We start from the raw sequence: 57,671 nt of genomic DNA on the forward strand, positions 1-57,671 counted from the left end.
CCGTCTCGATCGTGAGCTTGCCGCCCCCGACTCAGCGAACACGCCAAAGACGATGCGGCTGGACCTGCGTGGTATGCTTCCCAGCCTCACGCGGACGAACCAAAAGGGGTATCGCCATGGTCTATATTTTGACGCTCCTGATATTCTCCGGCGGAAACGTCGCGGTCGCCACAGCGGAGTACAACAATTCCGAGGCCTGCGAAGCAGCAAGGGAAATTGACGAGCGCGCGTTGGCAACCGCCTTCAGACAACCCATGCTTGTCGCAACGTGCACACCCAAGGGACAGCCGAAGTAAGCGCTTCGCGCGGCGCTCAGATGGTGCCGTGCGTGTCGTCTCCGTCTTACGGACGTACCGCAAGGCCGCAATGCGACAGTTCAACGGGACGTGCCGGCGATCACAGCCGGGAGCTCAACGAGCAGGCACAGGGAGGGACGCGCGAATACGTTGTGAGAAATCCTGCGCTCCGTCGGCTGCCTGCGCAGCCTCGTTGATAAGGGAGCGTCGCCTCAGCTCATCGAACGGCAATGTCGTGTCCACCCGGCCAGAGTGATAGAGGTAGCTGTCGATCAGCCCGTTGAAAAGATGCCGGATGTTGAACTGGCCAGCCCGTCCAGCGGCGTTTGCGTAGCGAATGATGTTGATCGTGCAGCTGTTGCTCAGCAGGTGATAAAATTCGGCATGATCGGCGAGCGCGTTGATCCGATCCAGGTAGACCAGCAGCAGCTGGCGTGCATCGGCAAACGAGGTGTTGAGGCGATAGAGGTACACCGTCTCCCCGCGGTGGTTGGCGCGCAGGCCCACAAGGTCGCGCTCGTCACCGACGACATAGATCAACTCGAATTGCTTGAACATGGAGGCGAGAGGGTTGAAGCCCTCGCCCACCTCCGGCCGCGTCTCGATGGAGATGCTGAGCGGCGGCGCGTCGTCGAAGATGAAACTGAGGAATGTGTGTCCGACCAGCCCCTCCCTCCAATAGGACACGTAGAAATCGATGCCGGTCAGGTGCGACAGTCGCACCTCGCGCTCCTCGTAGCGCACCGTGAAGTCATTTCGCGTGCGGAAGTCGAAATTGCGCACCCCGGTGATGCGAACGCGGTCGCCGTCGATGATCGCCCGCGGCATCACCGCCACCTCGCTCCGCCACGGACGGTCGTGCGACGGAGGGATGGTCAGCCACCAGGCGACCACGCCGAGAAACAGTACTGCCAACACGACAAACACGTGTTGCCGACGCGACCACCAGAACACCCAGATCGCGAACGCTGCAAAGGCCGCCGCCAACGCCAGTCGCAGTCCAGCCCATGGCAGGTTCGAATAATAGATCGCCAGGGAGGCCCACGCGATGAGCACGACCTGGCACAGGAACCGGATTCCGGCGACCAACCGGCCGAAAGACCTGAACAGGAACCCGCGATGTGAACTCAGTGGTTCCTCCATCCGTCCTGACTGCCGAACGCACGCTTGAGCGTCGCCCCTCGCACCGGCGACCAGACCAGCGAGACGAGTTTCGACCGACAGGGCGTTGCCGTCAAAACGATCCAAACACCGAGCCCAGCACCAGGATCGCGACAAGGGCGATGACGCAGCTGACGATTACGGTGATCACCATGTCCAAATAACTCTCACGGTGGGTCAGTCACCTGATGCTAACCAATATCAGGACCGTGCCATTGTGGGGAAGGGCATCGAGCGTGCCGGCGCTGATCGTGGTGATGCGGTGCATCAGCTCGGGGTTGATGTCATACTGCCGGGCAAGGGCCATGAAGTTGTCGCCGAGCGCGTTGAGCGCGATTGCCATCCCGCCGGAGGCCGTGCCGGTCAGCCCGGCGAGCTTGTTCATGGCGACCGTGAGCGAGATCAGCGGCCCTCCCTGAATCGACAACACAGCGTCGCGGACGGTCACGAAGGCAGGCAAAGCTCCGACCACGGCGCCGAAGCCGACGAGACGGCTGACCGTCAGCAGCGGCAGGACGGTCAGGCACCCCGACGCGAGGGCGAGGATGACCGACCAGATTCCGGCCACCGCCCCGATCGTGGTTCCACCCCAAGTGTCCTTGGCTAGGAACGAAAAGTCGAGGCGCGGGAGCACGACCAACGACATCGCGAAGTTCACGACGATGACCACGAAGAGGGGCAGCACGGGGAGGACGAAGGGAGGCTTGCCGTTGTCGACCTCGGCAGCGAGAGGCATAGCCAACTCACCGCTCCTCCAATATCTCCCGCACCTTGTTCGCAAACGACGACATCGCAAACGGCTTTGCCAGCACCGCCATCCCCGGCTCCAGATGCCCGTTGCCGACCACGGCATTCTCGGCATACCCCGTGATGAACAGGATCCTGAGCGCCGGCCGCAGCTGACGCGCCGCGTCGGCGAGCTGGCGGCCGTTCATGCCGCCGGGCAGGCCGACGTCGGTCACCATCAGGTCGATGCGCTGTTTGCTCTCCAGGACCCTCAGCGCCGAGACGCCGTCGCCGGCTTCCAGCAGGGCGTAGTGGTTCTCCATCAGCACCTCGGCGATCAGCAGCCGCACGGTGGTGTCGTCGTCGACCACCAGCACCGTCTCGCCAAAGCCGCTTTCGACCGGCTCGATGGCCGTTACGACGTCGCCGTCGGCCTCGCCGATGTGGCGCGGAAAGTAGAGGCACATGGTCGTGCCCTTGCCGATCTCCGAATAGATACGCACCTGGCCGCCCGACTGGCGCACGAAGCCGTAGATCATCGAGAGGCCCAAGCCGGTGCCGCGTCCCAGCGGCTTGGTCGTGAAGAAGGGATCGAAGGCGCGCTCGATCACGTCCGGCGTCATGCCCGTGCCGGTGTCGGTGACGCAGAGCGACACGTACTGTCCCGGCGGCAGGTCGCGCTCGCGCGCGGCGCGGTCGTCCAGCCACTTGTTGGCGGTCTCGATCGTGAGCTTGCCGCCGTCCGGCATGGCGTCGCGCGCATTGATGCAGAGGTTGAGCAGCGCGCTCTCGAGCTGCGAGCCGTCGGCGCGCACCGTCCATAGGCCGGCCGCACCCACCACCTCGACGGCGATGTTGGGCCCCATGGTGCGCCGCACCAGCTCCTCCATGCTGCCGATCAGCCGGTTGACGTCGAGCGGCCGCGGATCGAGCGTCTGGCGGCGCGAGAAGGCCAGCAGCCGGTGGGTGAGGGCGGCGGCGCGGTTGGCCGAATCTATTGCCGCCGTCAGGAAGCGGTCGGCGTCGTGAGGACGGCCCATGGCGATCCTGTGCTGCACGCGGTCGAGCGCGCCGGTGATGCCCTGCAGGATGTTGTTGAAGTCGTGCGCCAGCCCGCCGGTGAGCTGGCCGACCGCCTCCATCTTCTGCGCCTGGCGCAGCGCCTCCTCGGCGACCTGCAACTGGCCGGTGCGCTCCTCGACCCGCTGCTCCAGCACCGCGTTGATGTCGACCAGGGCGGCCGAGATCTCCTTCTGCTCCTGGATGTCGGTGTTGGTGCCGATCCAGCGCGCCACCTGGCCCTCGGCGTCCTTCACCGCGACAGCGCGCGCGATGTGCCAGTGCCAGGCGCCGTCGAAGCGGCGCAGCCGCATCTCGACCTCGTAGGTCTGGCCGCTCTTCAGCGCCAGCTCCCAGCGCTCGCTCGCGGCCGGCAGGTCGTCGGGATGCACGATGTCCTTCCAGCCGCCGCCGTCGAGCGAGCCGGCGGCGGCGCCCGAGTAGGCGTAGACTTGGTCGTTGAACCAGTCGAGCTGGCCGTCGGCCGGCGCCGTCCAGACATGGTTGGGCATGGCCTGCGCCATGGTGCGGAACAGGCCCTCGCTGGCGCGCAGCTTCTGCTCGGCGCGCTTCTGCGCCGAGATGTCGAGCACCGTGCCGATGAACCGCACCGCCGTTCCGCCGGCGAAGAAGGTCCGCCCGTCGGCCGCCAGCCAGCGCTCGGTGCCGTCGGTGAAATCGACGGCACGGTATTCCAGGTGGAAGGGCTCGCGATTGGCGGGGTCGAGCGCGTGCTGCACGGCGAGGTCGGCGCGCTCGCGGTCGTCGGGATGGATGCCGGCCAGGAACACGCTGTAGTCGACGGCAGCATCGCGCGGCAGGCCGAACAGGTCGCGGCAGCGGTCGTCCCAGCTCAGCCTGCCGTTCACCGGATCGAAGTCGAAGGTGCCGAAGCGGGCGGCGGCCGCAGCCAGCTGCAGGCGCTCGGCGGCGGCGGCGCGCGCGGCCTCGTCGCGCACGCGCTCGATATGCGCCCACGAGCGCTCGGTGACCTCGCGGATCACCAACAGCTCCTCGTCGGTCCAGGTGTGCGGCCCCTTGTGGTGCACCGCCATCAGCGCCGTCAGCACGCCCTCCTTGACCAGCGGCATGCAGATCGTGGCGCCGATGCCGATCGCCTGGAAGGTCGCGGCCTCGTGCGGCGCCAGCTCGCGCAGATTGTCGTTCACGACCAGCGGCCGGCCGGCCGAGAGCTCGGTCACGGCCTTCACCCCGAAATCGGCCAGGCTGTAATGGCCGAGGATGCTGGGCGAGCCCGGCGCGCACCAGTCGCCGCGGATGGTGAAGCCGTCCTGGTCGGCGTCCATGTCGGCATAGGCGCAGATCGAGGCGCCGAGATGCTGGCCGGTGAGCCGCGTGGTCGTCTTCAGGATCTCGTCGGCGTCATGGGCGCTGGCGGTGGCGCGGCCGAGGCGGTCGAGGAAGGCGAGGCGCCGCGCATTCTCGCGCACCGCCGCGGTGGCGCGCTCGCGCTCGGTGACGTCGGTGCCCTCGACGAAGATGCCGGTGACGGCGCCCGTCGCATTGCGCACCGGCTGGTAGATGAAGTCGAGCAGCCGCCGCTCGAGGGGGCTTCCGGGCTGGCGCTGCAGCATGACGGGCGCGGCACGGCCGACATAGCGCTCGCCGGTGCGCCAGACGCGGTCGAGCAGCTCGTGGAAGCCCTGGCCGGCGAGCTCGGGCAGGGCCGTGCGGATCGGCTTGCCGATCACGTCGCGGTGCGCGATCAGCTGGCGATAGGCGGCGTTGGTGACGGTGAAGACCTGCTCGGGCCCTTCGAGCTGGGCCATGAAGGAGGGCGCGTCCTGGAACATCTGCGCCAGCCGCTGGCCCTGCGCCGCGGTCTCGCGTTGCGCCAGCACGCGATCCGTCGTCTCGACCACCACGGCGATCACGCCGCCCGGCCGGCCATCCTCGGCGATCACCGGCGAGTAGAACAGGTCCATCCAGCCGCGCTCGGGCGTGCCGCGGCGATTGAGCACCAGCTCGTGGTCCTTGTACTCCAGCGTACCGCCCGCCATGCCGACGGCCATGACGTGGCTGTTGAGGTCGGCCACCTCGGGCCAGGCCTCCAGCACGGGCATGCCCAAGAGGCCGGGATGGCGGTCGCCCGCGAACACGCCATAGGCGTCGTTGTAGAGCATGATGCCGGGCGGCCCCCACAGCAGCACCAGCGGCACCGGCGAGTGCAGCAACAGGCCCAGCGTGGTCTTGAGGCTCAACGGCCAGTCGGCGGCGGGGCCGAGGCTTTGGGACCAGTCGTGCGTGCGGATCAGGCGCGCTGTCTCGCTCGGTCCCGCCAGGAAGGCCAATGAAGCGGCCTCGGTACTGTCTTCCACGCGCCCCCCGCTGCGCTGTGCCTAGTCGCGCCACAGCATCAAACGGCGATGACGCGGCCGGGTTCCGGTCCGGCGATGACCGGCCACGACAGCAGGGCCGCCTGGTAGGTCGTCGCCATCAGGCTCACATTGGCCTCGAGGGGCGGGTGCAGCTCGAGGGCAGTGGGTGGGCCTGAGGGAAAAGTTCCACAGCCGCGAGCGGCGCTGCGATCTGCTCGACGCGATCTGCGACGTCATCATCGCCGACAAGGGTCCGACCCGCGTCGTGGTGCGGTCGATGTTGGAAGCTGACGTGCGCGCCATCGCCGCCGACCCGTCCGCCCTGGTCGGCTCCGACGGGCCCTGCGTGGCGCCTTATGGCGTCACCGGCCAGGGCAAGCCGCATCCGCGACTCTACGGCACGTTTCTGCGGCTCATCGGCCACTATGCCCGCGACCTCGGCCTGCTCACCTTGCCCCAGGCGATCGCCAAGATGACCGGCGGCGCTCGGCGTGGCGGACCGCGGCCTTCTGCGTGATCTGGAAGTTCGAGGGTAGCTCTTGTATGAAACGACCGGCGGCGCCTTCGGAGCGTTCTTTGTGGGCACTCTTCGCTGTGAAGAGCGAGATGGTCTCCATGTTAGCACGCCAGTTGGAATGTGCGGCATAGACAGGCTGACGAAGAGCTGTGGGTGCTGGTGCGATGTCGAACTACTTTACAGAACGAGAATTTGGGGTGCGTCCTGCCACCGTTACAACGATCGATGAACGGGTATGGGGTGGCCTTTATGTCTTGATCCAGACACGGATCGGTGATGGCTCCTTTGGATTTCGCTTCCCGCAGCAATGCCCCGATGGCAATGGCCCGTTTGGATGTGACGAGCAGTCGTTCTCCCGAGTTATGGTGGCTGAATTACCCTGGATTAAATGGCCGCTGTCGCCTGAGGAGGTTCCCGAGACACCCGTGATCCTCGATCTACTCGAATTTTCCGCCGCCGCGGTCGGTGAGCCAGTGGTCGGAACATTTCATTCCTTCTTCGACCATCATCATCTGAGCTGGGACCGTGCGACCGGCCTTGCTAAGTTCGTCGCCGAAGTGAACCTACTGTTTCGGCGCAATGCAGTTGCCTACGAATTGAGTTCGGATGGCCAGGCCCGACGCATCCTGCCTCAACCAATTGCCGATGCGCTCGGCTGGACTCTTTTTCAGACAGGCGATCCGGAAAGCGATCGCCTGCTAGAGGCGTCCCGTAGGAAGATTGTGTCCCCTAAACCTGAGGATCGTCAGGATGCCCTGGAAAAGCTTTGGGATGCCTTTGAGCGACTGAAGACCCTTGAGCCAGGCCCGAACAAGCGTGCGCAGGCGGGCGCCTTGCTAGATAGGGTTGCCGTTCCTGGGGCTCGATTTAGGGAGATGCTGGCGGCGGAGGCCGCCAACCTTACTAGCATCGGAAACAGCTTCCGCATACGCCATTCCGAGACCACGCAAGAGCCGCTGACGTCCTTAGACCAGATCGACTACCTCTTTGTGCGTATGTTCGCCCTCATACGTCTCCTGCTCAAGGCATCCGGCCGTGGCGGGTAAGGGCGCGCGCAGTTCGGGCAAAAAACCTGCTCGACGAAAGCGCCCTGTACTCCGCGACCGCGGCGGGCCGGCTAAGTCGCGCCGAACCAAGCCGGGCAATCCCGGTTACGCGGGTTACGAGTACCAGATCAGCGTTACCGTGTGGGTGGCGCTCGACCTGATGCTGGCGAAGGAATTAACTAATGAGGTCGTAATCGAGCCGCCATCGGACGAAGATCTTGAGGCTGCTGTGCGTGATCCAACTACCGCGCTCCTCGGCCTGGAAGCTAAAGGCGAACGCTTTGCTCTCGTCTTACAAGCAAAGACTCGAATCAGTGCACCATGGTCGGCTGCAGCCTTCGCAGACGTGTTGCTCGGTCCCACCACCGCTCAGGATGATGGCAGCAGAAGAAGAAGTCGGCCTCTGGATATGTTGGAGGCTGACCCTCAGCGGCGCTATATTTTCGTTACTAATGAGGCCTCGGCGGAGGCCTTGAGGGCATATGAGGGCGAGCACCTGCTCGATTTTCCCGAAGTCGAAGAACTTCCGCCGCATGTGCGCCAAAACTACAACAGGGGTGCGCAAGCCTCGATGGCGCCGCGCACTCTGCTTCTGACGAAGGTCACGGAGGAGGTGCTGTCGTCGCGCATTGTCGCGCTACTTGAGCAGTATGGGCATGTGCCGAGGCCCACGCACGACACATGCGTACACGAGCTTCGCGAGGAAGTGCGCAGTCGGATTAAAGGTGCGAGGTATGGCCGATGGAGCCGTGAAGAATTACTAGAGACTTTGGTCCGCAACGGTGGCTCGGTCGCACCGACTCGAGATATGGATCACTATGTGCGGCCAAGCTCCTTTGACAAGATCAAGGATCATCTCGATAGAACGCATGCCGTCGTCATTGGAGGGCCTTCTGGGACCGGGAAAACTCTAACCGCGGACATTCTCGAACTCGAGCTTCGGCGGGGGAATCCACCGTTTGATGTCGTCGACGAAGAGAAGGGGCCTGGTTATGTCCGAAATAATCTAACGCGTTCTGACCCAGTCCTATTTCATCTGCGCGATCCTTGGGGTGGGAATCGCCTCACGCCCGGTGCAGATCGTTGGAGTGGAGAACTCCCCAAGCTTCTTGAGAGTAGAGGGCCCAGTCGGAAGTTCCTAATAACGTCGCGCTCCGATGTTCTGCAGAGCGCTGGACACGATTTAATCAAGGATCTTCGGCCCTTCATCGTTCCGATCGAGATCGAAGACTATGGTTCGGCTCGCTTGGCTGAGATTTACGATCGAATCGCTGGCGATTTGACTGGGCATGCTGCTGCGTTGAGCCAACTCTATCGAGACAATGCGCTTAAGGAACTCGGGCGGCCTTACGAGATCAAGCGCTTCCTCGTCGCATTAGCCCGTGTGGACGCGAACAAACCACGGAAGGTGGAAGACCTTCTTGCTGATTCGCAGATCGACGCAATTTCGAGAGTGATTGCGGATCAGATCGCTCCGCTAGGTCTGGATGGTATTCAAAGCGCCGCAGTGATCTGGGCACTTCTTAGTGCGCGGGGTGGGGTTTCTCGCGACGTCTTCGCCAAGTTTGGTCGGCGACTTCGTGCGGCCGATCCTTCCTTGCGCCCGGATGTTGACGGCCTGATTGACTTTCTTGTGGCGGGTCAGAACCTCCGGAAGGACGGCTCAGCACTCTCTTTCTACCACCCTCGTGTCGAGGATGGGCTTCGCCTGACATTCCTACGTCGAAAGACGGAAGCGGAGTTCATGCTTGGTAAGATTGTAGATACTCTAGTAGCGTGGGACGACGCTGGCGCCGATTGGGGCGGCGAGACGGGGGTAGGCATCCTAGGTGCTGTCGGTGCCGTCGAAAACATTCAACTTGATTTGGCTGCTTCGACCCACGCGCGCCTAGACGGCCTTCTTGAAAGAGCCGCATTGGTCACCGGCAAACGCTCGGACTTCGGGCGCGCGCTAGGAGATCTAGCGCGGTTCGGATCGCCCGATCATCCCCCCAGTCGGTTGTCGCGCATCCTGATCGAAGGTGGTCCGAAGGACGACCGCCCGTTCTTTCGCAACCAGTGGTGCACACCGATAATTGATGCAGCGGAGAAGGCGGTGCTTCGGGCTGCGCCCCAGACGAAAGCCTTGATCGAGCGCTTCATCCGAGAAGTACTGCCCTTCTCTGGTCAGGATTATGACCCCCAAGCAGTCGGCTTACTTGGAGAACTCGCGTCTGGGCTTCAGTCTGCATACTGGGATGCGCTCGACACGATCGCCGGACCCGGCGGGCCGAACGAGAACATCGATGTGATCGTTGCCGGGGCCTTAGCGAGCGAGATGCCCGACTATGAGAAAGCGATTGAGCGGTTCGCTCGTTCCGAGGGTGAGGCCGGTGCCTGGATGAAGAAATTCTCAGAAATCATCTACAAGTCTGAAGAGCATGTTTTCGATGCCGAGGTTGCCGATCGTGATATCGACGAACCGAGCGAGCAGTATTTTAATGCGCGCGAGGGCATGAAGCAGGTGGTCTCGATACGCTGTCAGCGTGATGGCATAGAATGGATCGCCAACCATCCTCGCTCGGAGCTGCTCGCTCATGCCCTGTCAGAGCTGGTCAGTCATCAGTTCCGAAAGCCGGACTTTGGCGAACTGCAGCTTTTGTTGAGGACAGCCAAAGACTGGGCACGCGGTAGCGCTTGGCAGGCAGTTGAGCAGCACTGGGATTCGCGGCTTGGTACATACTTGGCGTCTGAGCTCGCACGTACGGATATCGAAAATTCCTACATGCGACGGCGTCTCGTAAAAATAGCTGCGGCTAATGGTGATTTGGTCACGCAACTCACTGCTATCGCTAACCGGGTCTCTCCTGAGCGGCGGTTAGAACTCCTTCGCGACGTCGTTGAAACAAGGATTGGCGATACTCCCAAGGGTGATGATGTCATCGCAATACGTCGGAAGCGCGCTCTTGACTTGGCGGAGACTTATCCCCTGTCCGAGCGCAATCTCGCCCAGGCATTAGTCACAATTCTCACGGGCGACGTGATCGACGCCGCCGCATCATCGCTGACCAGCGAGGGCCTCCGCCAAGTTGAGGCGATCCTCCCGAACGCGCCCACAAGTGTCAGCGGACCACTAGTGTGTCTTGCGGCTGGCGCCGGTCTCGACGTCCGAGATGCGACTGATAAGCTGCTCTCAACTGGCGAGGAGGAAGATGGTGTGTCGGCCGTCCAGGCTCTGCTTGTCGCTGGTCGCGGTGGCCTTAGAGAAAGCTTGTACGGCGCGTTGACTCACAAGCGCTACCGAGTACGGAGAGAAGCGTTTCGGTCCCTCGCTCCAGAGGCAAAAGAAGCGGAGCGGCAAAAGCTCATTCTAGCTGCCAAAGATCATAGTGCCGATATGCGCTTGGCATTCGCGCGATTGATGCAGGAGTATCGATGGCCAGAGGCGATCGATGCCTTGGTGGCTTTGTTAGACGACACACGCAATTTCATCAGCCGTTTGGCGCCGGCTCCATCATGGCCGAAATTTGCAGTCGCACGGGCCGCTGCACGTGCGCTCGGTGCATATGAAATGTTGCCCATACATGCCGTCGATGCACTGATTCGAACAGCCAAAGCACTTATCGACGATCCTTTTGTGGCGTGTGCCGCGTTGTCGGCGGTGGCACACCGTGATGATGAGCGAATCATTCCAATGCTGCTGACAGCGCTAGAAAGCCCCGGCTTAAACGGTGCGCCGTCGTACCGTCCTCACGCCCAGGCTGCCGCATGGGCGATCTGTGATCGGGGGGTGAATGGAAGGCTTGTTGACTTGGGGACAGTTGCAATTCGCGCGGCCGAACAGGATCGGCCAGCAATCGCGGGGCCGCTTTTGGTGGCCATTGGCTTGTCGGGGGGAGCAAAACGTGATGGAGCGCTGCGCCAACTACATCACCTTGGTCTTGGAGCGCGCGAGGCCGTAGTGCGAGTGGCTGCGATAGCCAGCGGCCGGGTCGAGCAGATGACACTCGATCGTCGAGAACAAATTCTTCTACGGCTGGCGCGCAGCGAAGAGCTGGGCGCGCTTCATCCTGACGATCGCTCGGTGGTCGAAGTGTGGAGCCGGCAACTCGACCTACAATCGGGATTCGACCGCTTTACCGCATGGATTGCGCACGAGGTGTTCCAGCTGCCGATCTCAGGAGAGGTGGGTTCAATCCGCGCCTTCGATCTTCCCGATCGTATTGGCGTAATGACGACACGGTCTCTTACGCCGTATCAAGAAGAGGAAGGCGATCGGGACGACGGCACTTGAACGCATAGGCGGACGCATCCATGCAGGTTCGCCACTTACTCCAATTTTAGCAACGGGGAGCCGCCGAATGACGGCACGACTAGCGTCAGGCTATTACTGGCGCGACTCAGCGCGACATAGAGCCGGCACCTCCCGTACGCCGTGTCTGCAAAACTTTTGTCGCAAGGAATGAGCATGGCGTGAGGGCATTCAAGCCCCTTGGCTTTGTGGATCGTGCTGACGACGCGGGGAGGCAGAGCTCGCCAAAAATGCGCCCTGCGGCGTGCCAACTCGCTCAGCCCATCTTCGGGCGTGGCGAAAGACTCGAGGCGGAGGGCGTCCCCGAATTCCGAGCGATAGTCGATCTTGATTGCGTCGAAGCCTGCTATCTTGTTCGCGATGTAACCGCCTAACAGTTTGAGCGCGCGCGCCGCACCGACATGGCTGGGTTCGGCCAGGATCAGTTTCGCCATCTCCTGAATGCAGGCGGGCTTACCCTTAGTTGTTTTGCAACAGCCTTCCTTGATCTCCTGCAACAGGCGATTGCCGTGGCTGCTCATGCTGAAGCCCGTGCCGACGCCGGAAACGAAGGCGACAAGCGCGGATGCGACCGCTTCCGCGTTTCCGTTGGCGGCCTGCAATGCCTCAACTAGAATGCCGAGCATTTCGCGCGTGTGACCCTCCCAAATCCCAATCCGTCGGTTCGTGTAGGCCGAAAGGGCATCGACGAGAATGTTACTGCTGGTCAGGACCAGCATTTCGTCGCGCAACATTACGGCATCGACTGTTTTGCGATGTGCGGCGTCGAGCGCGAACTGTTTCCGCGCCTGGCCGCGGTTGTCCGCCACAATCACTTGTAGGCCTGCCGGTCGCTTCGCAGGCACCACGACCGGTTGATTGTTCAGAAGGGCTGCCCGCGCCTGAAGGATCCATTCACCCAACTCAAGGGAACCGCCCTGCTTCCAGCGGTGCGGAACCTCCAGTGTCGCGTGCTTGCCCTCGGCCTTCAGGCTCTCCCACCGTTCAGCATCGACCCTGGCGACCTTCGGACTAGTGCCACTGAATATCCGCTGTAGCGGATCGCCGAAGATTCGAAGCTTGGCGCCGCCGCGATGCAGCGCCATGAGGATCGCGTGCTGGTGGGGCGTGCAATCCTGGTGCTCGTCGCAGATCACGACCGGGTAGCGACACACCAGAGCACGGCCGATCATCGGATGCCGCGTGAGGAGGTCCGCGCATTTTTGCGCGATTTCGTTGAATCCTTCCCCATTGTCTTTCCATGCCCAGGTCTCGGCATGGGGCGGGACATCAAGAGCCTTGTGATAGACGGAGACAATTTCCGTGGCGAGGCTCGCAACCGTCTTGACCTCGACGCGATTGCTCGCACCCTGTGTCCGTTTTCGGAACTCGCCGCAAGCAGCATGCGTGTGGGCAAGGACTAGCAGCCTGCCGCGCTCAAGCGTCGCGGCGACATCCTTCGCATAGGATGCTCCCTGAAAGGTCTTCCCGCAGCCCGCAGGGGCCTCGATGATGACGAGCGTTTCGTCCGAACGGAGCAGATGCGCGACGTCATCGTCGCTCATGTCGGCAAGCCGGTGATCGGTTGTCGGCCCACGGCGGTGAGGATGGCATTGATCAACGGAAGCAGCTTATCCTTCAAAGATGGCCAGGCACCGAGCGCGATCATCTTGCTCCCAAGCTCCTCGCCGCCGCCGTCGCGCTTGAACCACTGCTGCCCGTGCTTTTTCCACGCGGCAGCCTCTTCTTCGGGCGCCCCCGCCGTCGACCCCGTGGCTGCCTCGATGATCAGCTTTTTCAGAGTCTTGTCCTGTTTTGCCAGTGCGGCCTTGATGCTCGCCATATCCTTCGGCTGAAGGCCGACACGGTCGGCAAGATGGCGGAGACGAATACCCGTCAATCCCTCGTCGTCGTTCCGTATTAGCTCTTCCAGCTTGTCGTCGGGAATGGCCTCAATGACGGCGCCCTCGCTTGCAGCACTCGGCCATTGCAGGAGTCTGTCGCCCATATTCTCCTTGAGCTTCTTCCAGCGGCCCGGACTGGTCCTTTCGTCGTCCACCAGCCCGGCAAACTCGATGTGCGCGTCCGCAAGCGTCTCAAGCAGATCGAGGACTGCGTCGTTGCCCTGGCCGTCGCACACACGGACGCCTTCGTCGAGCGGATTGCCATTGAATGCCTTGCGAAGCACGAAGCTGAGCAAGCCGACTTCGGTCTTGCCCTCGCCCACCGCCGCAAACTTGGCGAGAAAGGTCTCTGGCTCTCGCCGCTGCTGCGCCGCGATCTTGGCCGCAGGCAGGTACCCGATGTGCCCCTTGCTATCGAGATACCAGAGGTGGCCCTTCTTGCCGACACATTCGATGGCGACGGCGCTGTGTGTCGTAACGAAAACCTGACCTTTGGTTTCCTCGAGGATGCCGAGCAGCTTTCGCAGCCTATAGGGCTCCAATCCGCGCTCGATTTCGTCAATGGTTGTGAGGCTGGCATTTCCGGCCGTCGCCGCGGCAATCTCCAGCGCCGCCATCCGCCGCGTGCCCGCCCCCCAGCTGGAAAGCGGTATTTCCTTTCCTTGGTGCATGGCGAGCAGGCCAATAAGCGAGCCGATGGACGGCCCCTGACCGGATGTCAGGCCAAGCGTCAGCCCAGTTGGCAGCGAATTCTTATCCATCTTCTCGTTCAGGTCTTCCAACGCCTTCACGGAATCGGCGTTGAGTTCCTTGGTCAAAGGTACCTTCGCCACCGCCCTGCCGATACGGGCGCGAAAGCTGCTGTCGGCGACGAGACGGTCGAGAGCGGAGCCGTACACCAGCCGGAGGTCGCGGTCATTGCGCTCGTCCGAGCTCAGGCGCACTAAACCGATCTGTCGGCGCACCGATACGGTCAAGTGATCGGCGGTGCCGTCCGGCTGCGCCACTTCCCATGACGGCTCAAGGTCGGTAGTCCCACGCACGCGGATGACATAGACCGGCACGTCCGGCTCGACGGGCTCGCCATCCTTGGATACCGGCTGCACTGCCTCCTTGCCGTTCCAGTGCCAGGGGAACGCCATGCGCCGCTGGCCCTCGATGCCTGAGGACTCGGGCAGCGACACGGTCGCTTCGATCACGAATTCCGTATCGGTCTCTCGCTGCCAGTAGTCCGTCTCCGCGACCGTTGCCGAATTTGTTGGGCTGAAGAGCAAGGCCAAGGCGTCAAGAACGGTCGTCTTGCCCATGTCGCCGCCGCCGAGAATGACGTTCATTCCCTGCTTGGGACGCCAATCGAATTCCTTAAGCCCACGAAATCCGAGAATCCGCAGGCGATGCACTATCGCCGTTGCGCTCATCGTGCTCCCCGTTTGACCGTCTGGTCAGGCGTTTACTCGGCGATACTCTGCCGTTGACGTTTCTTTGGCTGGTGCAAATCTTTATAGCCAGAGACCAGCGATTCGCCAAGAACGCGCGGTTTTTTTAAGTGTCGGGGCCGAGGCACGTTGTCGGCGCGCCAGTTTGGCAGTGTGCTGCCGGAAAATTGATCATGTACCTGCCGCGCGGAGGAACCGACGTTTGATCCTCTACGGGAAGTTTGCCTGATAGCTCGTCGCCATTAGCGAGACGTGAGCTTCGAGCGGCGGGCGTAGCTCGAACGCTCGCGGTTCTCGCGCGAAGTTCCATAGTCTCACAAGATGCCAATGCTCACGGCGCGCTTCGGCAACGGCGAGTTCGTTGCGCGTGATCTGGAAAGGTGTGCGTTCCCAGCCATTGGTCGTTTTCACCTCGACCAGACGGTTGCTGCCGTCGATCTCGAAGCTCTGAATGTCGAAACCGGCGCCGTCTCCATCCAGATGCGATACCCAGCGGATGCGCTCGGCGAGATCGGGGCGTCCGGCAGCGACGAGGCTGGCATGCTCGTGTTCCAACACTCGTTCCTCGCCGGCACGACCGAGGGCACGATTGCGGGCATCGCGCTCAGCGATGTCATACTTGCGGGCGATCGCCGTCATCTGTTCCAGCTCATCCGGAGGCGGCGCATTGCTCAGTGTCGGTGGCGGGCCGATCCACAGGGTTGTTCCCTCGCGTGCCAATGCCAGCCCGGCGCTTGCGGAGCGGCGCGAAATCGAAGCAAGCCATCCGGGATGACGATTGAGCCAGCGCACCACGGCATCGGTCAGTGAGGTCTGGATGTTGAATGCCGGCCTGTATCCGGGAATCCAGTCCTCCCCAAGGCCCTTCAACACTGCACTGATGTTGCGATGCTTGTACTCGATCGATCCGTGTGTCCGATCGATCGCGGTCTGAAGTATGCGGTTGTGCAGAGCCTTGTTGTAGGGGCGGCGGGCGACGTCGTCAGCCAGCATCGCAAAGTAATCCACGACGATTGCGTCGTTCTCGTCGTCGGTCCAGTCCTCCGCCATCGGGGGCGCTGTCTCAGTTTGAAATAGGACAGTCCAACATCACCCTCGCAAATAGGGCGCTGCCCTGATCGGGGACGTGAAGATAGTAGCCGCCACTCTCATCGATTCCAATTTGGGGATAGCAACCGGTGTCCTCGTCAATGCCTTCCCGGCACCACCGGGTGATTTCTGAGTAGGGATCGACTTCAGCTGGCAGACAGACCTTGATCATTGTTCGGCTTCTTTCTTGTAGGGATCGCGCACCGGATTTCGATGACTCCACGTCAATAAGGGGGTGGCGTTGAGACAGTGCCGCCATCAGCGCCGCTCGCGGGGAGATGCCGGATCATGTCAGCAACTGCGTTCGCACGTCCAGCCGGGACTCGCTTCAGGCAATCGCCGATCAATGGGCGGCGCCGTCGCCATTACCAGGCGCGCTCCTACCAATAACGTACCGGCCCCGTGTCGATATGGACGAAGCCCGAGCGCGGGTAGAAGCCGATACCGCCCATGTTGAGTGAACGCGCAACCTGCTGGACCTTGAACACCGGCACGCCGGGCATGCTGATATCCATCGCGTTGCCGTTCATGTGCTGACTGTCGCTGGCGACGCCGCGGCTGACGCTCGCCAGCCAGGCGTTGTGGGTGGGCGAACGAAACGCCGAGAGGACTTCTACGGGGCCGCTGAAGCCGACATGCATCTGGGTGTGCCACAGGACGTCGAACAGCAGCGGGTCCATTTCCGTCTCGCCGCCTTCACGCGAATCGCGCAGGAAGTGGTTGAGCTGGTTCAAGGCCTCGCGCTGGTAGGTGCCGCCGGACCAGTAGGTGACGGTAAGAGCCTCGCCGGAATTGACGTTCACCAGGCTCAGCGTGCGCGGGCTGGTGGTGTCGAGCGTCGGCGGCGGAGGAGGCGGGGCCATCACGAAGCCGCCGTAGCGGGCGGCGCGGACCTGGCTCTTTGCCGGCGCCTTCGCCGCCGGTCGGCTGGCCGAATGCGCCGTCGAAGCCTTTGCCGCGACCGGCTTGGCGACGACTTTCTTGGCGGGCGTCTCGGCACCGTTGCCACGCAAGGCGGCAGGCGGCTTCGGCACGCTGTGTTTGGTCTGGGCAAATCCCGTGCTGGCAAAAGCCAGGCACAGGCCGGCAGCAAAGCTCAGCATGAGGGGGGACATGCCAGCGTCCTAATGTTGTTGTATTTTTGCCACAGTATCGGAAATCGATTGTGCGGCAAGCGGAAAACGCCGTCGGCGGATCATGTTAGCGCAGCATTCTGATGTCCTGCGCAAAGCACAGGATCGGGCGTGACGGATGGTCTCCATGCCAGCACTGACTGCACTGTGGTTCTTGGTTCACTGACTTAAGTTATTGACATGTCTGACGGCGCGTTCTATTTTTGTTCCGTATCGCTACGGAAAGGACTCGCCGTGTCCTACGCCTTTCACCTGAACACATCGAAACCGGACTGGCGCGATCCGGACCTCAGCGTCCTCGACAGCCGCCGCAGTCCCGTGCCGTCCGCGCCACTGGCGCTGCTGCCGCAGCCGTGGCGCGATTGGATCGCCGAGACCGAGAAGGCAACCGGCGCGCCGGCCGATTATGTCGTGCAGTCGGTGCTCGCGGGTGTCGCGGCCGTGTGCGGGGCGGGCGTGCGGGTGCGCGTCACGCCGGCCTGGGACGAGCCGCTGATACTGTGGCAGGCGGTGGTGGGCGAGCCGTCGACCGGCAAGTCCGCGGCGCTGGCGCCCATGCGCCGGTTGCTGGACCTCGTCGAACAGGAGCGGCGCGCCGGCGACGAGGAGCGGCGCGCGGCGCAGACCAGACAAGGCGGTGGCAAGGACGGCGACGCCGCGCCGTTCGTGCCCTCGCAGGTTGTGGCGAGCGATGCCGATCCCGTGGCGCTCGTCGACATCGTCTCGGGCAACCCGCGCGGCGTCCTGCTGTGGCGCGACGGTCCGGCGGTCTGGATCGGCGCCGCGGACGATGACGAGGACGACAGCCATCGCACGACATGGCTCGCCGCCTGGGATTCAGGCGCCGTCACCGTGGCGCGTCCGCGCCAGCCGGCGCGATCGCTGCCGCGCTTTGCGGTCAGCATCCTCGAGACCATTCGTCCCGAGCGGCTGCAGGAGTCGCTGCGTTCCGGCGACGACAGCCTGGCCGCACGCTTTCTCTTTGCCTGGCCCGGCCCGCAGCCCTATCGCGCCCTCGCGGTGGTCGAGGGCGCGCGCGATGAGGAGATCCTGCATCGGCTGCGGGCTCTGTCGCGGCTGGCCGGGAGCGCCGACGATCCCTGCGTGCTCGCCGTCGACGATCGTGGGCGCGCGGCGCTCGACAAGGTTCTGGCGGCGCTGCATGCCGAGCGGCAGAACGTCGAGGGGCTGGAGGCGGCATGGATCGGCAAGAGCCGGTCGCTGATCGTGCGGCTGGCCGGCGTGCTGGAACTGCTGGCGACGATCGACGGCAAGGCCAAGCGGCCCGGCGCCATCGGCGCCGAGCAGGTCGAAGCCGTTGCGGCGCTGTGGCGCGACTACTACTGGCCGCACGCCAAGGCGGTGTTCGACAGCGCCGAGCTCTCGGACAATTCCAAGCGCGTGCTGCGTGTTGCGCGGTGGTTGGTGGCCAAGCGGCCGGCCGACGTCTCGCGCGAGGAGATTCGACGGCGCGCGCTGGGCCAGGCGGCGACGGCCGAGGAGACCGAGAGCGTGCTGCAGCGCCTGCACTATCTCGGCTACGTCCAGCCCGATCTCGCCCATCGCGACAAACCCGGGCGGCCGGCCAACCGTTGGCTGGTCAATCCGGCGCTGGCCGCACCTGAAAACCCGTAGCGGAAACAGCGGAAATGTCCGAAATGAAATTTTCTTACGCTCATGCTCTTCCGGACCGCGAGCCTCCGGCTCGCTCATGAATCATGAGCGAGCCGGAGGCTCGCGGTCCGGAAGAGGAAGACCATGAGGCAAGAGAAGACGAAAACTTTATAGGCGGCCTGGCCGGGGTCTAACGTTTCACCCTCTAACGTTTCGGCCGGCCAGCGCCATTTGAGGAGCGGCGGCAGCCTGTCCCTGTTGAACCGCACTCTCGTCGTCTCCAAGATGGCGCAGCTTTGGGGGGAGTCACCGAGTAGAAATGCGTAGCGTTGGGACCGGGCGGGAGTCCGGGCGACGGGTTGGCCTGTCGCAGGCAGCGGCCTGGGTGTCGCTGGTATTGATGTCTTCAACGGCCCTCACGGCCATCGCCCCACTGTCGCCCGCCTGGGCGGACGGCGGCAACGGCGGCGCCGGCTTCGGCGGCCCCGGCGGCGCGGGAGCCACCACCGCAGGGGGGACGGGCGGCAACGCCACCGCCGGTTCGGGCGGCGGCGGCGGCGGCGGCGGTTCGGGCGGTGGCAACGGCGGCGGGGGCGACGGCGGCAGCGCGGGCGGCGCCGGCGGAACATCCGGTAGCCTCGATGGCCAAGCCGGCGCCGTAGTTCCTTTCGGCGGCGGCGGCGGCGGTGGCGGCTTCCAGGCCCTCACCACGACCTCGCTGCAGAACGAGAGCGGCACGCTCCGGGGCGGCAATGGCGGCGCCGGCGGAAGGGGTTCCGGCGGCGGCGGCGGCGGCGGCGGCGGTGGTGCCGGCGGCGTCGGTGCGATCAGCTCGGGCAACACTCTCCAGGGCAACGCCGAGGGCGCGTCGATCATCGGCGGCAACGGCGGCGCCGGCGGCGCCGCGCCCGACGGCGCCGGCAGTCGTGGCGGCAGCGGCGGCGACGGCGGCACCGGCGTTCAGTTGAGCAACACCGGCTACATCTTCATCAATTCCGGGACCATACGCGGCGGCAACGGCGGCGCGGCCGGCGTGGGGACGAGCGGGAACGGCACGGCGGGCGCCGGCGGTACCGGCCTCGTCGTCGAAGGCATTTCAGTCGTCAACTTCGGCACGATCGAGGGCGGCCTCTCCGGCGACGGCGTGACGCGCGCCAACGCCATTACCTTCAACACCAACTTCGCGCACGTCCTGCAGATCGCCGGAACGTCCGTGATCGTCGGCAACGTCGTCGCCAACGGCGACGGCAGCAACACCAACACCCTGGACATGGCCGGCGCCGGCACGAACAGCTTCGACATGTCGAGCGTCGGCGCCGCCGCTCAGTACCGGGGCTTCAACCAGATCATGAAGAGCACCAGCAGCACCTGGGTGCTGTCCGGGACGACCACGGAGACCCTGAACTGGCGGATCGACGGCGGCGCGTTCGCCGTCGCGCAGGACGCGACGTTGGGCAGCGGCGCCGGCACGCTCACCTTCGGCACCGCCGGCGGCACCGGCGGCGGGCTGCGCTGGGATGCGTCCTTCAACACCAACCGCACCGTCACGCTCGACTCCGGCGGCGCCAACCTCAACACCAACGGCTTCGACGCCACGATGAGCGGGGCGATCGGCGGCGTCGGCCGCCTGAGGAAGACCGGCGGCGGCACGCTCACCCTGACGGGCGCCAACACCTACCAGGGCGGCACCGCCGCCAACGGCGGCACGATCTCCGTTTCGGCCGACGCCAATCTCGGCGCTGCATCCGGCAACATCGGCTTCAACGGCGGCACGCTGCAGACAACGGCGAGCTTCGGCACGTTGCGCAGCGTGGTGCTCAACGGCGCCGGCACGTTCGAGACGGTGGCCGGCACCACGCTCACCCTCGGCGGCACCATCAGCAACACCGGATCGCTCACCAAGACCGGCGACGGCACGTTGATCGTGACGGTGAACAACACGTACACCGGCACCACGACGATCTCGGGCGGCACGCTGCAGGTCGGCAACGGCGGCACCACCGGCACGCTGGGCAGCGGCGCGGTGACCAACAACGCGCAGCTCACCTTCAACCGCAGCGACGATTTCACGGTCGCCAACACCATCGGCGGAACCGGCGCGGTGACCAAGCTGGGCGCCGGCACCATGACGCTGACCGGCACCAACTCCTACTCGGGCGGCACGACGGTGGCGGCCGGCACGCTGCAGGGGACGACGACGAGCCTGCAGGGCGCCATCACCAACAACGCCGCCGTGACCTTCGACCAGGCAACCAACGGCACCTACGCCGGCAATATGTCCGGCTCGGGCACCGTCACGGTGCAGGGCGGCGGCACGGTGACGTTCAGCGGGACCAACAGCTACGGCGGCGGCACCACGGTGTCGGGCGTCGGCACGACGCTGGCCGGCACGACGACCAGCCTGCAGGGCAACATCGCCAACAACGCCAATGTCCGCTTCGATCAGGCGGGCAACGGCACCTACACCGGCACCATGTCGGGCACGGGCGCGCTCACGGTGCAGGGCGGCGGCACCGTGACGCTGACCGGCACCAACAGCTACGGCGGCGGCACCACGATCACGGGCGGCAGCACGGTGTCGGTGTCGAGCAACGCCAATCTCGGCAATGCCGCCGGCACGCTCTCCCTCGACAGCGGCAGGCTGCAGGCGACGGCGAGCTTCGCCACGTCGCGCGCCACGACGCTCAATGCCGGCGGCGGCACCTTCGACACGGCAACCGGCACCACGCTCACCCACAGCGGCGCCATCGGCGGCAGCGGCGGCCTGACCAAGACCGGCGACGGCACGCTCACTCTCACGGGCAACAATACCTACGCCGGCGGCACCTTGATCAGCGGCGGCACCCTGCAGATCGGCGACGGCGCTACCGGCGGCTCGCTCGGCAGCGGCACGGTGACCAACAACGGCCGGCTTTCGTTCAACTACAACGGCAGCCTCATCGTCGCCAACGACATCGGAGGCACTGGTTCGCTCACGCGGCAGAGCGCGGCGTTCGCCTCGCTCGTGCTCACCGGGAACAATACCTATTCCGGCTCCACCACGATCTCGAGCGGTGCCATTCAGGTGGGCGGCGGCGGCACGTCCGGCAGCCTGGGCACCGGCGCGGTGATCAACAACGGCGCGCTGCTTTTCGTTCGCAGTGACGACATCGTCGTCGGCAACACCATGACCGGCTCGGGCGAGCTCATCATTGCGGGAAGCGGCAGCGTGACGCTGACTGGCGCCGCAGGCTTTGCCGGCACTGTCAAAGTGCAAAACGCAGGGACGCTCGTCGTTAATTCCAACGAGGCGCTGGGAACGGGCGCCATCCAGATGGAGCGCGGTACCTTGCTGGCGATCAGCAACATCACGCTCTCCAATGCCCTGTCGATAGGTCCACCGTTTTCCTTCGGGTACTCCGGTACGATCGCCGCTGCGACCGGAACGACGCTCTTGCTGACGTCGAGCTCGTTGGCGGCGGGAGGCGCTTTCTCAGGGATCAGGTTCGGCACCGGTACGAATGCCGGTACCGTCGTCCTGGCGCCCACGGGAGCGGTGAGTGCCGACGACAGCAACGTGACAGTCGCCGGCGGCAGATTGCAGCTTGGAAACGCCAACAGCGCAAACCTCTTCACCACCAGTACGACGACCGTCGGCACTGGAGCGGTGCTGGACCTGAATGGCTTCAACGTCACCATTGGCGACCTGCGAGGAGCCGGCACGGTGTCGACGGGCAACGTGGCGGGCCAGTTGCTCACGGTGCAGCAAGGGCAGTTCAGCGGCTCCATCACGGGTGCCGGCGGCCTGGTCAAGACCGGCGCCGGACTGCTGTCGCTCAACGGCGCCAACAGCTACTCGGGCGCCACGACGGTGAACGGCGGTGCGCTGGCGGCGGGGGCGGCCAATGCCTTCTCGTCGGCGAGCGCCTTCAACGTTGGGCCGGCAGGCACGCTGGTGGTGGGAAGCTTCGACCAGACGATCGGCTCGCTGGCGGGCGAAGGTGCGGTGGAGCTGGGCGCGGCGCTGACGGCGGGAGTCAACAACGCCAGCACGAGCTACGCCGGGGTGCTGTCGGGCACCGGCAGCTTCAACAAGGCCGGCACCGGCACGATGCTCCTGACGGGGGCCAATACCTACAGCGGCGGTACGACGGTATCGGGCGGCACTCTGCAGCTCGGGGCGGGCGCCTCGCTGGCCTCAGGTGGCGCGCTCGCGATCAACGGCGGTGTCTTCGACAACGGCGGCAATGCTGTCTCGGTCGGCGCTCTCTCGGGTAGCGGCGGCGGCATCCTGCTGAACGGCGGCAGCCTTGCGACCAGCAGCGCGGCCAGCACGACGTTGGCTGCCAACATCAGCGGCAGCGGCGCCTTCACCAAGGCCGGCGCCGGCACGCTGATCCTGGCGGGCATCAACAGTTACACCGGCGGCACGACCGTCTCGGGCGGCGTACTCCAAGGCAACAGCGCGAGCTTGCAGGGCAACATCCTCAACAATGCGTCGGTCGTATTCAACCAGACCGGCGGCGGCACCTATGCCGGCGCGATGTCGGGCGCCGGCGGCATGACCCTGCAGGGCGGCGGCGTGCTCGGCATGACCGGGACCAGCACCTACACCGGGCCGACGACCGTCAACGCCAGCACGCTGGTCGTGAACGGCTCGCTCGCGAGCAGCGTGACGCTGAACAATGGCGGCGTGCTGGGCGGCAGCGGCACGATCGGCGGCGTGGTCTCCAACGGCGCCACCATTGCCCCGGGCAATTCGATCGGCACGCTGAACGTCAACGGCACCTTCACCCAGAACGGCGGCACCTACGTCGTCGAGGCCAACGCCGCGGGCCAGAGCGACAGGGTGAACGTCACGGGCACCGCCACTCTAAACGGCGGCACGGTGCAGGTGGCGGCCGCCAGCGGCAGCTACGCCAACAGCACGACCTACACCATCCTCAACGCCACCGGCGGCGTGAGCGGGACCTACGACGGTGTGAGCAGCAACTTCGCCTTCCTGACGCCGTCGCTTGCCTACAACGCCAACAACGTGTTCCTGACCCTGGCCCTGCAAGGCAGCACGCCGTTCTCCGGCTTCGGCGGCAACACGGGGAACCAGCGGGCCGTTGGACAGGCGCTCGACCAGAGCTACGCCGGCGCCACCGGCGACTTCGCCACGGTGATCGGCGCGCTCGCCGGAGCGAGCACGGCGCAGGCCGGGCCGGCGCTGAACGCCATCAGCGGCCAGCCCTATGCCGACTTCGGCTCGTTCAACGTCGCCAACAACGCCCTGTTCATGAATGCGCTTGGCCAGCAGATGGCGCTGGCGCGCGGCGGTCGCGGCTCGGGCCAGCGCCAGGCGCTTGCCGAGGCCTGCGATGTCGCGGCCTGCGACGGCTCGAGCCCGTTCAGCGTGTGGGGCAGCGCCCTGGGCGGCGTCGGTTCGGTGCAGGGCAACGGCAACGCCTCGACATTCACCTACAATGTCGGCGGTACCGGCGCCGGCATCGACTATCGCGTCATGCCGAGCCTGCTTCTGGGCCTCGGCGCCGGCTTCACCAGCGGTACCCAGTGGGCCGACAGCTTCCAGGGCAGGGGCTGGGCCAACACGGTGAGCGTCGCGGCCTATGCCAGCTTCACGGAGTCGGCGTTCTACCTCGATGCGCTGGCGGGTTACGCCTACTCGAACAACCAGCTGCAGCGGCAGATCTCCATTCCCAACCTGCAGCCGCGCACGGCCAACGGCTCGACGGGGGCCAACCAGTTCCTCGGCCAGGTCGAGACGGGCTACGCTTTCGACATCTACGCGCCGGCCAACGCGAGGCTGACGCCGTTCGCGCGCTTCCAGGCGTCGAGCGTCAACCAGGCGGCATTCCAGGAATGGGGCGCCAGCTCGCTCAGCCTGAACGTGGCGCAGCAGACGACGACGTCGCTGCGCACGACCCTGGGCGCGGATCTCGCGGCGGCGATCGGCACCGTGGATCTCGGGCTGCGGCTGGGCTGGCTGCACGAATACGCCGACACGGCGCGGCCGATGACGGCAGCCTTCGCCGGCGCGCCCGCGGCGAGCTTCACGGTCTACGGCGCCACGCCGCAGCGCGACGCCGCGGTGATCGGTTTCCAGGCCGGCGCCAGGATCGCCGACACCGCCACGATCTTCCTGCGCTACGACGGCGACATCGGATCGGGCACCGACAACCACGCCCTCAATGTCGGCCTGAGGCTTTCCTGGTAGCCCGGGCTTGCCCTCGATGAGCACTTAAGTTATTATTCAGTGATGACTTTCTGTCATCCTGAGCGTAGCGAAGGATCTCATCGTCGGACCGTACAAAGCGCATTCCGGCGAATGGCGATGAGATCTTTCGCTACGCTCAGGATGACGAAAGAGCGCCGCTAGCGATGGCCGCGCTTGCTCTCCGCATCCAGGCGCCGCAGCTCGCGGCGCATGATCTTGCCGGTCGTGGTGAGCGGCAGCTCGGCCACGAACTCGACCTCGCGCGGATATTCGTGGGCGGCGAGGCGGGTCTTCACGAAATTGGCGAGGTCGGCCTTGAGCGAGTCGGTGCCGACGATCTCGGGCCGCAGCTGCACGAAGGCCTTCACGATCTCGGTGCGCACCTTGTCGGGCACACCGACCACGCCGACCATGGCGACGGCGGGATGGCGCATCAGGCATTCCTCGATCTCGCCCGGGCCGATGCGGTAGCCGCCCGAGGTGATGACGTCGTCGTCGCGGCTCTTGAAGAAGACGTAGCCGTCCTCGTCGATGCGCCCGAGATCGCCGGTCAGCAGCCAGTCGCCGGCGAACTTCTTCGCCGTCGCCTCGGGATTGCGCCAGTACTCCAGCATGACGATGGGATCGTGCCTGAAGCCCGCGATCTGGCCTTCCTCGCCGGGTGGCAGCAGCCTGCCGTCATTGTCGACGATCGCGACCTTGCGGCCGGGGCAGGCGCGGCCGCACGAACCCGGCCGCACCTCGAACCACTCGGGCGAGTTCAGCAGCATCAAGTTCATCTCGGTCTGGCCGTAGCCCTCCGAGATGGTCGTGCCGAAGGTGTCGCGGCCCCAGTCGAGCAGCTCCTCGCCCATCGCCTCGCCGCCCGTGCTTACAGCGCGCAGGTCGTACGACCAGCGGTCCTGCGGCTTGTGGACCTGGCGCATCATCTTGAGCGCCGTCGGCGGGATGAAGGCGACGCCGACGCGATGGCGGTCGAGGAGGGCGAAGGCGCGTTCGGGATCGAACTTGGCAAAACGATGCGCCACCACCGGCGTGCCGTAGAACCAGGCCGGGAAGAGGGCGTCGAACAGGCCGGCGATCCACGCCCATTCGGCCGGCGTCCACATCACCTCGTTGCCCTGCGGCCAGTGGCTGAGCCATTGCTCGACCGGCGGGATCGAGCCCAGCAGCACGCGATGGGCGTGCAACGCGCCCTTGGGCTGGCCGGTCGTGCCCGAGGTGTAGATCAGCAGCGCGGGATCCTCGGCCAAGGTGTCGACCGTGGCGAAGCTGTCGGACGCCGCACCCAGCAGGCGGTCCCAGTCGAGGAAGGCGCTGCCGTTGGCGCCGGCGCCGATCGCGATGACGGTCTTGAGATGCGGCAGGCGATCGCGCACGGCCAGCACCTTGGGCAGCTGGCTCATGTCGGTGATCACGGCCGAGGCCTCGGCGTTGGCCAAGCGATACTCCAGCGCTTCCTCGCCGAACAGCGTGAACAGCGGCAGCACCACGGCGCCCATGCGGTAAGTGGCGATATGGCTGATCGTGAGCTCGGCGCCCTGGCTCAGGAACACGCCGACTCGGTCGCCCTTGCCGATGCCCTTGGCGGCCAGCGCGTTGGCAAGCCGCGAGCTTGCCGCGAGCAGATGTCCGAAGGTCCAGTTGCGAACCGACCCGTCAGCAGCCTCGACAATGAGTGCCAGCGCCTCGCGGGGATGTCGTTCACAGACGGCGCGGCCCATGTTGAATCGTTCGGGCCTGGGCCAGCGGAACTGGCGCATCGCCTCGTCATACGGAACGCCGCGCGGGATCATGTCAGTGATTTACGCGGTTGATGACCCGGCCCGCCAGCAATTCCTGCAGCGTCGGCTCCCAGATGTCGTCGGGCGGCGTGGCGAGTACGCGATCGACGAAGGGCGCGGCGAGCCTGGCGGTGTAGAGCAGGAAGCGCCGCAGGTCGCGGTTGGTCTCGAACAAGTCGTTGTCGCTGAGGCCGGGAAAGCTGCCGCGGTGGAAGCCGAGCCGCCCGCCCGGCGAAATGCTGCGCTCGACTCCGCCCAGGAAGGCAAAGGTGCAGGCCGAGGCGCATTCGTCGTCGACACGCGTGGCGAGCTTGCGGTCGTGGAACAGGTCGTAGAGCTCGAAGCCGACGGACAGGCGTCCGCCGGGGCCCGCCAGCACGACGGTGCGAACGTCGGGATTCTGGTCCAACGCCCGGCGCACCAGCTCCTCGCCGCCCAGACCATACGACCCCTCGACGTAGAGCGTGCGGCCGTCGGCGCTGACCCGCACGGCAAGCTGATTGAGGGCCGTGTCGCCGGAATAGATGTTCCACAATTCCATCAGCGCGGGCACGGCGCGATCGGCCAGCAGGGCGCCGACAGCGATGATCGCGGCAGCCGCGGCCCCGGATGTCGCGGCGAACGCCGCGCGGCCAGCGACGCGCCGCGCCGCGATGGTCAGCAGGCCGAGCTGATGGACGGCGAAAGCCGACGCGGCGGCGCACAGCAGCGCGGGGATGACGATGTGCGGGAGCCTGACGTCGTCGCTGGTGAACACCGCGGCCGAGATGCTGCCGAACCCGATCAACAGGGCCACGGCGGCCCAGGTGCCGCGGAAGTAAAGCGTCTGCGGCAGCGAGGCCGTGCCGTCGCGCCACAGCGGCACGCCGAGATCTTCGAGATAGTCGCCGGCCCGCTGCAGGGGACCGTTGCGGACGCGCTTGCGGCCGCCTGCGAAACCCGGCCAGCGAAGCTCGCCGAGATTCATCGCCCGGGCTGCGGCGGCGGCGTGAGCGAGCAAGGCGCGGCGCTGGCGATTGTCGCCGACAAGATGCTCGACGCTGATGTGATCGCGCATCTGCCTGAGGTCGATGACGGCAACCGGTTGGCCGGTTGCGCCGTCGATCACGAACACGGCGCGGTCGTCCGACTCCGTGGGGATAATCGTGGGCGAAAGCGAGGCGATGGCGGTGGCATCGGCACTCGTGGCACGGCGGGGGCGGGGTGTTCCCATGGGCGGACGCGCGGTATGCTGCGGTACTTTTCGCGGAGCGTCTAGGAATGTCCCCCGACGATCATGCCTTTGCACCCATTGCAGGGGCCAAGAAGATTGAATCCGGTGTCACCATCGTGCCGTCGGTCTGTCCACACGATTGCACCAGCACCTGCGCGCTCGATGTCGAGCGGCTGGACGCCAGGCGCATCGGGCGGGTGCGCGGCTCGATGCGCAACGACTACACCGCCGGGGTGATCTGCGAGAAGGTCGCGCGCTACGCCGAGCGCATCCACCATCCCGACCGGTTGATGAAGCCCTTGCGCCGGGTGGGGCCGAAGGGTTCCAGGCAGTTCGCCGAGATCTCGTGGAAAGACGCGCTCGATATCGTTGCCGAGCAGTTCATCGCCAAGGCGCGCCAGCACGGCAGCGAGACGGTGTGGCCCTACTACTATGCCGGCACGATGGGGCTGGTGCAGCGCGACGGCATCAACCGGCTGCGCAACGAGATGAAGTACTCGCGCTACTTTTCGACGATCTGCGTGACGCTGTCGGACACCGGCTGGATCGCCGGTGTCGGCGCCAAGCGCGGCGCAGACGTGCGCGAGGTCGACGAGTATTCGGACCTGGTCGTGATCTGGGGCGGCAATCCGGTGAACACCCAGGTCAACGTCATGACACACGCCATGAAGGCCAAGAAGCGCGGGGCCAAGCTGGTCGTGGTCGATCCCTACCGCACCGGCACGGCCGACCAGGCCGACATCCATCTCGCCGTGCGTCCCGGCACCGACGGCGCGCTGGCCGTGGCGGTCATGCATGTCCTGTTCAAGGAGGGCTATGCCGACTGGGACTATATGCGCCGCTACACCGATGCGCCGGATGAGCTGGCCGCGCACGTGGCGACGCGCACGCCGGAATGGGCGGCCGGCATCACCGGCCTGTCGGTCGAGGAGATCGTCTCGTTCGCGCGGCTCTATGGGCAGACCAAGGCGTCATTCATCCGCTGCCATCACGGGTTCAGCCGCAGCCGCAATGGCGCAGCCAACATGCATGCCGTGACCTCCCTGCCGGCGGTGACGGGGGCGTGGAAATACAAGGGCGGCGGCGCGCTCTACGGCCACACCGGCATGTACCCGATCAAGAAGACGCTGATCGAGGGGCTCGACATGGTCGACACCTCGCTGCGCGAGCTCGACCAGTCGCGCCTGGGGCCGATCCTGACCGGCGACCGCGAGGCCTTGAAGAACGGCCCGCCGGTGACGGCACTGCTGATCCAGAACACCAACCCGGCGATGGTCTGTCCCGAGCTCGAGCTGGTGCACAAGGGTTTTAGCCGCGAGGACCTGTTCACCTGCGTGCACGAGCAGTTTTTGACCGAGACGGCGGCCTTCGCCGACATCGTGCTGCCGGCGACCATGTTCCTCGAGCACGACGATTTCTATACCGCGAGCGGCCACACCTTCTTCCAGGTCACCAAGGCCGTGATCGAGCCGCCGGGCGAGTGCCGCGAGAACCACTATGTGATCAGCGAACTGGCCAAGCGGCTCGGCGCCAAGCATCGCGGCTTCGACATGACGCCGTGGGAGATCATGGACGAATCGCTGCGCGAGTCGGGCATGTGGGATGCCGAGACCAACTGGAGGAAGGGCGGGCAGGACTTCCATCTCGGCTTCGAGACCTCGCACTTCCTCGACGGCTTCGCCTGGCCCGACAAGAAGTTCCGCTTCAAGCCCGACTGGGCGGCCTACGGCCCGCGCGGCAAGGAGATGCCGAGCCTGCCGGATCATTTCGACGTCATCGACAATCCGACGCCGGACAAGCCCTTCCGCATGGTCGCCGCACCCGCGCGCACCTTCCTCAACTCGACCTTCACCGAGACGCCGAGCAGCCAGAAGCGCGAGGTGCGGCCGACGGTGATGATGAATCCCGAGGAGTGCGTCGCGCTGGGCTTCGCCGACGGCGAGCGGCTCGAGATCGGCAACGATCGCGGCAAGACCATCGTGCATTGCAAGCCGCGGGCGGGCCAGCAGAAGGGGGTCGTCGTCGTCGAGGGCATCTGGCCCAACCGAAATTTTGAGACCGGCATGGGGATCAATGCATTGACCTCGGCCGATCCCGGCTGGCCCAATGGCGGTGCGGTGTTCCACGACACCGCGGTCTGGATACGGAAGGCGCCATGACCAACCTTTCCCGTTGACCGATCATGAGTGAAGGCTTCCACCCCGCTCCCAATCCGAGCGTCGCCCAGGCCCAGGCGGCACCCGTCCCCGACCGCGCGCATGTGTTGGTGATCGGCAACGAGAAGGGCGGCTCGGGCAAGTCGACGACGGCGCTGCACATCGCCGTGACCCTGCTGAACCAAGGGCTGAAGGTCGCCACGCTCGACCTCGATGCGCGCCAGGGCACGCTCGGCCGCTACGTCGAGAACCGCGCGGCCTACGCCAAGCGCAAGGGCGTCGAACTGCCGATGCCGGTCCATGCCGCGGTGCCGCTCTCGACCTTGTCCGATCGCAACGAAGCGCAGGCCGACGAGCGCACTCGCCTGGAAGCGGCGCTGGAGCAGGTGATCGACAATGTCGACTTCGTCGTCATCGACACGCCGGGCAGCGACACTTATCTCTCGCGGCTGGCCCATACCTGGGCCGACACGCTGCTGACGCCGCTCAACGACAGCTTCATCGATCTCGACCTTCTGGCGCGCATCGATCCCGATACGCTGAAGATCGTGCGGCCGTCGATCTATGCCGAGGCGGTGTGGAAGCAGCGCCAGCTGCGCGCGGTCCAGGGCGGCCGGCCGGTCGACTGGGTGGTGATGCGCAATCGCCTGTCGTCGCTCGCCGCGCGCAACAAGCGCGACATGAGCACCGTCATCGAGGCGCTGGCCAAGCGCATCGGTTTTCGCGTCGCCGCCGGCCTGAGCGAGCGCGTGATCTACAAGGAGCTGTTCCTGAACGGCCTGACCTTGCTCGACCTCAAGCGCGGCGGCGCCAAAGGAGGAAGTGGGGGCCCGTCACTGACCTTGAGCCATGTCGCGGCGCGCCAGGAAGTGCGCGATCTCGTATCCGCGCTCAATCTGCCGCGACGAGATGCGGACGCACCATCGGCTGAGCCCGCGACAGAAGCAGCCACGCCAGACCCGCAAGCTGCAGGATGAAGAGCGCGCCGAACGCCCAGCTGTAGCCGTCGGGTGAGTAGCCGGTCGCGGTGCGCGGCCACTGATCGACGATCTTCCCGATCGCCCACTGGCCCGCGAAGATCACCGAGAAGACCACGAGATTGCTCGACGTGCTGACACGGCCGGCATAGTGCGCCGGGAACGACGCGACCATCAGCGGCATGTACTGGATGGGGCAGGCGCCGAGGAAGCCGAACGCGATCCATGCCGTGGCCGGATGGAAGGACGGCACGAAGGCGATCCAGCCGCAGACGATGGCGAACAGGATGCTCATCAGGCCGGCCGAGGCGAAGTTGCTGACGCCGACCCTGTGCAGGCCGTTGGCGATCACGCCGCTCATGGCGAAGCCCAGGGTCGTGGCCGCCGCGGTGTAGAGCTGGATGTCGGCGCGCATCTCCTTGTCGGTGAAGCCGCCGACGTCGCGCAGCCACGGCCCGATCCACAGCGAGATGCAGCCGATGAAGGCGAGCTGCTGGATGGCCAGCAGCGGCTGGATGCGCCAGTAGAAGCCGTCGGTCAGTACCGTGCCGGTGATGCGGAACTGCTCGGCGAGCGTGCCCGCCGCGCGCGGTCCGGCGCGTTCGGGGACGACGATGAACAGGATCGCCGAGGTGGCGAGGCAGAAGCCGGCCAGCCAGAAGAACAGGCCCTGCCAGCTCACGACCGACAGCGACCATTCGACGGGCAAGGTCGCGGCCATCGAGCCGAGCCCGCCCGCCATCATGTGGAAGCCCGTGATCAGGCCCCAGCGCTGCGGCGGATACCACAGCGTGATCGCCTTGATCGCGGCCATCAGGCCGCCGGCGAAGCCCAGCCCGATCAGCACGCGCGCCACGATCAGCTCGCCGAGCGAGAGGCTCAAGCCGAACAGCGCCGAGCCGGCGGCGGCCATCGCCAGCAGCACGACCTGCACACGGCGCGGCCCGTAGCGGTCGAGCATGACGCCCAGCACCGGCTGGCAGCCGGCGAAGAACAGGAAGAAGGCGGAGGTGAGGAGTCCGAGGTCGCCCGCGGTGATGCCGATGTCGCGCTCGAGGTACGGGAAGATCACTGCGTTCACGCCGCGGAAGATGTATGAAAGGAAGTAGGCCAGCGCGAACGGCAGGAAGACCCGCAGGAACAGCGTGGCGAAAGTCGGGGCGTTTCCGGTCATTACTTGTTTGTTTGATTTTGTTTGGTTAGTTGCGCCTCATCTTAAGCAGTTCGCGGGTGATACGCCCAGCTACGATCTCCATGCCGCGTTCCGTCCAGTGACCGTCCGTCAGGCGGTACGTGTCCGGCACGCCGGCGAGATCGTCGCGCAGGTCGAAGAAGGGCACGGCCGTCTGGCGCAGCTTCACGGCCAGGCGCCGATGGCGGGCATCGGCGCTGAGCGAGGTGCTGAAATACTTGGGCCACAGGCGCCAGAAATCGACATAGCGCGGATCGCCTGTCCCGACCGGGATCAGGGCGACGGCGAGCTGCACGCCGTTCTCCTTGGCCAGGCGATCGGCGGCGACCAGCCAGCTCAGCGTCTCGTCGACCATGTCCGTGCCGTAGAGGCGGTCGGCCTCCTCGGCATCGCGCGGCATCTTCCAGGTGCCGGTCTCCCAGTCGATCATGCCGGACAGCAGCCAGCCGGCGAGCAGCTCGCGGTTGGGCTCAGGCCTGTCGAACGCCGTCCAGAACCGGCCGTCGCCGCGCGACAGGATCTCGCGGATCGTCGCCTCGCTCAGCCGGGGATAGTAGTTCTGCCTGAGGTGCCGCGCGATCCGATCGAGCCGTTGGTCCGCCGGCAGATCGACCCATTCGTTGAGCCGGGCGAATTCGCCGTCGATGAACTTGTTGTTGCGGCCGAACTCCGAAAGGCCGAGCCGGTTGACGGCGAGCCAGGTCGTGCGCGGCGCCGGGCCGGCGAGCAGCGAGGGCAGCGGCAGCTCGGCGATCGGCGGCCGCATCCAGCCGCCGAACGGCGTCGAGACGAAATCATTGCCGGCATAAAAGGCCAGCACGATGGCGTCGGGCTTCAACGCCAGCGCCACGTTCTTGATGCGATAGTAGTAGTGGCGCGGTCCCGTCGCCGAGATGCCGAAATTGATCGCCTCCGTGTCGGTCTGGCCGGCCGCGGCCAAGCGCTGCTCGACGAAGGCCGACAGCGGCGCGCGCAGGAAGTTGCCTTCCAGGAAGCTGTCGCCCACCAGGATGGACCTGAAGCGCACGTCCGCCGGGCGCTCGAACGACCGTTGCCGGTCGCGCAACGCCCAGTCGTTGTAGGTCACCTGGGGCGTCGAGCTGACCTCGATCGGCCGCATGTCGCGCGCCGGCCACGACGGCACGATGAACGAGGCGATCGCCTCGCTGCCGGCGAGCGCCGCGCTCAGCAGCAGGAGAATGTAGAGGGGCCAGAAGAAGCGGTGTGCTTTCACGGCGTCCCTATGATGCGGTCAGCAGCCTTTGCCCTTGGTGCGGCAGAGCTCGTCGAGCATCGGCAGGAGCGGCGGGATCATGCCCTTGGCGAAGATGATCTCAGCTTTGCCGTTGGGATGCGGATCGGGCACCGTCACCCACAGGCTCGCCGGATTCTCGTTCTCGACGGTGGGCAGCAGGTCGACGAACGGCACGCCATCCTCCTCGACGACGGCGCGCACCTTGGCGGTGATGTCGGCGAAGGGATAGGGCTTCAGCTCGCGCAGCTCGGGGATGTTGAAGACGATGAGCTTGGCGCCGAGCTCGCGGGCCGTCGTGGCGAAGCCGCCGAGCGATTTCTCGGTCTGCAGCCAGCCCGCCGCCTTGGGTTCGTAGAGGTCGCGGTAGTAGCGCTTCCAGTCGGGCGCCTCGCCGAACTGGCGGAACAGGTTGTCGAACCGGTAGCCCGCGACCACCCAGGCCGCCGAATGGTTGGTGAGCCAGTCGGCGTCGGAATCGGTATAGGACGGCATCGGCTCGGCATCGTTGATGAAGTAGGCGAGCACGATGATGTCGGGCTTGAGCGGCGCGCCGACCTCGCGGAACAACGTCAGCTCCTGCAGGGTGTTGTAGTTGCCGACGCCGAGATTGAAGCCGTCGACCTTGCGGCCGGCCTTGACCAGGCCCTCGATCACCTGGTGCGCGAACGTCTCCTTCTCGGCGACGCCCCAGCCCATGGTGATCGAATCGCCGACGAAGGCGATGCGGGCGGTGCCGTCGGCCGCCTTGCCGGCGATCTCCGGTCCACGCAGCCCGCGGCTGTCGGTCCGCACGTCGACATTCATGAGCTTGGCTTGGGCATTGGGCCGATGGCGATGCCCGAGGTCGGGCTGCGTGTCGCGCATCTTGACCTCGCGCGCATACTTCCACATTTCGAGTTCGTACAGCATGCCGTCGTCGAGCACGAGGCGCGTCAGGCCCTCCACCGCCAATAAACACAGAATCGACGCAACGAGGATCAGCAGCAGATTTAGCGCGGCTTTCATTGGACCGGGTGGGGCAGTTTCTGAGGTCGAAATCTCGAGGGGCTGATTTTGCGCCGGTCGTAATAGCGTGTCCGCAGGTGGGCGTCACCGCGCCAAAATTACCCGGCGCGCTCACAACCATTTGACAAGGGCCGCCGTCTTTCCTTGCATGTCGCGGTGGCCAGGAAATCGGAAGTAGGACCGACCAAGGGCACGGCGGCCTCTTCGTCCGCGGTGGACGCCTTCACGCGGGAAGTGGCCAGCCTGCCGCCCAGGACCGCGGGCAGCGGCCGTGGCCGGCTGCTGTTCGCCATGGACGCAACGGCGAGCCGCGAGCCGACCTGGGACGTCGCCTCGACGCAGCAGGGCGAGATGTTCGTCGCCGCGAGCGAGATCGGCGGCATCGACGTCCGCCTGGCCTTCTATCGCGGCTTCGACGAGTTCAAGGTCAGCCGCTGGACGTCGGACGGACGCGAGCTGGCGCGCCTGATGGGCGCGGTGCGCTGCCTCGCCGGCCGCACCCAGATCGCCCGGGTACTGCGCTACGCCGCCGAGCAGCGGCGCGAGGGCCGCCTCGATGCCGTGGTGTTCGTCGGCGACTGCTGCGAGGAGGATGTCGACGAGGTCGGCCACGAGGCGGGCCAGCTCGGCCTGCTCGGCCTGCCGGTGTTCGTCTTCCAGGAAGGCGATGACCGCGTGGCCTCGCGCCTGTTCCCGCAGATCGCCAAGCTGACGCGCGGCGCCTATTGCAAGTTCGACCGTTCGAGCCCGGAGCAGCTCAGGCGGCTGCTCGGCGCGGTGGCGGCCTACGCCGCCGGCGGCCGCGCCGCCTTGCTGAAGTACGGCAAGGAGCAGGGCGGCGCCGCGGCCTTGCTGACCAACCAGATGAAGTGACGCGTCAGGCGACGAGGGCGTCCATCAGGCGCGCCGCCCAGCGCCCGGGCAGGACCTGTCCGAACCACACCAGGCCCTTGGTGCCGATGGGGAAGGCGATGCGGGCATGATTGCGCTCGAGGCCGCGCCGGATGATCGACGAGGCGCGCGCTGAGGTCATCAGGAACGGCATGGGAAAAGGCGCGTCCGCGGTCAGGCGGGTGGTTACGAAGCCGGGGCAGATCACGCTGACGCCGATGCCGCTCTTCTTCAGCACGTAGCGGATGCTCTCGCCCCACACCCGCGCCGCGGCCTTGCTGGCATTGTACGAGGCCGAGTAGGGCAGGCCGATGAAGCTTGCGAGCGAGGCCACGATGCCGATCTGGCCGCGCCCGCGGGCCATCAGTCGCGGCAGCAGAGGCTCGACCGTATTCAGCACGCCGCCGAAATTGACGTCGAGCGTCTGGCGGATGACCGAGAAGTCGTCGAGCGAGGAATTGTCCTTGTCGATCGAGATGCCGGCATTGGCGATCAGGAGATCGACGGGATGGGCGTCGTCGAAGGCGGTGAGCCAGGCGGCAAAACGCTCGCGATCGACCACATCGATGGCGCCGGCGACCACGGTTGCGCCTTTCGCCCGACAGGCGGCGGCCACCGCCTCGACCCGGTCGGCGTCGCGGCCGGTCAGCGCCAGCGCCACGCCGGGCGCGGCATAGTCGAGCGCCAAGGCCTCGCCGATGCCGCTCGATGCACCGGTGATGACAATGCTTGAGAAACTTTTCATGGGATAACCTTCGGGCGGAGCGCGTTGTACGCGCCTGGGGCCGATACTAGAGTGCCTCGCCGCGAGGCGGCCAGTGGAGCGGATGTCGGAGTGGATTTTTGATTGCAAGCATGACCGGATACGCCCGGGCGCAAGGATCGGATGAACGACGGCGCTGGGTCTGGGAGGCGCGCAGCGTCAACGGCCGCAACCTCGAGATCCGCTGCCGCGTGCCGCAGGGCTTCGACCGGCTGGAAAATCCCGCCCGCGCCGCCATCGGCACCCGCATGAAGCGCGGCAACGTCTCGCTCACCCTCACCATCGCCAGCGAGCAGCAGAGCAAGCCGCTGCGCATCAATCGCGCCCTGCTGGCCGAGCTGGCGGGCCTGGTCGAGGAGGTCCGCAAGGGCACCGGCGCAGCCGCGCCGACCGCCGACGGACTGTTGCGCGTGCGCGGCGTCATCGAGGAAGAGGACGGCGCGGAGGAGAACGAGGAGGCGATGGCGGCTCTCGACCGCGCGCTGTCGGGCACGCTCGACGAGGTGCTGAAGGCGCTGGTCGCGGCCCGCGCCGCCGAAGGTCGCGCGCTCTCCGCCGTGATCGACCGCCACATCGGCGAGATCGAGGAGTTGTGCAAGCGCGCCGCCGATCGCGCCTCGGCCCAGATCGGCACGGTGCGCGCCCGCTTCGAGTCCCAGCTCGCCGAGCTGCTGGAACGCGCGCCGTCGCTGTCCGAGGAGCGTTTCGCCCAGGAGGTGGCGCTGCTGGTCGGCAAGGCCGACGTGCGCGAGGAACTCGACCGGCTCGCCGCCCATATCGCCCAGGCACACACGCTGCTGGCCGACGCCCGCCCCGACAATCCAGTCGGCCGCAAGTTCGATTTCCTCTGCCAGGAGTTCAATCGCGAGGCCAACACGCTCTGCTCGAAGTCGGCCGACATCGAGCTGACGCGCATCGGCATCGATCTGAAGGGCGCCATCGAGCGCCTTCGGGAGCAGGTCCAGAATGTCGAATGACAACGGCACGTCGGCGATCCAGCGGCGTGGTCTGATGCTCGTCCTGTCGTCGCCGTCGGGCGCCGGCAAGACGACGCTGTCGCGCCAGCTCCTGGACAACGACAATCAGATCCAGCTCAGCGTCTCCTGCACGACGCGCCAGAAGCGGCCCGGCGAACGCGACGGGGTCGACTATCGCTTCGTCGACACGTCGACCTTCCGTGGCATGATCGAGCGCAAGGAGTTCCTCGAATACGCCGAGGTGTTCGGCAACTACTACGGCACGCCCAGGGCGCCGGTCGACGAGGCGCTGGCCGCCGGCCGCGACGTGCTGTTCGACATCGATTGGCAGGGCACGCAGCAACTGCGCGACAAGGGCCGCGCCGACCTGGTGACGGTCTTCATCCTGCCGCCGTCGACGCGCGATCTCGAGAAGCGCCTGCTGACGCGCGCCCAGGATCCCAAGGAGATCGTGGCCCAGCGCATGGCCAAGGCCGCCGACGAGATGAGCCACTGGCCCGAGTACGACTACGTCCTGGTCAACAGCGACATCGCCACGAGCCTGTCGAACTTGAAGGCGATCCTGACGTCCGAGCGGCTGAAGCGCGAACGTCAGGTCGGCATGTCGGGCTTCGTCAAAGCGCTGCGCGAGGGGCGGTGATCGGCTTGCCGATGCCGGTCTGGCCCTGCGAGCGCAGCACCAGCTGCGAGGGCGCGTAGGGCCGGCCGGAGAACTCGGCGATCAGGCGATCGCTTGCCGTCTCGATGGTCTCCTCCAGGCGGCGCATGAAGGTCTGCTTGTCCAGCCCGGTCTCGATCGCCGGCAGGAACTCGATGGCGCAGCTTCCCGCCTTCTTGCGCCAGTCGCGGCGGTTCCACAGCAGGCCGAGCGAGGTCGCGACCGGCGTCACCGGCAGGTTGAGGTCGCGATAGAGATAGTAGATGCCCGAGCGATAGCGCTCGCGCTCGCCCGGCGCCATCAGGTTGCCTTCGGGGTAGATCGCGATGTGCCGGCCGCTGTCGTAGGCGCGCTTGGCGAAGCGGGCGAGGTTCTCGCGCTCCTTGCCGCCGCCGCAGGTGTCGACGCGGATCATTTGCACGCGATAGAGGATGGCGCCGATCACCGGCATGCGGAACAGCTCCTGCATCGCCACGAAGGTGATGTCGGGGATCACGGCGGCGAGGACGATGCCGTCGCATTCGGCGTGATGCTTGTTGGCGAGCAGGGCGGGGCCGCGCGCAGGGATGTTGGCGCGACCGCGGATCTCGACCTTCATGCCGCCGATCCAGCGCATGCCCCAGACCACGGCGCGCGCCCACCAGTGCAGCAGGCTGCGCAGCACGACCGGCGTGGGGATCGGCACCAGCACGATCCCGACCAGCGCAGTCAGCAGGGTGAAGACGTAGAGGAAGACGTTGAAGGGCAGGGAGCGGATCATGGCGTCACTATAAATGAGTGAGTGCTCACTTGTCAAGAGCTTCGGCAAGCCTCACGAAATCGGCCACGGACAATTCCTCAGCCCGGGCGGTCGGGCGAAGGCCCAGCCCCTCCAGGACGTCCACGGGACGGCTGAAGACGCTGCCCAACGAGCTGCGCAGCATCTTCCGGCGCTGGCCGAAGGCTGCCGCGGTGACCCTCTCCAAGGGGCGCAAATCGGCCAACCGGCCCTCGGGCCTGGGCCGCAGCCGCACCACCGAGGAAACGACCTTGGGCGGCGGCACGAAGGCCGAGGGCGCCACGTCGAACAGGCGCTGCACCGTGCAGACATGCTGGGCGAGGACGGAGAGGCGGCCGTAATCCTTGCTGCGCGGCGCCGCCGCCAGCCGGTCGCCGACCTCCTTCTGGAACATCAGCACCATGTCGGCGATCTGGTCGGCCTGGTGCAGCCAGCCGACCAGCAGCGCCGTCGACACGTTGTAGGGGAGGTTGGCAACGATCCGCCGAGGCGCCGGCCCGAGCGTCGCGACATCGATCTTCAGGGCATCGCCTTCGACGAGGTCGAGCCGACCATCGGCGGCCGTCTGCAGCTCCTTCAGGGCAGCGATGGCTCGCGAATCGATCTCGACGGCGACGACACGCCCCGCGCCTTCGAGCAGCAGGGCCCGCGTCAGGCCACCGGGGCCGGGACCGACCTCGACCACCAGCCCCTGATCGAGAGGGGCGGCGGCACGGGCGATGCGTCGGGTGAGGTTGAGGTCGAGAAGGAAGTGCTGGCCCAGCCGCTTGCGCGCATCGAGGCCGTGGGCGGCGATGACCTCGCGCAACGGCGGCAGAGCGGCAAGGCCGTCCACGGCGGCCGGCCGGTCAGGTCCGGCGGCGGCGGGCCATGTCGTCGGCCATGCGCAGCCCGGCGATCAGGCTCGTCGGATCGGCCCGGCCGGTGCCGACGATGTCGAGCGCGGTCCCGTGGTCCGGCGAGGTCCGCACGAACGGCAGGCCGAGCGTGACGTTGACGCCGCCGGCGAAGTCCACCGTCTTGATCGGGATCAGCGCCTGGTCGTGATACATGCAGAGCACCGCGTCGTAGCCGGCGCGTGCCCCGGCATGAAACAGGGTGTCGGCGGGGGCGGGTCCGTGCGCATCGATGCCGTCGCGCTTCAGCGCCTCGATTGCAGGCGAAATGACCCGGCTCTCCTCGTCGCCCATCGAACCTTGCTCCCCGGCATGGGGGTTCAGAGCCGCCACGGCGAGCCGCGGGCGCTCGATGCCGAACAGGGACTTCAATCCTGCTGCTGCCAAGCGGCCGGCACGCACAATCTTTACAGTGTCTAGGACGCGAACCGCCTCGGCCAGCGACAGGTGGATAGTGACGGGCACGACGCGCAGTTCCGGGCAGGCGAGCATCATGGCGACGTCGACGCCGCCCGCCAGCTCGGCGAGATACTCGGTGTGGCCGGGATGGCGGAAACCGGCATCCTGCAGGGTCTTCTTCTGGATGGGATTGGTCACCAAGCCGGCGATCTCGCCCGCGAGCGCCAGCTCGACGGCGCGCTCGATGGCCTCCAGGGTGGCCGGCGCGTTCGCGGGGTCGGGCTGGCCCGCCTTTACCGGTGCGCGCAGGCGCACCGGCAGCACCGGCAGCGCCGTAGCGAACACACGCTCGGCTTCGGCGGGGCGATCGAGCTCGCGCACCGGCACGTCGAGGCCGAGCCTGCCGGCGAGAGCGGCCAGCCGCGAGGCGTCGTCGAGCACAAAGAACGGCCGGTCGCCTTGGCGGCGCATCGACCAGGCTTTCAGGCTGAGTTCACCGCCGATTCCGGCCGGCTCGCCCATGGTGACGGCGAGCGGCGCGGTAGCGGTCATGGCTGCTTGACGTCGATCGTGGCCTGGCGCCGCAGGTCGCGCATGTAGCGACGTCCTGCCGCTTCGAGCTTCTGCAGCAGGATCTGCTGGGAGATCGCGTCGCGAGTCGGCAGTCCGTCGGTGCCGACCTTGCCGCACAGCGCCACGACCTGCAGTCCCTCGGCAACCCGGAACGGGCCGGCAGTCCCGCCGACATTCAGCTTGGGGATCTGCTCGAACATCTGCTGGTTGGCCTGCAGGTCGCCGACCCGCACGCCGCTGAGGTCACCGGAGGTGGCACCCTTGAGCTCGCGCGCCCGGGAGTGCAGGTCGCTGCAGGTGCGCAGGCCGGTCATCGCCTTCTGGGCATCGGCGGTCGCCTTGGCGACCTCATTGTCCGACGCATTCACCGGCAGCGGCAGGGTCATCTGCGTCAGGTTGAGGCGCACGTCGTCCGGCCGCGCCGACGCGAAGGGGCGGCGATCGATGACGTAGAGGATGTGCCAGCCGGCCGTGCTGCGGACGGGCTCGGAATACTGCCGGACCTGCAGCCTCTCGACGGTGGCGTCGAGCGTGGGATCGAGCGAGCCGGGCAGGACCCAGCCAAGCTCGCCGCCCGCCGAGGCGGTCGCGCCCTGCGAGAACTGCTGGGCGACCGCCCCGAACGGCGCGCCGCGCTTCAGCTGCTCGGCTATGCGGTCGGCCGACCGCTTGGAGTCGTCCGCCTGGTCGGCCCGGTCGACCGGCACGAAGATCTCGGCAACGCGCGATTCGGTCTTGCCGACATTCGTGCGTGCGCGGCTCAGCGCATCGTCGATCTCGGCCTCCGAGACGTCGACCTGCGGGCGCACCTTGCGGCGGATGATCTTGGTCCAGGCGATCTGCGCCTCGATCTGCTGCACGGCGATGTCGAAGGCGACACCGGTGCTCTGGATGTACTGCTTGAACGCCCCGCGCGACATGCCGGCGGCGCGCTCGATATCGCTGAAGCGCTGCTGCATCTCGCCGTCGGTGGCCTTCAGGCCGAGCCGCTTGGCGTCCTGGATCTGTAGGCGCTCGTCGATCATCTGGCGCAGTATCTGTGCGGCCATGCGCTGGCGCAGGTCCGGGCTGTCCTGCAGTCCGGTGGTGCGGATGGCGAACAGCACGCGCTGCTGGAGGTCGAAATCAGTGATGGCGTCGTCGTTGACACGCGCCAGCACGCGCAGGCCCTGGGCCGAAGCCAATGCCGGAAGCAGAGTGATGACGACGACGAGAAAGGTGCGGAGGAACAGCGCTGACATTGCACCGACAGTTTGACAGAGGGGCCGACATTATATTCCGCGGCAGTTGCGCTGCAACGGACGGCCAATGCCTTAGTCGTGGACTATGGCAAGATACGGGCGCGCTTGACGCTCGGCGGCGGGTGGTTTAGCCGAACACGGCACAGGGGCAGGCATAACGGGGGCAACGATCCGAGGAATGACGACCGCTCGACGATCGATCAATGCTCCCAGCGCCTGGGACCGGATCGCCTCCGGGATAGGCTATCACCTCGACAATCTCGGTCGCTGGTTGATCGTGAACGCTCCGGCGATCGGCTCGTCCTATGCTGCGTGCCTGGCTCCGGGCGTGCCCCGCCTGCGGCCGCGGCCGGGCTGGGTGTTCGCCGAGGAGTACTACGACCAGCGGCGCTGGCTGGCCTGCCGGCGCGGCGCCCTGTGGGAAGCTGCCCGCGAAAAGGACCTCGCCGTGCCGATCACCGTGCGCTGGCACAGCGGCACGACCGTCGACCTCACGCTGGGCAACGACAACAGCCTCTGCCTCTATGTCTGTGGATCGTTTGAGCCCAACGAATTCGCCTTCCTCGACCGGGTGCTGAAGCCCGGCATGGTGTTCGTCGATGTCGGCGCCAACGACGGCTACTACACGCTGTTCGCCGCCCGCCGCGTCGGGCCGTCCGGTCGCGTGGTGGCGGCCGAGCCGAGCTCGCGCGAGCGCGCCCATCTGCAACGCAATCTCGGGCGCAACGGCCTCGACAACGTCACTGTCGTACCGGCCGCCATCGGCGCCGCCGCCGGGCTCGCCGACCTGCACCTGGCCCATGGTGTCCACGCCGGCCACAACACGCTCGGCAGCTTTGCCCATGACGACGTGGTGCGCGCCAGCCTCGAGCGCGTGCCGATCGAGCCGCTCGACGCGGTGATCGCCCGCCTTGCCCTGGCCCAGGTCGATTTCGTGAAGATCGACGTCGAAGGGGCCGAGGCGAGGGTCATTGCCGGCGCCGCGACCGTGCTGAAGTCGATGCGGCCGATATTGCTGCTCGAGGTCAACGACAAGGCGTTGCGTGCCCAGGGCAACTGCGCCGATTCCCTCATCGGCACCCTGCGCGGCGAGCTCGGCTACGAGATATTCGTGTTCTCGCCGGTGACCGGCCTGCTGGAAAGCCCGCGCGACGGCGACCCGCTTTCCGCCAACGTGGTCGCCATCCCATCCGAGCGCGTCGCCGACACGGTTGCAGCGCGCTAGGGCATGACCCCTCCGCCCGCTACGCGGGCACCTCCCCACGCCGAGGGTGGGGAGGAAGCACTAAGACTTCGCAGGCCCCTGGTCGCGCTGCGAGACGATCGGGTTCGCGACCGGCCACCAGATCTTCAATGCCGGGTCGTTCCACAACAGCGTGAACTGGCCGGCGCGGTCGTACTCGGTGCTCTGCTTGTAGTGGAAGATCGCCCGGTCGCTCATTACCAGATGTCCGTTGCCGAAGTTGGGCGGTACCAGCACCTGCAGGCGGTTGGTGTCGCTGAGCGTGAAAGCCTCCCACTGGCGGTACTGCGAGGACCTCGCGTCGTTGTTCACCACAACCATGTAAAAGCTGCCCTGTAGGCAGGAGATCAACTTCCAGGTCTTGGCGTCGCCGTGGATGCCACGCAGCACGTGGCGATGCGACACCGAGATGTCGTCCTGGATGAAGTCGATCGGAATGCCGGCCGTGAAGTAGGCGTTGCGGTTGTAGGTCTCGATATAGTGGCCGCGGAAATCCTCGAACACGGTCGGCGGCTTGATCAGCAGGACCGATTCGAGCTTTGTCGTGAACACTTCCATCCCAACCCCCTTGTGCTCAGCGCGGCAGCCCGCCGCCAAGCAGCTCTTCCTTGCGGTACACGATCGTCGAGCCCGTGAAGTCGGCCGAAACCGGCACCGTGATGAGATGCGACAGCGCCTTGGTGACGGCTGCCTGCTTCTCGGGCGGCACCACGAACACCATGAAGCCCGTGCCGCCTGCCCCCAAAAGCTTGCCGCCGAGCGCACCGGCGCGCTGGGCATCGTCGTAGATGCGATCGATCGTCGACGTGCTGGTGCCGTTGGCGAGGCCGCGCTTCAGCGCCCAGCTCTCGTGCAGCAGTTTGCCAAAAGCCTCGATCTTGCCGGCATGCAGCAGATCGGCGCCAACCTCGACCATCTCGTGCAGGCGCGTCATGTGCTTGGCGTTGGCTTCGAGATTGTTGATCAGCTTCTTGGCGTAGTCCGACGAAAGCCGGCTGCTGCCGGTATAGAAGAGCATCAGCCACTTCTCGAAGCCCTGGCGCAGGCCGTCGTCGAGGCCGAGCGGCGTCACCGAGAAGGAGTCGTCGCGCTCGAACTTGATGACGTTCATGCCGCCATAGGCGCTGGCGATCTGGTCCTGGCAGCCCACCGCTTCCTTGAGCTTGTTCTGCTCGAGGTCCATGGCGCCCACCGCAAGGGCGTGAGCGTCGAGGGTCTTGCCTCGCATGGCCGTCAGAACGTTGATCAGGCCAACGGCGAAAGCCGAGCTCGAGCCGATGCCCGAGCGCGCCGGCAGGTCGCCCTGGTGGAACAGTTCTATGCCTTCGCTGTCGTCGTAGCCCAGCACCTGGAGGCCGGCGCGCACGGCCGGATGCTGAATCTCGGCGGCCGAACCCACCGCCTCGATGTGCGACCAGATGATGCGATGGCGCATGCCGAAGAACGGCGGCAGGAAGCCGGTGCCGATATAGCAGTACTGGTTGATGGCCATCGACAGCACGGCACCGCCGTGCCGGCGGAACCAGGGCGGGTAGTCCGTGCCGCCACCGAAAAACGACACCCGGTACGGCGTGCGGGAAATTGCCATCAGCATCTGAAGATCATCAACCTTTCTGACTGCCGTTGCCGGATCTGCCGCCGCTCAGCGGGTCAGAAAACGGTCGCCTTCCGTTGCCACGCGGGCCCGCCAGTAGTCCAGCAGGTCACGCAGCGTCTTCTCATAGGGGATCTCCGGCTTCCAGCCGGTATGGGCGTGGAACTTCGCGGTGTTGGGCACCTGCAGGTCGGCATCGATCGGGCGCAGCCGGTCGGGATCGACCTCGACCTTGATGGCGTCCTTGGCCGGCGAGAAGGAGATCAACGTGTCGAGGATGTCCTTCACCGTGCAGGAGTGGACGCCGCCGATATTGTAGTAGGCGCCAGCCGTCGGCTTGACGGTCACCAGCATGTAGTAGGCGCGCACCGCGTCGCGCACGTCTGCGACGGTGCGCAGCGATTGCAGGTTGCCGACCTTGACGATCGGCGGGATGCGATTGTGCTCGATCATCGCGATCTGCTTGGCGAAGGTCGATTCGGCGAAGACGTCGCCGCGCCGTGGCCCGGTATGAGTGAACATGCGGGTCGTCATCACCGTCATGCCGTAGGCCTCGGCATAGAAACGGCCGACCAGGTCGGTGCCGACCTTGGAGATGGCGTAGGGCGAGGCGGGGTGGAACGTGCACTCCTCGTCGATCGGCAGCTTCTCCTTCGGCACCCGGCCGAACACCTCGGACGAGGCGCAGACATGGATGATCGCCTTGGGGGCATGCTGCTTCAGCGCGTCGAGCACGCGCACCGTGCCCTGGACGTTGGTGTCCATGGTGTCGAGCGGCGAATCGAAGCTCGTGCGCGGGAAGCTCTGGGCGGCGAGGTGGAAGACGTAATCCGGCTTCGCGTCGGCCACCACCTTCTGGATCGACATGGTGTCGCGCAGGTCGCCGTAAAGCAGCGAGACGCGATCCTTCGAATTGATGCGATGGGCGATATTCACCAAGTTGTCGAGCGGGCTGCGCCAGCGGCACATGCCGATGACGTCCCAGTCGGTTTTCTCAAGCAGGAACTCGGCGAGATGGGAGCCGACCATTCCCGTGATGCCTGTGATGAGCGCGCGCCGAGCAGCCATCGTCCCCCGTCTATTCTGCCTTTCGTGGCGGTCTACTTAATTGACGCAATGACAAAAGGCCACCCCGCTTGGGGGCTTCCCACCGTTGCCTTGGGAGGGTGAGGTCTTTATGGTCCGACGATCCTAAATAACGATAGTCACGATGAGTCTTGCCCGCGAACCCCTGACCAAAGCGACGGCGATACAGTTGTTCAAGAGCCTCTATCTGGCTCGGCGTTCCGAAGAATACATCGTCAAGCACTATCCCGAAAACCTGATGCGCACACCGATGCACATGTCGATGGGCCAGGAGTTCGTCTGCGTCGGCGTGTGCGCGGCGCTCGAGGGCAAGGCCGACGTCTTCGCCTCCTATCGCAGCCATGCCGCCTTCCTGGCGCAGACGCACGACACCGACCGGTTCTTCTCGGAGCTTTATGGCCGTACCTCCGGCACGGGTGAGGGCAAAGGCGGCTCGATGCATCTGGCCGCACCCGACCAGGGACACATCCTGTCGAGCGGCGTCGTCGCCACGCAGATTCCTGTCGCCGTCGGCGCGGCCTTCGCCAACAGGCAGTTGAAGACCGGGCGTACGGCCGTGGTGTTCTTCGGCGACGGCGCAGCCGATGCCGGCGTGTTCTGGGAGAGCATCAACGCCGCCGCGCTCTTCAAGCTTCCGGTGATCTTCGTCTGTGAGGACAACGGCTATGCCGTCGACACGCCGCGCGAGGCGCGCCAGATGTCGAAGACGCTGTCCGACGCCGTCAAGCCGTTCGGCGCCGACACCTACGATGACGACAGCGGCGACGTGGAGAGCGTCTATGGGCTCGCCAAGGAAGCCGCCGCCAAGGCCCATCGCGACGGGCGTCCTGCGTTCCTCAACATCAAGTGCTGTCGCTATCTCGAGCATGTCGGCATCGGCACGGACTGGAACTGGGGCTATCGCGACCAGGCGACGGTCGAGCGCGAATGGATCGACCGCGACGCCCTCAAGATGCAACGCGCGCGACTGGCCAAGCATCAGGTGACCGAGAGCGCCATCGCGGCGATCGAGGACGAGATCGACAAGGCGATCCAGGCAAGCGTGAAACGAGCGTCTCAGGCGCCGATTCCCACGCCGGACCGGCTGCACGCAGGTGTGTTCCATGAGAAAGCTTGATTACGCCGGCGCCATCCGCGAGGCGATGACGCAGGAGATGGAGCGCGACAGCCGCGTCTTCGTCTACGGCATCGGCGTTCCCACCTGGTCGTCGATCTTCGGCACCACCAAGGGAATCCCTGAGAAGTTCGGCAAGGAGCGCTGCTTCGACACGCCGATCTCGGAAGACTGCATGACCGGTTTCGGCCTCGGCGCCGCCATCCGTGGCCTGCGGCCCATCCACGTCCACATCCGCGTCGACTTCATGATCCTGGCGACCAACCAGCTGATCAACATGGTGTCGAACTACACTTATTCGACAGGCGGCAAGCTCAAGGTGCCGCTGGTCGTGCGCGCCGTCATCGGCCGCGGCTGGGGGCAGGGCGCGCAGCATTCCAAGGCGCTGTTCTCGAACTTCACTCACATCCCCGGCCTGAAGGTGATCGCGCCGACCACGCCGTCGGACATGAAGGGCATGATGACCGCCGCGATCCGCGACGACAATCCAGTGATCTGCTTCGAGCATCGCTGGCTCTACTGGGCCGAGGAAGACGTGCCGGAGGAGCCGTACGAGATCCCGCTCGGCGTCGGGCGCATCCTGCGGCCGGGCAAGGACGTGACTGTCGTCGGCCTGTCGTGGATGAACGTCGAGGCGCGGCTTGCGGCCGACATCCTCGCCAAGCGCGGTGTGTCGGTCGAGATCGTCGATCCGCGCACCCTGGCGCCGCTCGACGAGGATCTGATCGTCGACTCGGTGAAGCGCACCGGCCGCTGCATCATCGCTGATTGCGACTGGGTCGATTCGGGCTTCAGCGCCGAGCTGTCGGCGCGCATCAACGAGAAGTGCTTCGGCATGCTGAAGGCGGCAGTGAAGCGCATCGGCTTTGCCCACACGCCGGCACCGACCGTGCGCGAGCTCGAGAACGAGTTCTATCCCAACGCAAAGACGATCGTGCATGCGGTCGAGGACATGCTGGGGCTGGAAGCAGCCAACCTCGACGGCGAGGATTTTTTCAGCCACGAGCGGCGCTTTAGGGGGCCGTTCTGATATGAGATTCATTGGACCGCGGGCCTCCAGGCCCGCTCATGAAGTGCGGGCCTGGAGGCCCGCGGTCCAATGAATCTCGGGCTTTCCGGGAAGTTCGCGCTGGTGACGGGCGGCAGTCACGGCATCGGGCTGGCGACGGCCAAGCGCCTCGCCCAGGAAGGCTGTAACGTCGCCATCTGCTCGCGCTCTCAGCAGCGCCTCGATGCGGCGATGGCCGAGCTCAAGACCTACGGCGTGACGCTGCTCGCAGTCGCTGCCGATCTCCTCGAAGCGGACGCCGCTGATCGTGTGATGGACGTGGTCGATCGCGAATGGGGCGGCGTGCAGATCCTGGTCAACAACGTCGGCGGCGGCGGACGGTGGGGCAAGGAGATCGTCGAAGACACCGACATGAGGGTCTGGGGCGAGGTCTACGAGAAGAACGCCATGGCGGCGGTCCGCTTCACCCGACGCGCCCTGCCGCACATGCGGCACGGCAAATGGGGCCGCGTGGTCACCATCACTTCGATCTATGGCGGCAAGGAAGGCATCGGCCGGCCGTGGTTCACCATGGCCAAGGCGGCCGAGACCGGCCTCATGAAGTCGCTGTCCGCCATGCCCTACCTTGTACGCGACGGCATCACCTTCAATTCGGTGGCGCCGGGCGGCATCTACATTCCCGGCACCGGCTTCGAAGACGAGCAGCGCCGCGATCCCGAGGGCTTCGGGCGCATGGTCGACCAGGAGTATCCACTGGGCCGGCTGGGCACGCCGGAAGAGGTGGCGGCCGTGGTGGCCTTCCTGTGCTCGGCCGAGGCGAGTCTGGTGAACGGCGCCAACATCACGGTCGACGGCGGCCAGAGTCGGGCCTTTTGAGCGTCACGAGCGATCTTTGGGGCGTCATGATGGGTGATTGCCAGACGGCGCAGCCTCCGTTAGCACTCGGCAGCCAAAAATACTGTCCGTTCACCGCCCGGGGAGCGTCTATCTGTGAAGGATGAAGCGATCTATCGCCGGCTGTTTCGAACGGCGCTGCTGATCAGGCTGGTCGAGGAACGGATCATCGAGCTCTATCCGTCCGACAAGATCCAGAGCCCGGTCCATTTGTCGATCGGCCAGGAGGCCGTGGCAGTGGGCGTCTGCGATGGCTTGCAGCCCGACGACCTGGTCTTTGCGACCTATCGCAGTCACGGCTTCTACATCGCCAAGGGCGGCTCGCTCGATGCCATGTTCGCCGAACTGTACGGCCGCAAGGGTGGCGTCTCGGGCGGCAAGGCGGGGTCGATGCATCTCGCGGCTCCCGAGGTCGGTCTCATGGGATCGTCGGCGGTGGTGGCCAGCACCATCCCGCACGCGGTCGGCGCGGCGCTGAGCTTCAAGCGGCGCGGCGCCTCGCAGATCGCCGTGGCGGTGTTCGGCGACGGCGCCACCGAAGAAGGCGTCTATCACGAGAGCCTGAACTTCGCGGCCCTCATGAAGGTGCCGGTGCTGTTCCTGTGCGAGGATAACGGGCTTGCCGTGCACAGCCACCGTCCGGTGCGCCAGTCCTATCGCCTGGCCGAGCATGCCGCTTCGTTCGGCATCGCCAGCCGGCGGCTCGAAGAGGGCTGGGACATGCTGGCGATCCGCCAGGCCACGCTCGAGGCCGCCGCCAGGGTGCGGGCGGGCGAGCCGTTCGTGCTCGAGATCGTCACGTCGCGCTACAAGGAGCATGTCGGCGTTGGCGAGGACTTCCACTTCAACTATCGCAGCAGCGACAGCGTCGATGCCTGGAAGCGCCGTGACCCGCTGATCGTCGATCAAAAACTGGCCGCGGCGCTTCGCCCCGACATCGAACGCGAGATCGAAGCGGCCGTCGCCTTTGCCGAGGCGAGCCCGGCCCCCGGTCACGCCGAACTGCTGACGGACGTGATCTGATGAGCATCGCTGCAGTAAAGCCGGCCCAGGGCACGCGCGTGCTGTCCTATGCAGGCGCCTTGCTCGAGACCATGGACGCGGCTTTGGCCGACCATGCCAACGTCTTCATCATGGGGCAGGGCGTCGACGACTTTAAGGGCATCTTCGGCTCGACGACCGGGCTGGCCGAGAAATACGGCGCAGCACGCGTGTTCGACGTGCCGCTGATGGAAGAGGGTATGACGGGAGTGGCAATCGGCGCTTCGCTGGTCGGCGACTATCCGATCACGACGCACATCCGCGCCGACTTCTCCTTCCTGGCGATGAACCAGATCATCAACCTGGCCTCCAAGTATCGTTACATGTTCGGCGGCCTGATGCGCTGCCCGATGCTGATCCGCATCGTCGTCGGCCGCAGCTGGGGGCAGGGCGCGCAGCACTCGCAGAGCCCGCAGGCGACGTTCGCACACTATCCGGGGCTGACGGTGATCATGCCGTCGAGCAGCCAGGCGATCCTCGACATGTATCCGGCGATTATCAACCGGCATCCCGGACCCGTGATCAGCATAGAACATCGTCTGCTCTACAATTTGGATTTCACCGTCGCTCCCTCCGAAAAGCGCGTGCCGCTCACCAGCTACGTCGCGCGCAAGGGCAGCGACGTCACCGTCGTTGCCACCTCGGTCATGGTGTTGGAGGCGCTGCGTGCGGCGCAGTATGTCGAGGACCAAACCGGGATATCGGCCGAGGTCATCGATCTCAATTCGATCAGCCATCCCGACTGGAACCTCGTGACCGCCAGTGTCGCCAGGACCGGACGGCTGGTCGTGGCCGACACGTCGTGGCTGGAGTACGGCGTCGCCGCCGAGGTCTGCCGCCAGCTCGTGATGCGCGACCCCGGCCTGCTGCGCCAGCCACCGACCATGCTCGGCATGGCGCCGGCGCCATGCCCGACCGCCAAAAGCCTGGAAGACATCTACTATCCAAGCCAGCACGAGACGGTCGACGCCATCCTGACCCAGGTGAAGGGCGACAAGCACGGCATTGCGCTTCCGGTCGAGCGCTCGATGACCGAAGGCTACAAGCGCTTCCGCGGGCCGTTTTAAAGGACTAGCACTGGGCCTCACCCTGAGGAGCCGCGCAAAGCGCGGCGTCTCGAAGGGTGGCCACAGTCTCGTTGTTGCCCACCCTTCGAGACGCGGCCTGCGGCCGCTCCTCAGGGTGAGGTGGTGCGGTTATTCCGATACCACTCGAGCGTTCGGCGCAAGCCATCCTCAAGTGATGTGCGCGCTACAAAGCCGAGTTCGCGGGCGAGGGTGTTGTCCATCAGGCGCACCGGGATGGTGCTGGGACGTGACGGGTCGTACCGGATGTCGGCGCTGTCATAGCCGTCGACCTTCAGGATCTTCTCCAGGATCTCGCGCACCGAATGGCCGGCGCCGGCGCAGATGTTGACCGCGATATAGGGTCGATCGGTGGCGAAAGCCGTCAGCAGGCCCTCGATGAAATCGTCGACGTAGACGAGGTCGCGAATATCCTGGCCGTTGCCCCATACTTCGAGAGGGCTGTGGCGCTCGACGACCCGGCGTATGAGAGCTGCCGTCACGTGGCTGACGGCGAAATCGAACTTGTCGTACGGGCCGTAGACATTGGACGGCCGCACCACGGCCGTCGGCATCGGGTTGGGGATCTTTTCCGCGTAAGTCCGACAAAGTACTTCGGCATAGCGCTTCATCCAGCCGGCGGCGAAGTAGACCTCGTGCGGATCGCCGTCGAACATCTCGTCTTCGCGCACCGGCCGGTCGGCAGTCGGCGGATAGGCTGCACCGCTGGAGATGAAGCAGAACCGCGCCACGCGCGCGCGATGCGCGGCCTCAAGCATCAGCGTGTTGATCAGGACGTTGGGCGTGATGTGGACGAGGGGCGTGGTCCGGATGACGGCCGCGCCAGAGGTATGGGCGGCGCACAGGAAGACGTAGTCCACGCCCTCGACGGCGCGGGCGCAGTGCTCGGGCTGGCGCAGGTCGAGGGTGACGACCTCGGCACCTGGGATGGTGGTCTGCAGGGGTTTTTCATGGATCGTCAGCCGCAGCTGCGCCCCGCGCCTGGCCAGGGCGAGGGCAAGATTGGTCCCAATGAAGCCGGCGCCGCCGGCGATTAGAACTTTCTTGCCCGTGAAATCCATTTCCCCACCGATCATGATCGCCTGAGACAAACCACAATAAGGCCTTCAATCTCAAGGGATTGCGTCCATATATTGCATTGCGTTCAAGGACGGGGCAGCTTACCTCTACGCCGATGTCGACCGCCCAGGGACCCGATCCGCTGCCTGCCGACGCCTCTCAGGAGCGCCGTGCGCCCGTTCGCGTCGGGCTGGTCCAGATAAACAACTCGTTTTCCGGCCAGAACTATCTGCCCTATTCGGTCGCGCTGCTGCAGACCTATGTGCAGAAAATGGCGGCCGATCCCGGCCTCTATGAGTTCCTGCCGCCGCTCTACAAACGGGTGCGCATTGCCGACGCCGTCGAGGCCCTGAAGGACGCCGACCTGGTCGGCTTCAGCACCTACGTCTGGAACGGCCGCATCTCGCTCGAGATCGCCCGCCGCCTGAAGGCGCTGCGGCCGGGCATCGTCATCGTCTTCGGCGGTCCGCACGTGCCCGACCAGCCCGAGGCCTTCCTGCGGGCCAATCCCCAGATCGACCTTGCCGTCCATAACGAGGGCGAGCGGACGTTCCTGAAGTTGCTGGAAAGCTTCGCCGACCGCGAGGCCTGGCAGTCGCTTCCGGGCGTCAGCATGTTCAAGGCCGACGGCAGCTTCGTGCGCAATCCCAACATCGATCGCGTACGCGACCTCGACGAGATCCCGTCGCCTTTCCTGGAGGGCGCGTTCGATTCGATCATGGCCGCCAATCCCAACGAGAGCTGGATCGGTCTGTGGGAGACCAATCGCGGCTGCCCGTTCCGATGCACCTTCTGCGACTGGGGCTCGGCGACCGCGGCCAAGGTCACCAAGTTCGGCGAAGAGCGTCTCTACCGCGAGGTCGACTGGTTCGCCGATAAGAAGATCGAGTACATCTTCTGCTGCGACGCCAACTTCGGCATCCAGAAGCGCGACGTCGACATCGCCAACTATGTTGCCGGCATCAAGAAGGAGACCGGCTACCCGGTGGCGCTGTCGGTGCAGAACACCAAGAACGCGACCGAGCGCGCCTACGAGACGCAGAAGATCCTGTCCGACGCCGGCCTGAACAAGGGCGTGGCACTTTCCATGCAGAGCGTCGACAAGCCGACGCTGGAGGCGATCAAGCGCGACAACATCTCGCTCGGCACCTACATGGAGCTGCAGCGCCGCTTCACGCGCGACAAGGTCGAGACCTATTCGGACCTGATCCTGGGCCTGCCCGGCGAGACCTACGAATCGTTCGTCAAGGGCGTCGACCTGCTGATCGAGAACGGCCAGCATAACCGCATCCAGTTCAACAATCTGTCGATCCTGCCCAACGCCGAGATGGGAGATCCCGCCTACCAGGCCAAGTACGGCATGGTCACGGTCGAGTCCAAGATCATCAATATCCACGGCGAGCGCATCGAGCTCGACGACGACGTGCCGGAGGTCCAGGACCTCGTGGTGGCGACGGCCGCGATGCCGCTGGCCGACTGGCGTCGCACCCGCATCTTCTGCTGGATGACGGCTCTGCTGCACTTCGACAAGCTGTTCCAGATCCCGCTGATCATGGCGCACGGCATCTCGGGCATCTCCTACCGAAACATGATCGAGGCCTTCATGGCCGCCGATCCCAAGCGCTTCCCGATGATCGCCGAGATCAACGCCTTCTTCCACAAGGAGGCGGAATCGATCCAGAGCGGCGGCTCGGAGTACGTTTTCTCCAAGGAATATCTCGGCATCTACTGGCCGGCTGACGAGTACATCTTCGTCGAGCTGACGGCCAAGGGTAAGTTCGACGCCTTCTATGCCGAAGCGGGCAAGCTTCTGGCCGAGACAGTGAGCGCCAAGGCCGCGGGCCTGCCGATGGAGATCATCGACGAGGCGATCCGGCTCAACCACGCCCTGGTCCACCAGCCCTACGCCAAGGACAACCTCAGGATCCGCCTGAGCTACGATCTGCTCGACTACTGGCACAAGGTGCGCGGCGGCGAGCAGGCGCTACTCAGCGAGAAGCCGTTGGCGATCGAGGTCGATCGTACCACCAAGCCCTATGACGATTTCCAGAAGTGGTGCCGCGAGATCGTCTGGTGGGGCAACAAGAAGGGCGCCTATCTCTATTCGCCACGGTCGGCCGCCATCACGCCCGAGCTGGCCGGCCACTACTGAGCGATGCGGTACCGGCCGCTCGGCAAGACCGGCCTGCAGGTTTCGGAGATCGGCTTCGGAGCCTGGGGCATCGGCGGGCGTACCGTCGAGCAGACGTCCTACGGCGATACCGACGATCGCACGTCGCTCGCCGCGCTCGACCGGGCGCTGGAACGCGGCATCACCTTCTTCGACACCTCGGCCGCCTATGGCAACGGCCATAGCGAGGAGCTGATCGGCCGGGCAGTGCGCGGCAAGCGCTCGCGCGCCGTCATCACCACCAAGGCCGGCTACGAGGCCTGGGACCGGGCGCCCGACTTCTCGCCGTCGACCATCGTCGCTTCGACCGAGCGTAGCCTGGCGCGGCTCGGCACCGACTATCTCGACCTGCTTCAGCTGCACAATCCGCCGCTGGACGTGGTCACGGCGCCGGACGTGCTGGCGGCTCTGACGGGGCTGGTCCAGGACGGCAAGATCCGGGCGTGGGGCGTGTCGGCCAAAGGGCCCGACGAAGCGCTGCAGGTGCTGCGCGCCTGCGACATCGCGGTGATCCAGGCCAACTTCAACATGATGGACGTGCGTGTCGTGAGCAGCGGCCTCCTGGCGGAGGTCGAGCGGCTGGGCATCGGCTTCATCGCGCGCACGCCGCTCTGCTTCGGCTTCCTGTCGGGCACGATCGGCCATGACAGCGTCTTTCCGGAGGGCGATCACCGCGCGCGCTGGCCACGGGCCCAGCTGGCCAATTGGGTCGACGGAGCGGCCGACCTGATGGCGGCGATCTCGACGGCGCCGGGCGAGGCGGCGGCTCAGGCCGCGCTGCGCTTCTGCCTGTCGTTCCCGGCGGTATCGACCACGATTCCCGGCATCATGCGGCCACTCGAGGCCGACCAGAACGCGGCGGCCAGCCTCTTAGGGCCGCTGCCGCGTCAGGCCGTGGAGGCGATCCTGGAGATCAATCGAAATCGACGGTTCTTCGTCTCGGCTTGATCCGCGCCGTGACGAAATCCAGAAGATTGCCGCCGCTGAACAGGTGCGCGTCGATGCCGGCGGCGGCCGCGGCCTGCAGGTCGGTCTCGCGATCGCCGATCAGGAACGATTGCGCGGCGTCGACCGGCCACTCGGCCAGAAGCTTGCGGATCATACCGGGTTCGGGTTTGCGCAGCTCCGAGACGCGCCGATAGCGCTCGACGGTCCCCTCGGGGTGATAGGGACAGTATTCGAAGCAGTCGATGTGCGCGCCGTGCCGGCGCAGCTCCGCGCTCATCCAGCCGTGCAGGTCGAGGATGTGCTCTTCCTCGTACAGCCCGCGCGCCACGCCCGCCTGGTTGGTGACGATGAACACCAGGTAGCCCGCATCGTTCAACCAGCGCACCGCCTCGCGCGCGCCGGCGACCCAGCGGACCTGGTTGGGATGGTGGACGTAGCCCGTGTCCTCGTTCAGCACGCCGTCGCGATCGAGGAAGGCGGCGGGCCGCTTCATGATGCGCGGCACCACGCGTTGCGCGCGCTCGAAGTCCTGCGGCGTGCCGATGTCGATGAACGGCGCCTCGACGACCACGCCGTCGATCAGGCCATCCCGCGCCAGTCCCGGCAGCACGTCGCGCTCGAGCGAGCAGGGGACGGCGCCGATGCGCGACAGCACGTCCTTGCGCATCAGGTAGACGCCGGCGTTGATCGGCCGGTCGAGCGCGCCGGCAGGAATGAAGTCGTGCACCCGTCGGCCGTCGACGGCGACCCGCCCATAGCGCTCGCCCGTTATGCCGCTGGCGAGCGCCATTCGGACCCAGCCGGTCGCGCCGTCGTCGTTGGCGGGCAGCAGCCCCAGCCAGTTGAAGTCGAACAACGAATCGCCGTTGACCAGGAAGAACCAGTCGTCGAGCCGGTCGGCGGCGAGCGCGAGTGCGCCGGCGGTGCCGGCCGGCTCGGATTCGACCGCCGTGTCGATCGCCATGCCGCGGATCGAGCGGCCCCGATACGACGCGACGAGGTCGCCGGCGCGGTAGCTGCAGAGCAGCAGCGCGCGCTTGATGCCGTGCCGGCTGGCCTCGTCCAGCAGGTGATCGAGGAAGGGCCGGCCGCCGACATCGAGGACGGGCTTGGCGGTGCCGCCGGTCAGCGCCTTGAGGCGGCTGCCGAGGCCGCCGACGAGGAAGACGGCCTGGTCGACCTTCATGCGGCCGCCGAGGCGTTGGCCACCGACCAGCGCGCCCGGCACAACAGCCTTTCCTCCAGCGGCTGGTCCGCCAAGCCCCAGTTTTCCGGCTGGTTGAGTTGCGGGCGGACGCCGTGCGCCCACTGCTCGGCGGGCTTGACGAAGTTGCGCTCGATGGAGGGGGCCAGAACGCTCTCCACGCCGGCGACCTTGCGCTTGGGATAGTCGAAGGCGCTGCGCGCGATCTGCTGCAGCCGCCACCAGCGGAAATTGGTCATGACCTTGTCGACCTTGGACTGCAGCGGCGTCCAGACGTGGCTGATGCGGTTGCTGAACAGGCGGTCGTGGCGGCCCTTGAAGATGCGACAGGCTGGTGGCAGGCGGATCTCGTGCGATCCGAGCGCCACGGCTGCGTGCATGATGAGCGAATCGCAATCGAGCGACAGCACGGTGTTGTCCAGCGGAAAGCCGCGAACGGTGTGCCACATGGTGCGGCTCATCAGCAGGAAGTCGCCGCAGGCGTTAGTGTGCAGCTCGCGGATGTACCATTGCGGCGGATTGGGAATGTGGCTGTAGCGGGTGCTGTCCAGACTCTCCAGCCGTGCCAGCAGGGCATCGTCGCCAAGGTTGCGCAGCAGCGTGGGGGACAGCACGACGTCGCAACGGTCGCAGCGGTACAGCGCGTTCTCGTGAAGATCCTGCCGCGCAATGGTGGCGATGATCTCGTTCGACAGATAGGTGTCGGACGCCTTAGGCGAGACGAAGCGGCCCTTGGCGCGCCGCAGCCCTACATTGGCCGCGGCGGCGGGGTTCATGCCGGATTCCTGCGAGCCGATGAACCTTTCGTGATGCTCGCGCCCGACGACGATACCGCGCACCTGAACGCAGTCGCCTTGGGGCAACGGGTCAAGCGATTCGATGATGAGCGGTCGATCGTTTGGCGGATTCCACTCGACCAGGATGATCTCGGAATCGATCTCCGCCCGTTGCAACTGGCGGACGAGAAAGCTGGTCGCCCGCCTGACTCGCAGATCAAAATCGCTGGTATAGCCGTCGTTGCGGAAGTAGGAGACGAAACTGACGTATGGCCGGGCGGCGTTCACGTTGAACTGCTCAAGTGATGAAACGACCGTTATCGATATACGGGATTTGGCCTAGCACTGTAAGTGCTGTTACGGTCGAGCCAGAAAGTTCAGACCTTGTGTTGAATGTGCATCTCCTGAAGAAATCGTTGCAGGCTATGGAGTTGGCGGGATCTGACAACCTACGGCATAGTCGCCACTTTCTGCATAGGGCGGTTAAATTCGGATGAGTGGGGCAGGTAAAGCGTCCCTGCGGGCGCGGCTGATTCCCTTCCTGGGTGGCCGGGCGACGGACTTCGTGGCGACACAGCTGCTGCACGAAGGGGGCGAGCTGTGGTCGGCCGATCCTCATCGCATCCAAGAGGCGATCGACAAGGTCGAGCAGGCATGGGCACTGACCCGGGATCCGGAGATCGCGATCCGGCTCGCCACGATGTACGACAGGGCCAACCGCAACGACGATGCGTTGGTGGTCCTGCGCCAGGCGTTCCGCAAGGATCCGGGTCATGCGCTGCTGCGTCACCATGCGGCCATAACCCTGCTCAGGCACGGCGCCCCGGGCGAAATCCGTGACTTCTTCGAAAGCGTGCTGGAAGTCGACGCGCAGGATGCGTTCGCCCGTTTTGTCATGACG

42 protein-coding genes (1 of these 42 running past the window's edge) are annotated in these 57,671 nt (G+C 65.8%); 19 read left to right on the forward strand and 23 right to left on the reverse strand.

Going from position 1 to position 57,671, the window contains the following annotated elements:
* Positions 1 to 410 precede the first annotated feature (410 nt).
* The 3 genes from RSO01_RS05590 to RSO01_RS48890 form a co-directional block, all read right to left on the reverse strand.
* Complete coding sequence (locus tag RSO01_RS05590) at positions 411 to 1,544, reverse strand: Lnb N-terminal periplasmic domain-containing protein (protein ID WP_246158116.1); 1,134 nt, start codon at positions 1,542 to 1,544, stop codon at positions 411 to 413.
* 94 nt (positions 1,545 to 1,638) lie between these two features.
* Complete coding sequence (locus RSO01_RS05595; protein ID WP_174825917.1) at positions 1,639 to 2,193, reverse strand: hypothetical protein; 555 nt, start codon at positions 2,191 to 2,193, stop codon at positions 1,639 to 1,641.
* Between the two features lie 7 nt (positions 2,194 to 2,200).
* Positions 2,201 to 5,581, reverse strand: coding sequence for a PAS domain-containing protein (locus RSO01_RS48890; RefSeq protein WP_246158118.1), 3,381 nt, complete (start codon positions 5,579 to 5,581; stop codon positions 2,201 to 2,203).
* A 166-nt stretch (positions 5,582 to 5,747) separates the two neighbouring features.
* Here RSO01_RS48890 and RSO01_RS05615 point away from each other — a divergent pair, with 166 nt between their 5' ends.
* The 3 genes from RSO01_RS05615 (at position 5,748) to RSO01_RS05625 (ending at position 11,417) form a co-directional block, all read left to right on the forward strand.
* On the forward strand, positions 5,748 to 6,098 hold the full coding sequence (locus RSO01_RS05615) for a hypothetical protein (RefSeq protein WP_147147050.1): 351 nt from the start codon (positions 5,748 to 5,750) through the stop codon (positions 6,096 to 6,098).
* Between the two features lie 164 nt (positions 6,099 to 6,262).
* A complete protein-coding gene (locus tag RSO01_RS05620; RefSeq protein WP_147147051.1) occupies positions 6,263 to 7,144 on the forward strand; it encodes a hypothetical protein in 882 nt (293 codons plus the stop codon).
* Positions 7,134 to 11,417, forward strand: a complete 4,284-nt coding sequence (locus tag RSO01_RS05625; RefSeq protein ID WP_147147053.1) for a HEAT repeat domain-containing protein — start codon at positions 7,134 to 7,136, stop codon at positions 11,415 to 11,417. Before RSO01_RS05620 ends, RSO01_RS05625 begins: the two co-directional genes overlap by 11 nt.
* Positions 11,418 to 11,452: 35 nt before the next feature.
* Here the strand turns inward: RSO01_RS05625 and RSO01_RS05630 are convergent, their stop codons facing one another.
* The 4 genes from RSO01_RS05630 to RSO01_RS05645 all read right to left on the reverse strand — a co-directional run bounded on the left by RSO01_RS05630 (position 11,453) and on the right by RSO01_RS05645 (position 16,958).
* Positions 11,453 to 12,979, reverse strand: a complete 1,527-nt coding sequence (locus tag RSO01_RS05630; protein ID WP_147147054.1) for a UvrD-helicase domain-containing protein — start codon at positions 12,977 to 12,979, stop codon at positions 11,453 to 11,455.
* Positions 12,976 to 14,736, reverse strand: a complete 1,761-nt coding sequence (locus tag RSO01_RS05635; protein ID WP_147147055.1) for an ATP-dependent nuclease — start codon at positions 14,734 to 14,736, stop codon at positions 12,976 to 12,978. The genes RSO01_RS05630 and RSO01_RS05635 overlap by 4 nt, the downstream gene beginning before the upstream one ends.
* Before the next feature lie 228 nt (positions 14,737 to 14,964).
* A complete protein-coding gene (locus tag RSO01_RS05640; protein WP_147147056.1) occupies positions 14,965 to 15,804 on the reverse strand; it encodes a protein NO VEIN domain-containing protein in 840 nt (279 codons plus the stop codon).
* 419 nt (positions 15,805 to 16,223) lie between these two features.
* Complete coding sequence (locus RSO01_RS05645; RefSeq protein ID WP_147147057.1) at positions 16,224 to 16,958, reverse strand: peptidoglycan L,D-endopeptidase MepK; 735 nt, start codon at positions 16,956 to 16,958, stop codon at positions 16,224 to 16,226.
* 252 nt (positions 16,959 to 17,210) lie between these two features.
* On the opposite strand from RSO01_RS05645, the gene RSO01_RS05650 reads away from it, so the two are divergent.
* Both RSO01_RS05650 and RSO01_RS05660 read left to right on the forward strand, forming a co-directional pair.
* Positions 17,211 to 18,611, forward strand: a complete 1,401-nt coding sequence (locus RSO01_RS05650; RefSeq protein ID WP_170302861.1) for a DUF3987 domain-containing protein — start codon at positions 17,211 to 17,213, stop codon at positions 18,609 to 18,611.
* A gap of 379 nt (positions 18,612 to 18,990) precedes the next feature.
* The gene (locus RSO01_RS05660) at positions 18,991 to 24,789 is read left to right on the forward strand and encodes an autotransporter-associated beta strand repeat-containing protein (protein ID WP_170302862.1); all 5,799 of its coding nucleotides are present in this window, start codon (positions 18,991 to 18,993) and stop codon (positions 24,787 to 24,789) included.
* A 158-nt stretch (positions 24,790 to 24,947) separates the two neighbouring features.
* Here RSO01_RS05660 and RSO01_RS05665 read toward each other — a convergent pair whose 3' ends face one another.
* On the reverse strand, positions 24,948 to 26,585 hold the full coding sequence (locus tag RSO01_RS05665) for an AMP-binding protein (RefSeq protein WP_147147060.1): 1,638 nt from the start codon (positions 26,583 to 26,585) through the stop codon (positions 24,948 to 24,950).
* A 1-nt stretch (position 26,586) separates the two neighbouring features.
* Positions 26,587 to 27,786, reverse strand: a complete 1,200-nt coding sequence (locus tag RSO01_RS05670) for a COG3904 family protein (RefSeq protein ID WP_147147061.1) — start codon at positions 27,784 to 27,786, stop codon at positions 26,587 to 26,589.
* A gap of 47 nt (positions 27,787 to 27,833) precedes the next feature.
* On the opposite strand from RSO01_RS05670, the gene RSO01_RS05675 reads away from it, so the two are divergent.
* Positions 27,834 to 29,945 (forward strand): molybdopterin-containing oxidoreductase family protein, encoded by a 2,112-nt coding sequence (locus tag RSO01_RS05675; RefSeq protein ID WP_147147062.1) that lies wholly within the window; start codon positions 27,834 to 27,836, stop codon positions 29,943 to 29,945.
* A 23-nt stretch (positions 29,946 to 29,968) separates the two neighbouring features.
* Complete coding sequence (locus RSO01_RS05680; RefSeq protein ID WP_147147063.1) at positions 29,969 to 30,919, forward strand: division plane positioning ATPase MipZ; 951 nt, start codon at positions 29,969 to 29,971, stop codon at positions 30,917 to 30,919.
* Here the strand turns inward: RSO01_RS05680 and RSO01_RS05685 are convergent.
* The 3 genes from RSO01_RS05685 to RSO01_RS05695 are packed head-to-tail and all read right to left on the reverse strand — an operon-like array spanning position 30,834 to position 34,371.
* Entirely contained in the window at positions 30,834 to 32,093 is a 1,260-nt protein-coding gene (locus RSO01_RS05685; RefSeq protein ID WP_147147065.1) for an MFS transporter, read from the reverse strand. The two genes, RSO01_RS05680 and RSO01_RS05685, sit on opposite strands and share 86 nt — an antisense overlap.
* Before the next feature lie 25 nt (positions 32,094 to 32,118).
* Positions 32,119 to 33,345 (reverse strand): SGNH/GDSL hydrolase family protein, encoded by a 1,227-nt coding sequence (locus tag RSO01_RS05690; RefSeq protein WP_147147067.1) that lies wholly within the window; start codon positions 33,343 to 33,345, stop codon positions 32,119 to 32,121.
* Positions 33,346 to 33,363: 18 nt separating this feature from the next.
* The gene (locus tag RSO01_RS05695; RefSeq protein ID WP_147147069.1) at positions 33,364 to 34,371 is read right to left on the reverse strand and encodes an SGNH/GDSL hydrolase family protein; all 1,008 of its coding nucleotides are present in this window, start codon (positions 34,369 to 34,371) and stop codon (positions 33,364 to 33,366) included.
* A gap of 156 nt (positions 34,372 to 34,527) precedes the next feature.
* On the opposite strand from RSO01_RS05695, the gene RSO01_RS05700 reads away from it, so the two are divergent.
* Positions 34,528 to 35,244 (forward strand): vWA domain-containing protein, encoded by a 717-nt coding sequence (locus RSO01_RS05700; RefSeq protein ID WP_147147071.1) that lies wholly within the window; start codon positions 34,528 to 34,530, stop codon positions 35,242 to 35,244.
* Between the two features lie 4 nt (positions 35,245 to 35,248).
* Here the strand turns inward: RSO01_RS05700 and RSO01_RS05705 are convergent, their stop codons facing one another.
* The gene (locus RSO01_RS05705; RefSeq protein WP_147147073.1) at positions 35,249 to 36,007 is read right to left on the reverse strand and encodes an SDR family NAD(P)-dependent oxidoreductase; all 759 of its coding nucleotides are present in this window, start codon (positions 36,005 to 36,007) and stop codon (positions 35,249 to 35,251) included.
* A 110-nt stretch (positions 36,008 to 36,117) separates the two neighbouring features.
* On the opposite strand from RSO01_RS05705, the gene RSO01_RS05710 reads away from it, so the two are divergent.
* Positions 36,118 to 37,002, forward strand: coding sequence for a YicC/YloC family endoribonuclease (locus tag RSO01_RS05710; protein WP_147147075.1), 885 nt, complete (start codon positions 36,118 to 36,120; stop codon positions 37,000 to 37,002).
* A complete protein-coding gene (gmk, locus tag RSO01_RS05715; RefSeq protein WP_147147077.1) occupies positions 36,992 to 37,642 on the forward strand; it encodes a guanylate kinase in 651 nt (216 codons plus the stop codon). The genes RSO01_RS05710 and gmk overlap by 11 nt, the downstream gene beginning before the upstream one ends.
* Here gmk and RSO01_RS05720 read toward each other — a convergent pair.
* From RSO01_RS05720 to RSO01_RS05735, 4 genes are read right to left on the reverse strand one after another with little or no spacing between them, the layout of a single operon-like run.
* On the reverse strand, positions 37,617 to 38,420 hold the full coding sequence (locus tag RSO01_RS05720; RefSeq protein WP_147147079.1) for a lysophospholipid acyltransferase family protein: 804 nt from the start codon (positions 38,418 to 38,420) through the stop codon (positions 37,617 to 37,619). The genes gmk and RSO01_RS05720 overlap by 26 nt on opposite strands.
* Positions 38,421 to 38,445: 25 nt before the next feature.
* A complete protein-coding gene (gene rsmA, locus RSO01_RS05725; RefSeq protein ID WP_147147081.1) occupies positions 38,446 to 39,273 on the reverse strand; it encodes a 16S rRNA (adenine(1518)-N(6)/adenine(1519)-N(6))-dimethyltransferase RsmA in 828 nt (275 codons plus the stop codon).
* A gap of 13 nt (positions 39,274 to 39,286) precedes the next feature.
* The gene (gene pdxA / locus RSO01_RS05730) at positions 39,287 to 40,285 is read right to left on the reverse strand and encodes a 4-hydroxythreonine-4-phosphate dehydrogenase PdxA (protein ID WP_147147083.1); all 999 of its coding nucleotides are present in this window, start codon (positions 40,283 to 40,285) and stop codon (positions 39,287 to 39,289) included.
* Positions 40,282 to 41,547, reverse strand: a complete 1,266-nt coding sequence (locus RSO01_RS05735; RefSeq protein WP_147147085.1) for a peptidylprolyl isomerase — start codon at positions 41,545 to 41,547, stop codon at positions 40,282 to 40,284. The genes pdxA and RSO01_RS05735 overlap by 4 nt, the downstream gene beginning before the upstream one ends.
* Before the next feature lie 178 nt (positions 41,548 to 41,725).
* Here RSO01_RS05735 and RSO01_RS05740 point away from each other — a divergent pair, with 178 nt between their 5' ends.
* Entirely contained in the window at positions 41,726 to 42,772 is a 1,047-nt protein-coding gene (locus RSO01_RS05740) for an FkbM family methyltransferase (RefSeq protein WP_147147086.1), read from the forward strand.
* A 60-nt stretch (positions 42,773 to 42,832) separates the two neighbouring features.
* Here RSO01_RS05740 and RSO01_RS05745 read toward each other — a convergent pair whose 3' ends face one another.
* The 3 genes from RSO01_RS05745 to RSO01_RS05755 are packed head-to-tail and all read right to left on the reverse strand — an operon-like array spanning position 42,833 to position 45,452.
* Positions 42,833 to 43,348 carry a dTDP-4-dehydrorhamnose 3,5-epimerase family protein gene (locus tag RSO01_RS05745; RefSeq protein ID WP_147147088.1) on the reverse strand — a complete coding sequence of 172 codons (516 nt, stop codon included), beginning with the start codon at positions 43,346 to 43,348 and terminating at the stop codon, positions 42,833 to 42,835.
* Between the two features lie 16 nt (positions 43,349 to 43,364).
* Complete coding sequence (locus tag RSO01_RS05750; protein ID WP_147147090.1) at positions 43,365 to 44,378, reverse strand: GHMP family kinase ATP-binding protein; 1,014 nt, start codon at positions 44,376 to 44,378, stop codon at positions 43,365 to 43,367.
* A gap of 54 nt (positions 44,379 to 44,432) precedes the next feature.
* Positions 44,433 to 45,452, reverse strand: coding sequence for a GDP-mannose 4,6-dehydratase (locus RSO01_RS05755; RefSeq protein ID WP_147147092.1), 1,020 nt, complete (start codon positions 45,450 to 45,452; stop codon positions 44,433 to 44,435).
* A 142-nt stretch (positions 45,453 to 45,594) separates the two neighbouring features.
* On the opposite strand from RSO01_RS05755, the gene RSO01_RS05760 reads away from it, so the two are divergent.
* The 5 genes from RSO01_RS05760 (at position 45,595) to RSO01_RS05780 (ending at position 50,595) form a co-directional block, all read left to right on the forward strand.
* On the forward strand, positions 45,595 to 46,587 hold the full coding sequence (locus RSO01_RS05760) for a thiamine pyrophosphate-dependent dehydrogenase E1 component subunit alpha (RefSeq protein WP_147147094.1): 993 nt from the start codon (positions 45,595 to 45,597) through the stop codon (positions 46,585 to 46,587).
* On the forward strand, positions 46,574 to 47,614 hold the full coding sequence (locus tag RSO01_RS05765; RefSeq protein ID WP_147147096.1) for an alpha-ketoacid dehydrogenase subunit beta: 1,041 nt from the start codon (positions 46,574 to 46,576) through the stop codon (positions 47,612 to 47,614). The genes RSO01_RS05760 and RSO01_RS05765 overlap by 14 nt, the downstream gene beginning before the upstream one ends.
* 69 nt (positions 47,615 to 47,683) lie before the next feature.
* Positions 47,684 to 48,469 carry an SDR family NAD(P)-dependent oxidoreductase gene (locus RSO01_RS05770; RefSeq protein ID WP_147147098.1) on the forward strand — a complete coding sequence of 262 codons (786 nt, stop codon included), beginning with the start codon at positions 47,684 to 47,686 and terminating at the stop codon, positions 48,467 to 48,469.
* 114 nt (positions 48,470 to 48,583) lie between these two features.
* Positions 48,584 to 49,510: a thiamine pyrophosphate-dependent dehydrogenase E1 component subunit alpha gene (locus tag RSO01_RS05775; RefSeq protein ID WP_218037254.1), complete on the forward strand. Its 927-nt coding sequence runs from the start codon at positions 48,584 to 48,586 to the stop codon at positions 49,508 to 49,510.
* Complete coding sequence (locus RSO01_RS05780; RefSeq protein WP_147147100.1) at positions 49,510 to 50,595, forward strand: alpha-ketoacid dehydrogenase subunit beta; 1,086 nt, start codon at positions 49,510 to 49,512, stop codon at positions 50,593 to 50,595. The genes RSO01_RS05775 and RSO01_RS05780 overlap by 1 nt, the downstream gene beginning before the upstream one ends.
* A gap of 110 nt (positions 50,596 to 50,705) precedes the next feature.
* On the opposite strand, the gene RSO01_RS05785 is transcribed toward RSO01_RS05780, so the two are convergent.
* Positions 50,706 to 51,674, reverse strand: a complete 969-nt coding sequence (locus RSO01_RS05785) for an NAD-dependent epimerase/dehydratase family protein (RefSeq protein ID WP_170302863.1) — start codon at positions 51,672 to 51,674, stop codon at positions 50,706 to 50,708.
* A 113-nt stretch (positions 51,675 to 51,787) separates the two neighbouring features.
* Here RSO01_RS05785 and RSO01_RS05790 point away from each other — a divergent pair, with 113 nt between their 5' ends.
* Positions 51,788 to 53,824, forward strand: a complete 2,037-nt coding sequence (locus tag RSO01_RS05790; protein ID WP_147147104.1) for a B12-binding domain-containing radical SAM protein — start codon at positions 51,788 to 51,790, stop codon at positions 53,822 to 53,824.
* Positions 53,825 to 53,827: 3 nt separating this feature from the next.
* Entirely contained in the window at positions 53,828 to 54,790 is a 963-nt protein-coding gene (locus tag RSO01_RS05795) for an aldo/keto reductase (RefSeq protein WP_147147105.1), read from the forward strand.
* Here RSO01_RS05795 and RSO01_RS05800 read toward each other — a convergent pair.
* Complete coding sequence (locus RSO01_RS05800) at positions 54,756 to 56,018, reverse strand: HAD-IIIA family hydrolase (RefSeq protein WP_246158120.1); 1,263 nt, start codon at positions 56,016 to 56,018, stop codon at positions 54,756 to 54,758. The genes RSO01_RS05795 and RSO01_RS05800 overlap by 35 nt on opposite strands.
* On the reverse strand, positions 55,973 to 57,058 hold the full coding sequence (locus RSO01_RS05805; protein WP_147147106.1) for a hypothetical protein: 1,086 nt from the start codon (positions 57,056 to 57,058) through the stop codon (positions 55,973 to 55,975). The genes RSO01_RS05800 and RSO01_RS05805 overlap by 46 nt, the downstream gene beginning before the upstream one ends.
* A 277-nt stretch (positions 57,059 to 57,335) precedes the next feature.
* Here RSO01_RS05805 and RSO01_RS05810 point away from each other — a divergent pair, with 277 nt between their 5' ends.
* Positions 57,336 to 57,671, forward strand: partial view of a hypothetical protein gene (locus tag RSO01_RS05810; RefSeq protein ID WP_147147108.1) — the 5' portion only. The gene runs 1,182 nt beyond the window's last position; the window shows 336 of its 1,518 coding nt (coding positions 1-336); its start codon is at positions 57,336 to 57,338; its stop codon lies beyond the right edge, outside the window.

This window comes from Reyranella soli (genome assembly GCF_007992495.1).
Taxonomy (GTDB): Bacteria; Pseudomonadota; Alphaproteobacteria; order Reyranellales; family Reyranellaceae; genus Reyranella; species Reyranella soli.

What these genes read in the sequence shown, in the direction of transcription:
- RSO01_RS05595 (WP_174825917.1), bottom strand. Translation starts at nt 2,193, where the DNA reads ATGCCTCTCGCTGCCGAGGTCGACAACGGCAAGCCTCCCTTCGTCCTC.
- RSO01_RS05620 (WP_147147051.1), top strand. Translation starts at nt 6,263, where the DNA reads ATGTCGAACTACTTTACAGAACGAGAATTTGGGGTGCGTCCTGCCACC.
- RSO01_RS05630 (WP_147147054.1), bottom strand. Translation starts at nt 12,979, where the DNA reads ATGAGCGACGATGACGTCGCGCATCTGCTCCGTTCGGACGAAACGCTC.
- RSO01_RS05635 (WP_147147055.1), bottom strand. Translation starts at nt 14,736, where the DNA reads ATGAGCGCAACGGCGATAGTGCATCGCCTGCGGATTCTCGGATTTCGT.
- RSO01_RS05640 (WP_147147056.1), bottom strand. Translation starts at nt 15,804, where the DNA reads ATGGCGGAGGACTGGACCGACGACGAGAACGACGCAATCGTCGTGGAT.
- RSO01_RS05645 (WP_147147057.1), bottom strand. Translation starts at nt 16,958, where the DNA reads ATGTCCCCCCTCATGCTGAGCTTTGCTGCCGGCCTGTGCCTGGCTTTT.
- RSO01_RS05660 (WP_170302862.1), top strand. Translation starts at nt 18,991, where the DNA reads ATGTCTTCAACGGCCCTCACGGCCATCGCCCCACTGTCGCCCGCCTGG.
- RSO01_RS05665 (WP_147147060.1), bottom strand. Translation starts at nt 26,585, where the DNA reads ATGATCCCGCGCGGCGTTCCGTATGACGAGGCGATGCGCCAGTTCCGC.
- RSO01_RS05670 (WP_147147061.1), bottom strand. Translation starts at nt 27,786, where the DNA reads ATGGGAACACCCCGCCCCCGCCGTGCCACGAGTGCCGATGCCACCGCC.
- RSO01_RS05675 (WP_147147062.1), top strand. Translation starts at nt 27,834, where the DNA reads ATGTCCCCCGACGATCATGCCTTTGCACCCATTGCAGGGGCCAAGAAG.
- RSO01_RS05680 (WP_147147063.1), top strand. Translation starts at nt 29,969, where the DNA reads ATGAGTGAAGGCTTCCACCCCGCTCCCAATCCGAGCGTCGCCCAGGCC.
- RSO01_RS05685 (WP_147147065.1), bottom strand. Translation starts at nt 32,093, where the DNA reads ATGACCGGAAACGCCCCGACTTTCGCCACGCTGTTCCTGCGGGTCTTC.
- RSO01_RS05695 (WP_147147069.1), bottom strand. Translation starts at nt 34,371, where the DNA reads ATGAAAGCCGCGCTAAATCTGCTGCTGATCCTCGTTGCGTCGATTCTG.
- RSO01_RS05705 (WP_147147073.1), bottom strand. Translation starts at nt 36,007, where the DNA reads ATGAAAAGTTTCTCAAGCATTGTCATCACCGGTGCATCGAGCGGCATC.
- RSO01_RS05710 (WP_147147075.1), top strand. Translation starts at nt 36,118, where the DNA reads ATGACCGGATACGCCCGGGCGCAAGGATCGGATGAACGACGGCGCTGG.
- gmk (WP_147147077.1), top strand. Translation starts at nt 36,992, where the DNA reads ATGTCGAATGACAACGGCACGTCGGCGATCCAGCGGCGTGGTCTGATG.
- RSO01_RS05720 (WP_147147079.1), bottom strand. Translation starts at nt 38,420, where the DNA reads ATGATCCGCTCCCTGCCCTTCAACGTCTTCCTCTACGTCTTCACCCTG.
- pdxA (WP_147147083.1), bottom strand. Translation starts at nt 40,285, where the DNA reads ATGACCGCTACCGCGCCGCTCGCCGTCACCATGGGCGAGCCGGCCGGA.
- RSO01_RS05735 (WP_147147085.1), bottom strand. Translation starts at nt 41,547, where the DNA reads ATGTCAGCGCTGTTCCTCCGCACCTTTCTCGTCGTCGTCATCACTCTG.
- RSO01_RS05740 (WP_147147086.1), top strand. Translation starts at nt 41,726, where the DNA reads ATGACGACCGCTCGACGATCGATCAATGCTCCCAGCGCCTGGGACCGG.
- RSO01_RS05745 (WP_147147088.1), bottom strand. Translation starts at nt 43,348, where the DNA reads ATGGAAGTGTTCACGACAAAGCTCGAATCGGTCCTGCTGATCAAGCCG.
- RSO01_RS05750 (WP_147147090.1), bottom strand. Translation starts at nt 44,378, where the DNA reads ATGGCAATTTCCCGCACGCCGTACCGGGTGTCGTTTTTCGGTGGCGGC.
- RSO01_RS05755 (WP_147147092.1), bottom strand. Translation starts at nt 45,452, where the DNA reads ATGGCTGCTCGGCGCGCGCTCATCACAGGCATCACGGGAATGGTCGGC.
- RSO01_RS05760 (WP_147147094.1), top strand. Translation starts at nt 45,595, where the DNA reads ATGAGTCTTGCCCGCGAACCCCTGACCAAAGCGACGGCGATACAGTTG.
- RSO01_RS05765 (WP_147147096.1), top strand. Translation starts at nt 46,574, where the DNA reads ATGAGAAAGCTTGATTACGCCGGCGCCATCCGCGAGGCGATGACGCAG.
- RSO01_RS05770 (WP_147147098.1), top strand. Translation starts at nt 47,684, where the DNA reads ATGAATCTCGGGCTTTCCGGGAAGTTCGCGCTGGTGACGGGCGGCAGT.
- RSO01_RS05780 (WP_147147100.1), top strand. Translation starts at nt 49,510, where the DNA reads ATGAGCATCGCTGCAGTAAAGCCGGCCCAGGGCACGCGCGTGCTGTCC.
- RSO01_RS05785 (WP_170302863.1), bottom strand. Translation starts at nt 51,674, where the DNA reads ATGGATTTCACGGGCAAGAAAGTTCTAATCGCCGGCGGCGCCGGCTTC.
- RSO01_RS05790 (WP_147147104.1), top strand. Translation starts at nt 51,788, where the DNA reads ATGTCGACCGCCCAGGGACCCGATCCGCTGCCTGCCGACGCCTCTCAG.
- RSO01_RS05795 (WP_147147105.1), top strand. Translation starts at nt 53,828, where the DNA reads ATGCGGTACCGGCCGCTCGGCAAGACCGGCCTGCAGGTTTCGGAGATC.